Here is a 41,705-nt window from a genome sequence, read left to right on the forward strand (position 1 = left end):
ATTTCCTGAAAATCCATACGATTGGCGCGACCAATCACAGCGGAGCGGAGTGATCCGGACCTATGCAGCGAACACATGGCGCGCACCCGGAGGTCACCGTGGCGCCCCATCGCGAATCGGCATCACGCGCAAGCCGTCCTCAACGATCCCCCAAGGAGACCATCCAATGAACCCGAATGCTCTGTGGCAGCGCTATCAGGACTGGCTCTATTTCCACGAAGGCCTCGGCATCTATGTCGACGTGAGCCGCATCGGGTTCGACGAAACCTTGCTGGAACAACTGGCACCCAGGTTTGCGGACGCGTTCGAACGCATGGCCGCGCTGGAAGACGGTGCCATCGCCAACCCGGACGAGAACCGGCGGGTCGGACACTACTGGCTGCGCGATCCCGATCGTGCGCCAGACAAGGCAACCCGCGAGGAGATCGTCACGACGCTCGCCGACATCGAGAACTTCGTCGCCGCCGTCGATGCCGGCGCTATCCGCCCCCCGGAGGCCGATCGTTTCACCGACATCCTCTCAGTGGGGATCGGCGGCTCGGCGCTCGGGCCGCAGTTCGTCTCCGAAGCCCTCGCCCCATGCCATGCGGCGCGCGCGATTCATTTCATCGACAACACCGATCCGGCCGGCTTCGACCGTGTCCTGGGACGCCTGGACAACCGGATCGCCAGCACGCTGGTGATCATCACCAGCAAATCCGGTGGCACTCCGGAGACGCATAACGCACTGATCGAGGTGAAGCAGGCCTTCGCCGCGAAGGGTCTCGATTTCGCCCGTCACGCGGTCGGCATCACACTGCGCGGCAGCGCCATGGACAAGCTGGAAGACGCCGAAGGCTGGCTGCGAGAGTTCCCGATGTTCGACTGGGTTGGCGGCCGGACCTCCGAGATGTCGGCGGTGGGCCTGTTGGCGGCGGCACTCCAGGGCATCGATATTCGCGGCATGCTGGCCGGCGCGCGCGAAATGGACGCGGCGACTCGCGTTCCGGACATGCGGCGGAACCCGGCAGCCCTGCTCGCGCTGAGCTGGTATCACGCGGGTAACGGTAAGGGCGAAAAGGACATGGTCATCCTGCCTTACAAGGACAGCCTGATGCTGTTCAGCCGGTATCTCCAGCAGTTGGTGATGGAGTCGCTGGGCAAGGAACGGGACCTCGACGGTGCCGTCGTGCACCAGGGTCTGGCAGTCTACGGCAACAAGGGATCGACCGATCAGCATGCTTACGTGCAGCAACTGCGCGAAGGGATACCGAACTTCTTCGCGACCTTCATCGAGGTCCTCGAAGACCGCTCCGGCCCATCGGTCGAAGTCCGGCCGGGTGCGACATCCGGTGATTTCCTGACCGGGTTTCTTTTGGGCACCCGCCAGGCGTTGTACGAGAACGGGCGCGAATCGATCACCTTGACGATTCCCCGTGTCGATGCGTGCCGGGTCGGGGCGCTGATCGCGCTCTACGAGCGGGCCGTTGGGCTCTACGCGTTCCTGATCAACATCAACGCCTACCATCAGCCGGGCGTCGAGGCCGGCAAGAAGGCGGCCGCCGCCATCCTGGACCTGCAGGGCCGGATTCGGTCCGCCCTCTCGGCGGCGAACGGGCCGATGGGGCTGCCCGCGCTGGCCGAGGCCGCCGGTGCTGCGGCCGAGGTGGAAACGGTGTACCAAATCGTCCGCCACCTCGCCGCGAACGGGCGCGGCGTCAACCTCGCAGGCCATCTGGCGCAGCCCTCGACGCTTTCCGTGTCGATCTCCTGATAAACCTGACTGCCACGAACCCCGCCATGCATGATCTCAGCACCACCCCGATCGATCTGCACGATCCGCAGCTTTACCTCAATCGCGAACTAAGTTGGCTCGATTTCAACGATCGGGTGCTGCAGGAGGCACTTGACTCGCGCACTCCGTTACTCGAGCGGCTGAAATTCGTCGCGATCTTCAGTTCGAATCTGGACGAGTATTTCATGGTGCGGATCTCGGGCGTGCTGGAGCAGATCGCCGCCGGCGTCACCGCCACAGGGCCCGACGGCATGACACCCACGGCATTGATGAACGCGCTGCGCACGCACATTGCGGCAAGCGTCGCCGCGCAACATGGGCTATTCCAACACACCCTGCGTCCCGCGCTGTCGGAGGCCGGCGTGCGACTGCTGGACTATGACACGCTCGACGCAGCCCAGTTACGCCATCTGCAAACCTATTTCGAGCAGCACGTGTTTCCCGTGCTGACGCCACTGAGCGTGGACGCCGCTCATCCCTTTCCGATAATGTCGAACTTGAGCCTGAATCTCGCCGTTATCGTCGAAGACCCCGTCAACTCGGTTCAGAAACTCGCGCGCGTCAAGGTGCCGGACACCCTGCCCCGCTTCGTGACCCTGCCCGAGTCGCTGCGGCCGGCCGGGACTGTGCCCACGCTCTGGGCTGGGGTCACATTGGAGCAACTGATCGCCAACAATCTGCAGTTGCTTTTTCCGGGCATGCGCCTCGTGGCCAATCATTTGTTCCGGATCACGCGCGATGCGGACTTTCCGGTCAAGGAGGACGAGGCCGAGGATTTGCTGCTCGCGATAGAACAGGAAATCAGCAAACGCCGGATCGATGGCTTCGTCTGCCGGCTCGAGATCGAGCGCACGATGCCCAAGAGCCTGCGCGAGAAACTGATGGCCGACCTGGAAATCAGCGACCGGGACATTTACGAGATCGACGGTCTCCTCCATCTGAAGGATTTGTTTTTCTTCATGTCCGTGCCCCTGCCCGAGATGAAGGATCCGCCGTGGTCGGGGGTCGTCCCGCCACGGCTGCGTTACGATCCGACCGAGGAGCCAGGCAGCGAGGAGTCCGGGCCGCAGCCGGGGGCATTGTTCGCCGAAATCCGCAAGGGCGACTTGCTCGTCCATCATCCCTATGAATCGTTTGCCGCGTCCGTCCAGGCCTTCATCCAGCAGGCGGCGCACGACCCACTGGTGCTGGCGATCAAGATGACCCTGTACCGCACCTCGGGCGATTCGCCGATCGTCGCCGCGTTGATCGCAGCGGCAGCGCAGCACAAGCAGGTCGTCGTGCTGGTCGAGATCAAGGCGCGATTCGACGAGGAGAACAACATCATCTGGGCGAAAAAGCTCGAAGAGGCCGGGGTGCACGTCGTGTATGGCGTCATGGGCCTGAAGACCCATACCAAGACCGTCCTGGTCGTGCGCGAGGAAGGCGCGGCGATTCGTCGCTATGTGCACATCGGGACCGGGAACTACAACCCGAAAACCGCGATGCTCTATACCGACCTCGGCCTGCTGAGCTGCCGGGAAGAACTCGGCCAGGATCTGACCGACCTGTTCAATTACCTGACTGGCTATTCGCGTCAGGAACATTACCGCAAACTGCTCGTGGCGCCGCTGACCCTGCGCAGCGGCATGGAGGCGCTGATCCGGCGCGAGATGGAGCAGGCCCGCGGCGGCGGCGAGGGCCGGATCGTCGCGAAGATGAATTCGCTGGTCGACGAGCGAATGATCCGCCTGCTCTACGAAGCCTCGCAGGCCGGCGTGCAGATCGATCTGATCATCCGCGGAATCTGCTGTCTGCGCCCGGGAGTGCCGGGCGTCAGCGAGAATATCCGTGTCACCAGCATCATTGGACGCTATCTGGAACACGCTCGGATCTTCCGTTTCCACAACGCGGGCCAGGATGAGTTCTATATCGGGAGCGCGGACTGGATGACGCGCAATCTGGACCGCCGCGTCGAAGCGGTCACGCCCATCGAGGACCCGGCACTGTGTCAGGAGCTTCGCGAACTGCTCCGGATCATGCTGGACGACAACCGCCAGGCCTGGGATCTGGGGGCCGACGGCCGTTACGTCCAGCGGCGGCCGGCGGACGGCGAGCCGGAACGTCCCACCCAGGCGCTGACGATGCAGCGCACGCTGGCGCGCACGGCCTGACATCGCGCTCGAACACGTGTCCTTCGATTCAAGAAGCCTCTGATGTAATGGTGCCGCTGCCTATTTAAGCCAAGGATTCGGCATTCCGGCGAGCGGGGCTCACGCCATGGACACCTTGAAACACCGAAGTTGGACCGGTCCGGCACCATGGATTCGACATGGCCGGCGCAGCAGGCTGAAACAAACCGAACGTAACGTCGAACACGCCAATGGGACCCCGTGCCCGCGGCGACGTTGCGATCCGTGGCTGCGATGAAGCCCCGATGCTAATCGGATGCGGTGCCCTGGCAGGATGATCGTCTGTCACGGCACCGGGGCGGGCATTCGCTCCCCGGATGAGTACGGCGCCAGGTCGATCGGGACCACGTGAGGATGACCAGTCCGGCGAGAATGCCGGGAATGCTTAGCCATTGCCCCATGCTCAGCGACCAGCCTTCCTCAAAGCGGGTCAGCTGTTCCTTGAAAGGCTCCAGCCCGAAGCGGACACTGAAGACGAGCACCAGGAAGCGGCCGAACAGTTCGCCTTCAGGTGGTTGGCGATTGCGATGGCGGTAGTAGCTGAGCTGGAGAACAAATATCACGAGATAGCACAGGGCTTCATAGATCTGCACGGGATGGCGCGGGATGGCGTCGACGCGGCTGAAGATGACTGCCCACACTGCGTCGCTGGGTCTGCCGATAATTTCGGAGTTGAAGAAATTGCCGATGCGGATCAGACATCCCGACAAGGGCACGGTCATGCCGATGCGATCGCACAGCCACAGAAAACCCTGGTCGCGCCTGGCTCGGGAATAGATCCAGACCGCGATGAGGATGCCGACAACCGCCCCGTGACTCGCCAAGCCGCCCTCATGGATAGCGAAGATCTTCCTCGGGTGGGCGAGATAATGGTCAGGCGCATAGAACAGGACATGGCCCAGCCGCGCTCCCACCACGGTGCCGCCGATAACGGCGAGCGCGAGGTCGTAGACCTCATCCGGGCGCCGACCTTCAAGCCGGTAGATCCTGCGGAAGACGGCAATGCCGTAAACGAACGTCGAGGCGAAGAACAACCCATACCAATACACGGGCCAATGCCATCCGCCGACCGATAAGTAGAAGGCAACAGGGGGCCAGTTCCAGATCATTCAGATTCTCGTAGTGGCGGCTAACGCATCATCCCGTCGAGCGGGAAGAGACGGTCCAGAGGCACGCGTGGCGCTCCCGGAGCCCAGCCAAGGATTCGCTCGGACGGTCGGCCCCGGTCTGCGCCTTCCGACTGGCTCGGCCCTCGCGCGGATGCGACGACGATGCAAACCCGGAAATCTCGGAGCGTAAACCGCCTCCATGCACGCCTATGCCGATGCTTTCCCGCCCGTCGCGGGAGGTTGCATCTCACACAATGCCTCAGGCCCTGAGCCGGGCGACCAGCATCACCAGGAACACCACGATCGCACCAAGCATCAGGAAAGGGATGATTTCGTCAAACATGTTATTCGAGTCCAATCAAGGAACGACTGCGTGCACCCGGGCCGGGGACCTTTTTTACCAAGTTTGTGTTTCCAGTCGGTGACGGGAGCCTGGATCGCCCTTGCGACGCCAGGAACCCCACGGCTGGCGTAGACAGCCTGCCGGCTGACCGCCACACCGCCTCCGTTCTAAGGCCGAAACAGGTCGTAATGATCGTTCAAGGCCTGAACCACCTTGTCGAAGGTCGGCTGCAGGCGGGCGACGTGATAGAACTCGTTCCATAGCAGCGACAGCGTTTCCGGAGCGTGGCGCCACGCCATCTCGATCTTGACGACCTGATCCGAGGCAAACTCATCGTTTCCCTGCTGCCTTACTTCTCGGCTGACATCGTCGATCGCATGTTCCATCGCCGGATAGCCTCGCTGGTCGGCTTCGAGATCGAGCAGAAAGATGCCCTCCTGATTGTGCAAGTAGGTATTTTTCGCGCGCGGGGCGGAAATCAGGATGATGCGGGGGTCGCGGTTCTGCGCCGAGCGGCGGGTCACAGCTTCGTACAACACCGGAAGATGAACGCCCCATACGGCCAGCTTCTCATCCAGCAGCGCCGAGCTCCCGACGTATTCTCCCTTCACGTTGGGTCGACCCAGCTTGGTCCAGGCCCCATAGGTAGCGAAAAAGCCGGCAACGGCGGGACTGTACGAAAAGTCGAGCAGCCGTGTGGGCACACCATGGTGCTGCGCCACGGCCAGGGTCTCCAGGATCATTTCCCATGGCCAGGCGTCGAGATCTTGCTTGGGGGGATGGCCGGGCAGCTGCGGCAGCCGGAAATGCTGGCCGTCGCCGGGGACATCCAGACCGACCCGGTCGGCGTGAAAGAGAAATTGATTGAGCAGTCTCCGCTCCTGCGCCTTACGCTCACGGGCCCCCATCCTGGGCGGGCCCGCATCGGGTGCGAAGCCAAGACGGGTTCCCGGACGGAAGGCGGAAGGCACCAGTTTCCAATCAGCCCGTTCCTGGCCGCGAAAGGCCCAGATTTCGCGATTGATCCAACTCGGATAATCTTCTGGCCCCGACAATCCCCAGATCGGATGGGTGAGCTTCAGATGGTCGAGAAACTCGATCGGGGAGCTTACGGTAATGGTCCTCATCCACGACCCATCGGCGCCTGAATTGCGAATACAGCCGGTTCCATGCTTTGGGGATGCTGACCACGACGGCTGGAAGGTGACGCCGGAAAGCCTATAACGCAACAGTGACGATAGAATTACGTGCGGAGTAGCCGCGCGCACATTTCACCCATCAACGCACCTCAGACAAACCACCGCGGAGCCCTACCCGCATGCCGAATAAAGTGCTGATTGCGTTCGCCCTCACCGCCCACACCACCGTTGCCGCACCGCTATGGGTCGGGCGCTTCGAAACAGGCGAAACCGGGTTGCCAAACGGATGGCGGGTTGAATACCTGGACCACGCGTTCCCCCCGACGGCCTATCGGCTGCGGCACTGGGACGGCGTCAACGCCGTGGAAGCCGTCGCCGTCAAGAGCATGGCGGTCCTGACTCGGGCTGTAGCGGTCGATCTGGCGAAGACACCGGTTCTGTGCTGGCGATGGCGCGTCGATGCACCCGTCACCGGGGCCGATATGGCCAAGAAGTCCGGCGACGATTATGCGGCTCGGGTGTATCTCACCTTATGCGGTCCCGGAGGAAAACCTCGATGTCCGTGCCCGTGCCGAACTCGCGCTAGCCCGGTCGATCTGGAATAGCCAGCTGCCCGATGCGGCTCTGATCTACATCTGGGACAACCGCTATCCGGTCGGCACCGAGCAACCGAACGCGAACAGCGACCGGGCCCGAATGATGGTCGTCGAGAGCGGGACAGCGAAAGCCGGACGCTGGGTTGGCGAACGGCGCGATGTCGCCGCGGACTTCAAGCGGGCATTCGACGGCGTTCCGGGCCGTGTGACGGCCCTTGCCATCGCGAGTGACACCGACGACACCGGCGAATCGGCCCATGCGGGTTTCGCCGACTTCCATTTCACCTCCGCGCGCGAAGCCTGCACCGGGTCATGAAGGCAGAGCCCGACCCGCCCACGCTTTCCGGTCATCGGCAAGTCACATCTTGGGGGTAAAAAGGCGGGGGCGAACGGCGAATCGCTACCGTGCAGGCGCCCGCTTCCGGAGTTTGAACCGATGACCTCCCGCGAAATCTCGGCTGGAGAACGCTATCCCCACGGTGCGACGCCGATGCCTGGCGGCATCAACTTCTCGATTTTCGGGCTCCACCGGACCCGTGCCGAACCGCTGCTCTATGAGCGACCGGACAGCGAGAACTTTCGTGGTGGGCGTCAATCGCATGCACCACGATCCGGGCAACGACAGGATCGTCTCCGATGCCAGCTGCATGACCAATTGCCTCGCCCCGGTGGCGAAGGTACTCAACGACAATTTCGGTATCGCCGAGGGTCTGATGACGATCGTTCAAGCAATGACGGCCAGCCAACCCACGGTGGACGGACCCAGCAAGAAGGACTGGCGCGGCGGCCGAGGCGCGTCCCAGAACATCATTCCGTCTTCGACCGGCGCGGCGAAGGCCGTCGCCCTGGTCATCCCGGAACTGAAGGGCAAACTGCCCGGCATGGCCTTCCGGGTCGGCAGGCCGGATGTTTCCGTGGTGGGCCTGACTTTCAAGACGGCCAAGGCGAGGTCCTACACGGATATCTGCGGAGCCATGAAAGCCGCGGCCGAGGGAAAGCTCAAGGGCATTCTGGGATACACGGACGACGAGGTCGTGTCCATGGACTTCCGCACCGATTCCCGCTCGGGCATCTTCGACTCGATGGCGGGTATGGAACTGAATTCGAACTTCTTCAAGGTCGTCGCCTGGTACGACAAAGAATGGGGTTACTCATGCCGGGTCGTGGATCTGATGCGGTTCATGGCCGAGAAGGACGGCCTGCTCTGAACTCAGCCATCCAGAGCGTGCGTTTGATTGGAAGCGGTCGCCGAGCGCCTATGTCGGTGGGGGCGCTAGGACGAAGAGGTCGCCTGCACCGTTGAACGGGCGACTCGCCACGCGGATCTCGACGGGCTGATCGCTAGACCGCGGACGCGTTACGCCCGGACCGCACCCAGGAATGGCAGCCGCGCCAGTTCACGACGGAATTCGTGAAACGAAGGACGCGGCCGAACTTGATACCATAAGTCCGCGTCTGGGCCGCAGACACGGACTCCGGCGCAGCCCGCGCGGTGACGAAACCATGAAGCAGGATTGGGATCTGCCTGTAACGCATGTTCAACAAGGCACCGTTGTCGCGGCCCTATCCGGGTTTCAATCTGCCCGCAATAACATCGGCGTTGCGTCGCGCACAGGCGCATTTCGACGAAATCAACCGCCAACTCCGCGTAGCGCGCGATCCCCTCGACAGCGAGGTCGTGCAGAATCTGGTTGAGGGCTACGGTTATGTCGACAGGCTATTGCGGCACGGGATCGACCTTTTCGCACCGGGCGGTTCGCAGCCACTGCTGGAGATCAATCGGCTGGTGCTGTGCGGCTCCAGCTACGCCCGGCGGCAGCGTTATGCCTCGCATCTGCGGGCGACCGAGCAGCATTTCTACGAGGAATATCAGGGAGGCGTGGGCGATCTGGTCGAATGGGTCAGGACTCATGGCCAGACGGACGCCTGGGAACGCGCGGCCGGCGTATACGTCCGCATCCTGAGCAAACCGCAATTGTTCCTCGAAGGGAATCATCGCAGCGGCACGCTGGTCGTCAGCTACATACTCGGCCGTGCGGGGCTGCCGCCCTTCGTGCTGACTCCCGATAATGCACTGCCGTATTTCAGTCCATCCGCGCTGATCACCAATACCAGCAAATCGAGCCTGTCGATGCTGTTCCGGATGCCGTCTGTCCGTAAGCAGTTCGCACGCTTTCTCAAGGAGCAATCCAGGCTCGAGTTCCTGCTGCCGAACAGCAGTCCCTCTTCGGTCGCCTAGCCTGCGAAGCGGCCGCAGGCGGGCGGGACGTCTTCCGGGGAGCCGAGGGCCGCGCTAGCGCGCCGGCTTGGTGTTCGTAGTCATCAGGCGGCAACACACACACTCTAGTCTTGCGGCCCATGCGATGGGACCATCGCGATCTGTTGGGCAACTCAGTGGCGACGCCCGCTTGAAATCGAAACCCCCGAATTTGACCACAGGTGACGTGATGACTGCTTCGACATCGGACAACCCGACTCCGCTAACTGCCGATCGCCTGCAGCAACTCCATGCCTTTTGGCGTGCCTGCAATTATCTGGCGGTGGGCATGATTTACCTGCGGGACAATCCGCTGCTTAAGGAGCCGCTGCAGGAAGAACACCTCAAGAGGCGCCTGTTGGGGCACTGGGGAGCGAGTCCGGGCCTGTCCTTCATGTACACGCACACCAACCGGATCATTCTCGAGCGCGGGCAGGAGGCGATCTTTCTGGCGGGGCCGGGGCACGGTGCACCGGGCGTCTTGGCGCCGGTCTATCTGGAAGGCACGTACTCGGAGATTTATCCCAACACCAGCGAGGACGCCGAGGGCCTGAAGGCGTTTTTCAAGCAATTTTCGTTTCCCGGCGGTATCGGCTCGCACTGCACCCCCGAGACCCCGGGCTCGATCCACGAGGGCGGCGAACTCGGCTACAGCCTGTCGCATGCGTTCGGCGCGGCCTTCGACAATCCCGAACTGTTGGTGGTGGTGGCGATCGGCGACGGGGAAGCGGAAACCGGCCCGCTGGCGACCTCGTGGCATTCGAGCAAGTTCCTGAATGCCGCGCGCGATGGCGCGGTGCTGCCGATCTTGCATTTGAACGGCTACAAGATCAACAACCCGACCCTGCTGTCGCGGATTCCGAACGACGAACTGGCGATGCTGCTGCAGGGCTATGGGTGGACCCCGCATTTTGTCGAAGGGAGCGACCCGCTGGAGCTGCACCAGGCCATGGCGGCGACCATGGATGCGTGTTACGCGCAAATCCGCGCGTTCCAGAGCGAGGCACGGGCCAAGGGCGCCGCCCATGTGTCCCGGTATCGCTGGCCGATGATCGTGCTGCGCACGCCGAAGGGCTGGACCGGGCCCAAGGCCGTCGACGGCCGGAAGGTCGAAGGTTTCTGGCGTGCCCATCAGGTGCCACTGTCAGGTCTCCATAACAACCCGGCTCACCTGAAACAGCTCGAAGACTGGATGAAGAGCTACCAGCCGGAGGAGTTGTTTGACGAGACCGGGAAATTGAAACCTGAAATCCGGGCCATGGCGCCGCAGGGGCGCCTGCGCATGAGTGCCAACCCGCATGCCAATGGCGGCTTGATCCGCCGCGCGCTGCGCCTGCCGGATTTCCGGGAGTATGCCTGCGCGGTCGAAAAGCCCGGCTTGATTCGCGCGATGAACACCAAGCCGCTGGGTGCCTTGTTGCGCGACGTGATGCGCGACAACCTGACCAACTTTCGCGTGTTCGGCCCGGACGAAAACACCTCCAACAAACTCGACGACGTTTACCAGGTCAGCCAGAAGCTCTGGCTGGCGGATTACTTGCCCGAAGACGCCGATGGCGGCGAGCTGAGCCCCGATGGCCGGGTGCTGGAGATGCTCTCCGAGCACACCCTCGAAGGCTGGTATGAAGGTTACGTGCTGACTGGACGGCACGGCTTCTTCGCCACCTACGAAGCCTTCGTGCACGTCATCGACTCGATGTACAACCAGCATGCCAAGTGGCTTTCCATCTGCAACGAGATTCCGTGGCGCGCGCCGATCGCCTCGATCAACCTGCTGATCACCTCGACCGTCTGGCGCCAGGACCATAACGGCTTCACCCATCAGGACCCGGGCTTTCTCGATGTCGTCGTCAACAAGAACCCCGAGGTGGCGCGGATCTACCTGCCGCCCGACGTCAACTGCCTGCTGTCGGTGGCCGATCACTGTCTCAGGAGCATCAACTACATCAACGTCATCGTCGCGGACAAGCAAAACCATCTGCAGTACCTCGGCATGGACGAGGCGATCAAACACTGTACCAAGGGCGTCGGCATCTGGGACTGGGCCAGCAATGACGACGGGTGTGAACCGGATGTCGTGATGGTCGGCTGCGGCGACATCCCGACCAAGGAGGCGCTGGCGGCGACGGCGCTGCTGCGCAAGGAATTTCCCGACATCAAGATCCGTTTCGTCAATGTCGTCGACCTGATGACCTTGCACCACGAGGGTCCGCACGCGCTTAGCGACCGCGACTTCGACAGCCTGTTTACCACCAACAAGCCGGTGATCTTCAACTTCCACGGCTACCCCTGGCTGATCCATCGCCTGACCTACCGCCATGCCAACCACAGCCAGTTCCACGTCCGTGGCTACAAGGAGAAGGGCAACATCAACACGCCGCTGGAACTGGCGATCCAGAACGAGATCGACCGCTTCAGCCTGGCCATCGATGTGATCGACCGCGTCCCGCGGCTGTCGGTGATCGGCGCGCATGCCAAGCAGCGTTTCCGTGACCTGCAGATCGAGGCGCAGAATTACGCCTACGAGCACGGCATCGACATGCCGGAGCATGACGACTGGACCTGGCCGTTGTAGCGTCGGATGCCCTTGCCGAGGTCGTTGGCCATGGGATTGTCGCTATACCTGTTGCGCCATGGTGAAACCGAAGCCAGCTTCGCGGGGAGCTTTTGCGGCCGCCTAGACCCGGATCTGACCCCCGCCGGGCATCAGATGGCGGAGGATTTCGCGCACGCCTATCGGAATCATCCGTTTGAGGCGGTGTATGTGAGCCCGCTGTTGCGGACCCGCAAGACCGCCCGCCCCCTGTGCGACGCGGTGGGGGCTGCTATGCACCTCCGTGATGGGCTGCGCGAACTGGATTTCGGGGATTGGGAAGGCAAGACCCCGGATCAGGTGAACCAGGACCACGCCGTGGATTACCTGCATTGGCTGGCGGATGCCGGCTGGAATGCCCCGACCGGCGGGGAGCGCGGTATCGACGTGACCCGCCGGGTGTTGGCGGTGGTCGACGAAATCCAACGCGAACATCCCACGGGGGACGTCTTGGTCGTGTCCCACAAGGCCACGATCCGGCTCCTCATTTGCGCGTTGTTGGGAATCGACATTGGCGGCTATCGGGACCGGATCGGCATCACGGTCGCCTCGCTGGCGGTCGTCGAGTTCCATGACAATGGCCCGCGTCTGGCCCTCCTCGGCGATCGGTCGCATCTTCACCAGTCCCTTCGCAACCGGCCCGGTACCTGATCAAGAGCCACCGATCGACCCAGGATGTAGGAGTCAACACCGCAGTCAGTCTCAAGGGGTGGAGATTCAGTCAGAACCACCTGATCGACGCATACCTTGACTAGTCAAACCATAGCCGGGGCTCTGCGATGAGCCCGGCGCGACCACGCGGAGCAAGCTAATGGCGAACAAAGTTACCGGATCGAACCCCGAACATACGCGGACCGGGATGAGTCCGGGCACGCTTGCCGCAGCATTTAGCGACAATCTGAATTTCGTGATCGGACGTCCGCTGGAACTGTCCTCGGCCGAGCAACGCTACCAGGCCTTGGCGCAATCAGTGCGGGACCGGCTGATGCAACGCTGGGTCAAACAGGTCGAGTTGCAGAACCAGGCTGAAATTCGCGACGTGGCCTATCTGTCGGCCGAGTTTTTGGTCGGGCCCCATCTGGGCAACACCCTGCTCAATCTCGGCATCACCGAAAACGCCCGGGCCGCCATGGCCGAATTGGGTCTGGACCTCGACGCGCTGATCGGACACGAGGAGGAACCGGGGCTCGGCAATGGGGGGCTGGGCCGACTGGCGGCGTGTTATCTGGATTCATTGGCAACGCTCGGGTACCCCGCGACCGGCTATGGCATTCGCTACGAGTTCGGCATCTTCGATCAGATCATCCAGGATGGCTGGCAACGCGAGGTCACCGACAAGTGGCTGCGCCACGGCAATGTGTGGGAGATCGCGCGGCCGGAGTTCGCGCAAGTCGTCAAACTCGGCGGCCACACCGAGCCCTATACCAACGATGACGGCACGTACCGCGTGCGTTGGATACCGGGACGCGTCGTGGTTGGGATCCCTTACGATACCCCGATACTGGGCTATGGCGTGGACACCTGTGCGCTACTGCGGCTGTGGAGCGCCGAGGCGGCCCAGTCCTTCGACTTCGAAGACTTCAATCGGGGCGATTATTACGGCGCGGTCGAAGACAAGATCGCGTCGGAGACCATCTCGAAAGTGCTTTATCCGAACGACGAGTTGTTCGAGGGCAAGCGGCTGCGGCTGGAACAGCAGTATTTCTTCGTGTGCTGCTCCATCAAGGACATGATCCGTCTGTGCCAGCGGCGCGGACTGCCCGTGGCGCGCTTCCACGAGATGCACCGGATCCAGTTGAACGACACTCACCCGTCCGTCGCCGTCGCCGAACTGATGCGGCAGTTGCTCGACAAGCACGGACTGGCGTGGGACCAGGCGTGGGAGATCACTCGCCAGGCGATGTCGTATACCAACCATACCTTGTTGCCGGAAGCGCTCGAGAAGTGGCCGCTGCCGTTGTTTTCCTCGGTGCTGCCGCGTCACACCGAGATCATCTTCGAGATCAACCGGCGGTTCCTGGACGAGGTCCGGCAGTGTTTTCCCGGCGATGACGGCAAGCTCGCGCGCCTGTCGATCATCGACGAATCCGGCGAGAGATACATCCGCATGGCCAATCTGGCGGTCGTGGGCAGCCACGCCGTAAACGGTGTCGCCGAGTTGCACTCGGAACTGGTCAAGTCACAACTGTTCAGCGATTTCCACCAGATGGACCCGCACCGGTTCACCAACGTCACCAATGGCGTGACCCCGCGGCGCTTCGTCGCGCTCAGCAATCCCGGTCTGGCGCGCCTGATCGATGACACCATCGGCCCGGGCTGGCTGGCGGACATGAGCCGACTGCGCGAGCTTGAAGGCCACGCCGGCGACGCGGCATTGCAAGAGGCGTGGCGGAGCGTCAAGCAGGAAAACAAGAAGCGCCTGGCCCGGATCATCCAGGCGCGCACCGGCGTGACAGTCGACCCCGCCTCGCTGTTCGACATCCAGGTCAAGCGTATCCACGAATACAAGCGCCAACACCTGAATGTCCTGAACATCATCACGCTGTATCAGCGGCTCAAGCACGACGGCCAGGTGTCGATGATGCCGCGTACCTTCCTGTTCGGCGGCAAGGCCGCGCCCGGCTATTACATGGCCAAACTGATCATCAAGCTGATCAACTCGGTGGCCGAGGTCGTCAATAACGATCCTGATGTCCAGGGCCGGATCAAGGTCGTGTTCCTGCCGGATTACAACGTCAAGCACGCGCAGAACATCTACCCGGCGGCCGATCTGTCGGAACAGATTTCCACCGCCGGTAAGGAGGCTTCCGGGACCGGCAACATGAAGTTCTCGATGAACGGCGCACTGACCATCGGCACGCTGGACGGCGCCAATGTCGAGATCCGGGAGGAAGTCGGTGCCGAAAACTTCTTCCTGTTCGGTCTGACGGCCGAGCAGGTGCAGCAGCTCAAGGCCTCCGGCTACAACCCGATGGACTACTACCACGGTGACCCGGAACTCAAGGGCGTGATCGACCTGATCAACAGTGGCCTGTTCTCCCATGGCGACACGCAGTTGTTCCGGCCGCTGACGGACCATCTGCTGCAGCATGACGACTATCTGCTGCTCGCCGACTACCGCGCTTACGTCGACTGCCAGCAGCAGGTCGACCACGCCTTCCGCGACCCGGCCCACTGGACGCGCATGTCGATCCTGAACGTTGCCCGCATGGGCAAGTTCTCCTCGGACCGGGCGATTCGGGAATACGCCGATCGCATCTGGGGGATCCAGCCGCTGGATCGGCAGATCGGCACGCAATCCTGATCGATGCGAGGGATTTACGCCTCTCCTAGGGGCCGGAAAAAGGTCCCAAGGCTGAGGTGATACGCTTGGTTCACCAAATCATCAAGGGACGTTCCGGGGATACCGACATGAACGGCACCGATCAGGTCCTGGTCATCAACTGCGGCAGCTCGTCGATCAAATACCAATTGCTGAGGATGCCGCAGGGAGAACTCATCGCCGGCGGCCTCGTCGAGCGCATCGGTGAAACCGGCCCGCTCATGAAACATCGCTCGCTCGATGCGGCGCGCGGCGACCCCGTCGAAACGAAACGGGAGGTCGCTGCAGCCGATCATCGGGAGGCCTTTCACCATATCGAGGAGTCGCTGAGGCAGTCCCCCGGTTTCGAAGGCGGCAAACGACTCGTGGCGATCGGGCACCGGGTCGTGCACGGCGGTGAATCGTTCTCGGCGCCGACGCTGATCACACCCACGGTGATCGGTTCCATCCGCGCCCTCAGTTCATTGGCACCGCTCCACAATCCGCCGAATCTGGTCGGTATCCGCGTGTGCCGGGAGCGGTTCCCGCTGGTTCCGCAGGTCGCGGTGTTCGACACGGCCTTTCACCAGAGCATGCCGCCCCACGCCTACCGCTATGCCGTCCCCGAGGACTGGTACGAACGGGATGGCATTCGCCGTTACGGCTTCCACGGCAGTTCGCACCGCTACGTGGCACGCCAGGCAGCCGCTCACCTCGCGCAACCCTTATCGGAACTGCGCCTGATCACGCTGCATCTGGGCAATGGGGTGAGTGCAGCGGCGGTCGCCGGCGGGCACTGCGTCGATACCTCCATGGGCTTCACGCCGCTCGAGGGTCTGGTCATGGGCACCCGCTCCGGCGATCTGGATCCCGCGATCTGTCTGTACATGCAGAAAGCGCGCGGCCTCGATGCCGAACATATCGACCGCGTCCTGAACCGTGAGTCCGGACTGAAGGGCCTGTGCGGATCGAACGACATGCGCGACCTGCTGGCCCGGAGCGGGGGCGGAGACGAGGAGGCGCGCCTCGCTCTGGATCTGTACTGCTACCGCATCAAGAAATACATCGGCGCCTACACGGCCGCTCTCGGCGGGCTCGATGCGCTGATTTTCACCGGTGGGATCGGCGAGAACGCCGCGGTTATCCGTCAACAGATTTGCTCCGGGCTCGAGGTGCTGGGGCTTGCCCTCGATCCGGCGCGGAACGAGACCCCGGCCGCGACCGCCCGGGATATCGGCCGCCCGGGGTCGCCGGTCCGGGTGCTGGTGATCCAGACGAACGAGGAGTTGCAGATCGCCGAAGAAGCGCTCGAAGTCGTCGCCGCAACCGCCAGCTGAGTGCACCGCGTACAAGCGGAAACCTCCACTTCCCGACTTTGTCCCAGTGCGCCGCCGGAGCGGCGCGGTGCGATAGACCCGCCTGCCAATCGCCCGTGTGCCCACCCTGCGCCGCGGGTCCGGTCAGACGCGGTTCGACAGGCCCCCTATCGGGCGTGTGTCCGGGACTGACTGACACGAACCGTTAACCTGCGTCTGTCACATTGGATAGGCCATTCGCAAAAGGAGATCCACAGATGTCCCAACTCGCCGGAAGCTATCGGATGTTCGCAGGAATCCCCAAGCTAAGTCTGTTTTTCGGCGGCCTGTTGCTGCTGACATCTGTGAACTTCATCCAATGGGGCCTGGACTACACCTCGTACACCCATGTTGCCTTGTTCCTGCTGGCCACGTTCTTCGGTCTGTTCATGGCGTTCAACATCGGCGGGAACGACGTCGCGAACTCCTTCGGCACCAGTGTCGGCGCCGGCACGCTGAGTCTGCAACAAGCACTGGCGGTGGCGGCGATTTTCGAGGTCAGCGGCGCGATGATAGCCGGCGGCGAGGTGACAGCAACGATCCGCAGCGGCATCGTCGACTTGTCGTCGATACCTATGGAACCCATGCAGTTCGCCTACGTCATGATGTCCGCGTTGCTCGCCGCCGCGCTTTGGCTGCTGTATGCGACGAAAATGGGGTATCCGGTGTCCACGACCCATTCGATCATTGGCGGCATCGTCGGCAGTTCGATTGTGCTGGGTATTGTGCTAAAGGGAGCCGGCAGCGCGCTGGCGCTGGTCAAGTGGGGAGAAATCGGCAGTATCGCGCTGTCGTGGGTGGTCTCGCCGGTATTGGGCGGAATCGTTTCCTATATCGTCTTCCAAGCCATCAAGAAGCATATCTTGCTGTATAACGAACAGGCTGCCGCGCGGTTGAATGAGATCAAGGCGGAAAAGAAGGCATTGAAGAAGGCCCACAAGACCGCCTTCGAGCGCCTGAACGAACTCGAGCGAGTGTCCTTCGCCGTAGCTTTGTCCCGGGACACCGAAACCCTACTCGACGCCGATTTCTCGCCCGACGATCTCGAGACCGACTACTACCGGCAACTCCACCAGATCGAGCGTAAGCGCGACGAAGTCGATGCCTTCCATGCGCTGCAGGTCTATGTTCCGCTGATCGCAGCCGGCGGGGCGATGATCATCGCGGCGATGCTGATCTTCAAGGGCCTCAAGAACATGCATCTGGGGCTGTCGACGCTGAACAGCTATCTGATCGTGCTGATGGTGGGCGCGGCCGTATGGATGGCGATATACATCCTTGCGCGGACATTGCGTGGCCAGACTCTGGACCGCTCGACCTTCCTGCTGTTCAGCTGGATGCAGGTGTTCACGGCCTCGGGTTTTGCCTTCAGCCACGGTTCGAATGACATCGCCAACGCCATCGGCCCGTTCGCCGCCGTGCTCGACGTGCTGCGCAGCGGTGACGTGGGCTCCACCGCACCGGTGCCGACCATTGCGATGTTCGCCTTCGGCGTCGCGCTGATCGCCGGACTGTGGTTCATCGGCAAGGAGGTCATCGCGACCGTCGGCACCAATCTGACCGAGATGCACCCCGCCTCCGGTTTCACCGCAGAACTGTCCGCTGCCGGTGTCGTCATGGGCGCATCCGCGCTTGGCATCCCGGTGTCGAGCACCCACATCCTGATCGGCGCGGTCATGGGCATCGGTCTCGTCAACAAGCAGGCAAACTGGGACCTGATGAAGCCCATCGCCCTGGCCTGGGTCATCACCCTGCCGGCGGCCGCGATCCTCAGCGCGTTGACCTACCTCGTGATCTCCAACCTCTTCTGAGTTTCGAACGAGGGCAACCTCGGCCATGGCGGCGGTTCCGGCCGGCGCGCGGCACCGGAACGTTCATCCGAACCGCAGTTCTGGACCGGCCTATCCAACAGCCGGGACATGCGCCGTCAGCTTTCTCGCGACTCCGACCAGCGCCGATCGTTGTTGATGCCGTGAACGACAACCGGCTTCGGGTGGTGATCCTCGGCGCGCTCAGCGTTGCGACCCTGATCGTCTTCGCCGTCGTCCACTATCGCAACGCACGGAATGTCGACGTGACGATCGCGGCGGGCAACCTGACCGGCGAAAGCTACCTCCTCGCCTCGGCGCTGAAAACCGTCCTCGAACGGCATCATCCCGAAATCCGGGTGCAGGTGCTCGAGACGGGAGGAACGACTGACAGCTTGCGGCGCCTGGAGCAAGGCCAGGCGTCCATCGCTGCGGCGCAAGCCGACGTTCCGGTCGGTCCGTCGGCGCGGCTCGTCGCCAATCTCTACCCCGATGCGTTTCAACTGGTCGTGCGCGAAGGTACCGGCATCAGATCATTCGTCGATCTCAGCGGCAAGCGGATTGCACTGGCCCGCCGCGGCGGACAGTTTCAGTCCTTCCTGAGCGTCGCGGCGCACTTCGGCCTGAAGCCCGCGGATTTCGAATTTCTGGGTGACGATGACCAATCCGCTGACCGAGCCCTGCTTGAAGGCCGTGCCGACGCCGCGTTTCGCGTTCGCGCCATCGGCAACAGCGCGATCGAACACCTCGTCAGAGCAGGCCGGGGCCGCTTGATCGAGATCCCGCAGGCCGCAGCGATGCGGATCCGCTGGGTCGCCTTCGAAGCCTCCGTGGTGCCCATGGGCGCCTACCTCGGCAATCCGCCGATTCCCGACCGGGACCTGCCAACCGTGGCCGTCAGCCGCACCTTGGTGGCGCACGCCGACCTGCCGGATGAGGTCGTCTACGCGATTGCTGAAACGCTGGCGGAACGCCGGCAGGAAATTGCCCAGGCAATTCCCGAGGCGCACGCCCTGGCCCGGCCGCTGCTGGCCTCGATCTCCGCACCGCATCCCGAACGGGGCCTCGATCCGGAGACACACCCGGGTGCCAGGAAGTATTACGAGAAGGACAAGCCATCCTATTTCGAGGAATATGCGGACTTCATGGCCCTGCTCCTGACGATGACGGTGTTGTCGGGATCGTGGATCTGGCAACTGCGGCGGTGGATGGCACAGAAGCGCAAGAACCGCGCCGACGAGTACATACACCGGGTCATCGAGTTGATGCGACACGCGCAGATATGCGATGAGCCCGGTGCTCTGGAAGCCGCGCGGCTAGCCCTGTTCGACTTGCTGCACGAGGCGGTCGGGGCGCTCGATACGGACCAGTTGTCACCCCAGGCCTTTCAGTCCTTTCGCGGCGTCTGGCAGATCGCCCGGGACGTCGTGGCCGAACGCACTCTAGTCGTCCGCGGCGACGGCACGCCGCCGCTAACCGCGAGCGTGGCAGATTGATGGCACAGGAGCGATGGGCAAGTGCGGTTGGGGGAAGCGCTGTCTCAGCCCGGCACGACTACTGATGCTCAGGTATCCTGATCGTGCCCGTGCACCTTCGTCAGCCATCCCATCGCACCCGCGGCCGTCAGGCCGAAGGCCACGACAATCAGGTTCACAGGCCAGCCGGCCCGGATCATCAGACTGTAAGCGCCGAGCATCATCAGGATGCTGAGGTTCTCGTTGAAGTTCTGCACCGCGATCGAATGGCCGGCGCCCATCAGCAGATGCCCGCGATGTCGCAGCAACGCATTCATCGGCACGACGAAATAGCCGCCCAGGGCGCCGATCAACGCGAGCAGCGGGATCGCAACCCGCCATTCGGCTCCATCACGTCGGGATGACACGCGCCAAGGAGACCCTGACGCTGTGCGAGGCGATCCACCGCAGCAATCCGTTCACGCTGGAGCTGGAGCCCGCCGAATACCTGCTGCGCACCGAACCGGATACGTGGCTTCAACCGGTACCCGAACTGGCGAAGCGCTATCAGCTATTGGGCTTCGCGGATGTCGACCTGGGCTTCGCCGGGCGTTTGCCATCGACGCATCCGGTGCACGCGGAGATTCGCGCGCTGCGTATCAGTGATCGGCTACAACTCGTTCAGGCCGACGGCCGCTGGACGCTCCGCGATCGCCAAGGCATCACTGTCGGCCGGCTGGCCGGCAAGTGTCAGCTACGCCAAGGGACACGCTACGCAGCAACGGTCAGCGCCGTCATCACGCGCCATAAGCGGCGGAGCAGACTGGGAGAGGCTCTGCCGGGTAGAGGCGTGCGGGATGGTGCTGTGCAATGTGGCTATCGGGGGATGATGGGCCGGTTTCGGCCAAAGCGGCCGGTCGTTATTGCCGAAGATCGGCTCTTCACCAACGGCAGCTTTTCCTTGCGCGCTTGGTGCAAGTGGTTACCCGGGCGGTTAGTCCCCTTGGCCTCGCGCACGATTCACAACACCTGCTCGACACCGGCAAGTTCGGAAATTTGAGAGAGATCGCCCCGGCCGAAGGCATGGATTTCGGTCAGATTGCTGGGTCGGGGCGCTTGAGAGTCAACAGCCCAACCAAGAAACGAGAGGCGGATGAGCTGTATTGCAGCCAGAAATTGCGGTTTCGGCCAAACAATCGTCAACAGTCCAATCGCGGAACCCGCGTCAGCCGCACGACTCAGAGCGCTCCTGACGAAATCCAGAAAAGCCTGCTCCGCAGAGGCAGTGGTGCAACCGCTGGAGTAGCACGCTATTCAGCGGCTTCGCAAGGCTATGTCTGCTTTCCTAGTCCCGAGCCAATCGGGCCCGCGTGAGCTCACATTTCGCTCGGTAACCTAGCCGCGACGGCGCTCGGAAAAGATAAGAGGTAACGCGCAGTTTCAGCGAATCAGTGAGGCGCTTGCCCCTTTCTCCGCCTGTTCTCGTCCACTTTGCCGCTAGGACCCTCATCAGGAGTTTTCGTGGGAGCGCCAACACTATTGGCCTTAGACGTAATCTTGCCCACATCGTGTTCGTCATCGCCGACTGGGTCGGCTCTACCATCGCCCGTCCAATCCTCGCCGTCACCCACAGGGCCGCCTTCTGGCTGGGGATCGGGCGGCTGCGACATGTCCAGATCAGGACCCACAGCCCAGGCCCCGCTCGACAGAGCAGCGAAACACAACAAAGATATCCGTAAGGTCCTAAACATGTTGCTCTCCCTTACATTGTGGTTGATCGTCACCAACTGACTCGGCTTCCCATCACATCACTGGGCCAAGCGGCGGTTAATCTGCACTCGCCCGATTCCGGTCCGATCTTAGGTCCCGGGTGCCGTCAGAGCGCGACAAAGATTCGCCAGACGAGATTGTTAATGGCCCAATTGGTCGGTGGGTAGAACGCTGGCGGGTCAGTCCTCCAGATCCTCGACTTCATGTGGCGGCAGGGTGTTGCCCTGCTGCTGGATCCCGGTACCGCGGTAGCGGTCGATCTGCTTGTCCAGTTCGGGATCATGGACCACGCACGACGACATCATTACCAAACCGAGGAACAGTATGTTGCGGATGTCCATGTTTGAGCCCGCTCTCGCAATCTGGATTAGCGCCGTCCGCCTGGAGCAGCCTTAGAAAGATATCATTGCCGGACGACAATCTAAAGATGAGGGAGAACTGGGGCCGACGCGGACGGTCCTTGGTGTGCCCCCTTACTTTCCTACTGGGGCAACTTCGCCTCGGTCGGGCTGAGCTTGCCGTCCGCGTGTCCCTCGCAGTTGCGGAAACTGATCACACGATCGATCGACTAATCGCCAGTTCCAGCGCAGGGTCGGCTGTCCACCAAACTCCCGCGTCAACCTGACCCGCTGAAACCCGCATGGTTCCTGGATCGGATCTGTTGAGAGTCAATAGCCCTCTCCCGAAAGTCGACACGATAAGCTGGTGAGCGCGCAATCCGCAATCCGCTGCGGTTCAGAAAACGCTCAGGGGTGGCGGTGACAAAAACGCACTTAGTATCGATGCGATGATACGTCGATGACAGTGCCATGGGGATCGTAGCCTACCGCCAACTGCAGCGACTCGCCCTGATTCCGTTCAACGGCGCTACTCACTATCTCCCACAACCCCAGCGTGACGACATCGAGCGCGGCCCAACTGAGCGCCCGCTCGGGACTTCCGGGTAATGCGAGTGGTACGCGAAAAAGGTCGGCCCCGCCCTGAGGACCCTGGTAGGCAGCACTCGGCTCACCTAGCGCCGCGATCAGTTGCTCGCGATTGGCTCCCAGTTTCACGGGACTAAGATCAGGTTCCGGTCACCCTTGGCGTGCCATATCGACCGAACAGCCGCCGCAGCCGACGAGCAGCAACAGGGTGCAAAGCCGATGGTTGACCATAGCGCGCGCCTTTGCGTCGTTCCCGCGGGGCGTTACGAACGACCCTGACTGGAGAGAACAGCGATCTCGTTCGCCAAGGCCTGATCAGCAATCTCCTTGTACAGAACCATTACGATGAGCGTCGTATGCCTCAGGACAGACGGGCAGGACGAGGGAGGGACACCGGCGCTGCGCAAAGTCGCGCCGCCGGTGGCTTAGACCAGACCGATACGCTCAGCCGTCCTGGTCGTGACCGTGCATCTTCGTCAGCCAACCCATCGCGCCCGCCACCATCAGGCCGAAGGCGACGACGATGAGATTGACGTGCCAGCCGGCCCGGATCATCAGGCTGTAGGCTCCGAGCATGATCAGGATGCTGAGGTTCTCGTTGAAGTTCTGCACCGCGATCGAATGGCCGGCACCCATCAGCAGATGCCCGCGATGTTGCAGCAACGCATTCATCGGCACCACGAAGTAGCCGCCCAGCGCGCCGATCAACGCGAGCAGCGGGATCGCGACCCGCCAGTCAGTGACCAGCGCCATGATCGCCACCGTGAAGCCCATCGCAACACCGACCCGAAGCACCCGGACGGCATGGTCCAAGGGTACGGAACGACCGGCTATTGCCGCTCCGATGCCGATTCCCACCGCGACCACGGCCGTCAGTTGCGTGGCTTGCTCCAAATTGAAGCCCAGCGCCTCCGAAGCCCACAGCAATATGATCAGTCGCAGCGTCGAACCGGCTCCCCAGAAGAGCGTGGTCACCGCCAGCGACACCTGGCCTAGCGGGTCGCGCCAGAGCTTGAGGAACGACTGCGCGAAGTCCCGCACGATGAAGCCCAATGTGCGTTGCGGGAGGGCGTGATCGATGGGCACCTTGGGGATGTACAGGTTGAACAGCGCTGCCAGCAGATAGATCAGCAGCACGACGGCGATAGCGAACTCGGGCGCCGTGTCGATGCCGGTCGCAAAGGGCTGACCTTGCAGCGCGGCTACGATCCGTTCCTGAACGGTGTCGCCGATCAGCAGCCCGCCGAGGATGGCGCCAAGGATGATGGCTGCCACTGTCAGACCCTCCATCCAGCCGTTCGCCCAGACCAGCCGTTCGGGCGGCAGGCACTCGGTCAGGATCCCGTACTTGGCCGGGGAATACATCGCGGCACCGACACCCACGAAGCCATAGGCCAGCAGCGGGGGCAGCCCGACCAGCATGGCGCCGCACCCGACGATCTTGACGGTGTTGCTGATCAGCATCACGCGGCCTTTCGGCAGCGCGTCAGCGAACGGCCCCACGAACGGTGCCAACGCGATGAATGACACCACGAAGCCCTCCTGCAGGGCAGGAATCTGCCACGAGGGCATGTCGAGCGATCTCAGCAGCGCGATCGCCGCAAACAGCAAGGCATTGTCACCCAGCGCGGAAAAGAACTGCGCAGCCAGGACCGTATAAAACCTGTCGGACATGGGCACCGGCCTGTCTCGTGAAAAAGCGGCCGAGCGCCAATTCCCTTTAGGCGCCCGGCAAAAATTCGCATTCCTTGCGAACGGATTGAACAGCTGACCTAGTGTCAGCTTTCGGAAGAAGGAAGCGGTGAGGGTTTGGCGCCGACGGCGGTGAGCAGCATTTCCGCGAACTCGCGGAACGCGCCCTCGCCGCCTCGATGCGTCAACACCACGTCGGCGCGCGCCTTGATCTCGTCGACGGCATCACGCGGACAGGCCGTGACCCCGGCCAGCTCAAAAGCAGGCAAATCGTTGACGTCGTCACCCAGATAGGCGATTTCGGCTCCTGAGAGATCGCGTCGGGCCAGGATGGACCGGACCACGGCCCCCTTGTCCTTGGCGCCCAGATGGCATTCCACGATCCCCAGCTTTTCGGCGCGGCGCACCACCGATTCCGAGGTCTCCCCCGTTACGATGGCGCTCTCGACGCCGGCCAGGAGGCGCAGGCGCTCGACGCCCATGCCATCGCGGATATTGAAGCGCTTGAACTTCTCGCCCAGTTCCGAGTAGTACACGCTGCCGTCCGTCAACACGCCGTCGCAGTCGGTAAGCACCAGTTTGACCCGGCACAGCCGCTCTCGCAGCAGATCGTCGCCGGCGCTCATCACGACACCGCCGAACAAACCCGGCGCAGCTTGCGGCGCGAGCCGAGTTCGCTGTCATAGACCCGTTTGACGCCATCGCCGAGCGAACGCTCGATGTCGCGAACATCCCGGATCAGCCGTTCCAGACCGATCAGTTCCACCGAGGCCGCCTGATCCGTCCCCCACATCGCGCGATCCAGCGTGACATGGCGCTCCAGAAAGCTGGCGCCCATCGCCACCGCGGCCATCGACGGCGCCAGGCCGGTTTCGTGTCCCGAATAGCCGATCGGCACGCCGGGATAGCCGCGGCGCAAGGTATCGATCATCCGGAGATTGAGTTCCTCCACCCGGCACGGATAAGTCGATGTCGAATGCGCGATCATCAGAGTCGGGCGCCCTCGTTCGTCGTGCGTCCCCAGTGCTTCGACCGCAGCGATGATTTCGTCCATGGTCGACATGCCGGTCGAGATCATGACCGGCCGGCCGGTCGAGCGGGCTTTGCGCAGCAAGGGCAGGTCGGTCAGCGATGCGCTGGCCATCTTGTAGAAAGGCGGCGCGAACTGTTCCATGAAATCGATGGACGGCTCATCCCAGCAGGAAGCCGTCCAGTCGATATCCAGGGACCGGCAGTACGCATCGATCTCGGCGTATTGCTCCGCGTTGAACTCGACCAGACGGCGATATTCGATGTAGCGGATGCGGCCCCAGGGCGTGTCGCGTTCCTGGTTCCACTGATCCTTGGGCACGCAAAGTTCGGGGGTCCGCTTCTGGAACTTGACCGCGTCGGCACCGGCATCCTTGGCACCCTTGATCAGTTGCTTCGCCAGATCCATCGACCCGTTGTGGTTGATGCCGATCTCGGCGATCACGTAGACGGGGCATCCTTCACCGATTCCTCGGTTCCCGATATTGATCATCTTCTCGCTCATCTGTGTCCTCTTCTAGGGGTGGCGACGGGTTGTTGCGACTACCAAATGGTGAATCCGCCATCGACGACGAGATTCGCGCCGGTGACGTAGGACGAAGCATCGGAGGCCAGGAACAGCAATGCCCCCATGAAATCGGATGGCGACGCCATCCGATTCAGCGGCGTGCGGCGGGCGTACTCGTCGACGAAGAAGGTGTCCTGGTGGTTCGAAACGCCCCCTGGAGACAGTGCATTGACGCGCACTCCCGCGGCACCCCAGTACGCGGCCAGGAAACGCGTCAGCGCTAGCACCGCGCCCTTGGTCACCGGATAAACCGGTGACTTATAGAACTGCTGCCGCCCTTCCGGATCGCGGTACAGCGACTGATCGGGCGCGACCAGGCCATAGGTCGATCCGATATTGATGATGCTGCCCTGCCCGGTCCTCGCCATGCTCGCGCCGATGATCTGGCAGCACAGGAACGGCCCGGTCACATTGACATCCAGGGACCGTTGCCACAGCGCGAGGGGATAGTTCTCGAACCTAGAAAGCTCCAGCGCAGCGGCCGGATCCTCGAACTTGTCGTTGATCGCCGCATTGTTGACGAGGACATCCACGCGGCCCGTGGGCTCGCGCGCGCCCTCCGCGAGCCGCCGCAGCGACATCGGGTCGGTGATGTCGGCCGCGATGGCCAGAGCGCTGCCCCCAAGATCGCGCGCCACCGCGTCGCAAGTGGCCTGGTCGATGTCCGTCACGATCACCGTGGCACCGGCTTCGGCCAGCGCCCGGCAGTGCTGACGCCCGAGCAGGCCTGCGGCACCGGTAACGATCGCGGTGCGGCCGTTCAGCCCGAAGCGTTCTGCAGCACTCACGCCACGTTCCGATTCAGCGGAGCAGAAGCAAGCAAGACTTCGTCGTCTTTCCGACGCGGCTTGCTGTGGAATTGACTCGTCTTGCGAAACACCGGCTGCAAGGGCGCACCGCGCAACTCGGCGTCGACCCGCCCCGTTGCGACGGCTGCCTCGAGCACGGCGAACGATTCTCCGAATGCGGCGATCGTGTAATCGATGTCTGCGTCGGTATGGCTGAAACACAGATTGTGGATGCCCGACCACAGGATGCCGCGGCGAATCAGTTCCTGCTGCACCAAGGTCTTGAGCTTCAGCGGATCGCCGGCCTTCGGCGAAAAAGTCATCAGGGTACGGAACGGGTAACCGGCCACTGTCACGTAGTCCAGTCCACGCTCGTGGATCAGACCGCTCAGGCCATCCAACAGGCGCTGGCCGGCCTGCGCCAGACGCGCTGTCACCCCGTTACCGCGCAGAAAATCGATGCAGGCGACCGATGCCGCCAACGACAAGGCTTCCCCTCCGAAGGTCGTGTAGAAGAACACCTCCTTTTCGAGCAGGGCCATCACGTCGCCGCGCCCCGTGATCGCCGAGATCGGCATGCCGTTCGCCATCGCTTTCGAAAACAGGCTCAGGTCGGAGCGCACGCCAAGAAATTCCTGGGCACCGCCGACCGCAGAGCGGAATCCGGTCCACATCTCGTCGAAGATCAGCAACACGCCGTGCCGGTCGCATAGCTCGCGCAGACCAGACAGGAACTGGCCGTTCTCGCGTTCGAACACGAACGGTTCCAGAATCACGCAGGCGACGTCCTCGTCCACCGCGTCGATCACGGATTGCAGGTCGTTGTAGTTAACCGTGTGGGTCAGCGCCTTGACGGCCTCGGGGATGCCGGCGCAGCGGTCGGTGACGCCGATGTACCAGTCGTGCCAGCCGTGATAGCCGCAGCACAGGATGCGCTCGCGCCCCGTGAAGGCGCGGGCCAGGCGAACCGCGGCGCTGGTGACATCGCACCCGGTCTTTGAGAAGCGCACGGCCTCTGTGTTCGGAATGCAGTCCCGCAGCAATTCGGCCAACTCGACTTCGAGCGGGTGCATCAGTGAAAACGTGATGCCGTCCTCGAGCTGCGCGCGGATTGCGGTATCCACTGCCGGGTGGCAGTAACCGAGGACGATCGGGCCGATGCCCATGTTGTAGTCCAGGTATTCATTGCCATCGACGTCCCAGACCCGGGCGCCCTTCCCCTTGATCAGGTATTTGGGTGCGACCCCGTCGGAGAATTGGGTCGGCCCCTTGGCCAGCGTCTGGGTTCCCGCCGGGATCAGTCCCCGGGCACGCTCCCACAGCGTGCTCGATTCGGCGATATCGGGCAGATCGGGATTGAACTCGACGCGGTTGGCCATGGTGTGACGCAGGAATCAGAGTTGGAAAAGACGACGCAGGACTCGATCGGCGATGGACTCGGCCGTGAATCCCTCGTAAGCCAGCACATCCGGCAGCAGGGCCGGTTTGAACCACCGTTCGTCGAGCGCGAGCGGCAGGACCGGAACGGCGAGGCCGGCGGTGATGAGCGCCTCGGCCATAATGGAAAACAGGCCGCCGGTCAGGAAATGGTCTTCCACCGTGACCAGCAGGGCAGAGCGGCGCGCCGCGGTCAGGATCGCCTCCCGGTCGATCGGCTTCAGTGTGCGCAGATTGATCAGCCCGACCGAAAGATCGGCCTTTCGCAACAATTCGGCAGCGCGGAAGCACTCGCCGAACAGCAGGCCATAGGTCAGCAGGGTGACGTCGCGCCCCTGGCCGAAGACCTCCGCTCGCCCGATCTCGAAGGGTACGTGGTGCGTCGTCACGGCGGGCCCTGCGTGGTAGCGTAGATACCACGGCGCCGCATCGGACATGACCGCGTCCAGGCCGAGAAGCAGGTCGTGCTCATCCGCCGGGCACCAGACCTTCATGCCGGGGATGCCCCGCATCAAGGCGACATCCTCGATCGCCTGGTGGGTGGGACCGTTGGCTTCCGACAGGAAGCCCGGGAAACCGCCGACCAGCTTGACGGGCAGGCCCGCGATGCCGACATCGGTGCGGATGAATTCGAAGGCCCGCATCGTCAGGAAGGTCGCGAGCGCATGGACGATCGGCACCCGCCCGCGCAGCGCCAGACCGGCCGCCGCGCCGATCAGCGTCTGCTCGCAGATACCGACATCGATGAAACGGGGACCGGCGACCGGGGGCAGGCCGCGAATCGCGGCGCGGTTCTCGGCAGTCATCACAATGAAACGATCGTCCCGGGCCAGCAGCGTCGTCAGTCCCGCTTCGTAGCTGGGAAAGGGTGCAGCGGCGCCCGTCGATGGCCCCTGCCCTGAAACGGTTTCGTCAACGTACAAGGAGCACCTCGCTGGAGATTGCGGCGGAACGCGTGCCATCGAGTTCCCCGAGCAGCTGGGTCACCTCGTCGGCCGAGAAGTTGCAGAACCACCGGTCGGCGCGCGCTTCGATGCTCGGCAGGCCCTTGCCGCGCACGGTATCGGCGATGACGACGGTTGGCCGGCCACAGCCGACCGGCACCGTGTCGAAGCACTCCGCGAGGGCCGAGAAGTCATGACCATCCACCCGGCGGGCATGCCAGCCGAAGGCTGCGAACTTGTCGGTCAGCGGCTCCAGCGGCAGGAGTTCCTCGGTCGCGACATTCGCCTGAAACCCGTTACGGTCGATCACCGCGACCAGATTCTCGAGACCCTTGGCCGCTGCGACCAGTACGCTCTCCCAGATCGAGCCTTCGTTGAGTTCACCGTCGCCCAGCACGACCACCACGCGCCCCGTACCCCCTCTCAACCGGATATCCAGCGCAATCCCCAAGCCGACACTGAGCAAATGGCCCAATGAACCGGAATGGAACTCAACGCCCGGGATGCGGCGGTTGGGATGCCAGTAGATGTCGTCGTCGACTTTCAGGTGGCGCTGCAGCCGGGAAGGATCGAGCCAGCCGAGTTCGGCCAACAGCCCGTACAGCGCTGGCACATCGTGACCCTTGGACAGGAGCAGATAGTCGCGATCCGGATCGTCGAGCCGCTGTTGGTCGACCTTCAGCCAGTGCGTGTACAAATAGGCGAGCAAATCGACACAGGACAGGGAAGCGCCGATGAAGCATCCGCCATCGGTGGCGAGTCGGACGACACGCTGCCTTACGCGGTGTGCGAGCGCCTTGAGGTCGGCGTGCGCATCGGCATGATCGGAGCCGACCGAGGCAAGCCGGTATTCGTTGACGGTCATCGCGCGTCCTCAGAGGATTCGGGTTTGCCGCTGATCGACGGTCTTCAACTGGTCCAGATGATGGCGGTACCAGTTCACCCCGCAGTAACGGGCATTGAGCGCCGCGATATCCGGTCTTCGGTCCAGCAGCGCCACGATCTCCGACGGGCCGAACAGCGGATTGACCGGATAGAGTTCGTCGAACACGGCGCTCACCAGCCGGTAGTCTTCGGGATAGTCGACGGTCCAACGATGCGACATGGAGCGATCGGGCATCGCGCGCCCCTGCGCGTCCTGCCACACGAGATTCGCCAACCGAAAGCGCTCGGGCCGCTCCCAGATGAATGGCGTCGTATGCTCCCGTTCCATCGGTAGGTCGGCTTCGTGCCACGCCGCTTGCAACGCCTCGAAGCCCATGACCTCGACATCGTTACCGTCGGGATACGTGGCGGGGTGGAGATTGCTCGCGTAGTCGCAGTCGCGCTGCGCGAAGCGCGCGAGCACGCGATCAACGATGACCGGATCGATCAGCGGACAATCCGAAGGGATCTTCGCGACCGCACCGCCACCCAATGCCTGGGCCGCCCGGTAGTGGCGATCCAGCAAGTCGGTGGGATGACCGCGATAGACGGCGATCCCATGGCGGAAGCACAGTCGCTCGATCGGGTCGTCCTCGGCGTCGGTCGTCGTGGCGACCACGATGCAATGCGGCGTGCGGACCCGCTGCAGGCGTTCCAGCATCCGCAACAACAGCGGCTGCCCGCCCAATTCCATCAAAACCTTTCCGGGAAGGCGGGTGGACGTCATCCGCGCCTGCACGACGATCAATACCGGATCGTTCACGGCGCAGCCTTGCGTAGCTTGGCCTTCCGCCGCGCCCGAACGGCCCGGATGCCCGCCGGCGAAACCGGCCAGCGGCGCTTCATCCCGGCGTGCGCCGCTGGTGCTTCGTCGCGCTCGAGCAGGGCCAGACATTCCTGTGCGATCCGGGCACTGGAGGTTCCCCCGTTCTGCCACGGCAGCAATCGGGTCAGCAACTCGGGACTCAGGTCCGAGTGAATTTCCTTGCCCAAAGCCGCGGCGACATAGACCACGGACGAGTAGCGGGTCACCAGGGCCTGGCAGTTGGCGATCATGTGGTCCGTCATCCCCTCGCTGAAGTGGATCGCCTCCGGGGCGTAGCGCTCCACTTCCCGGGCGGCCCGCGCCGGGTTCTCGTTGGGATGAAACTTGAAGATCAACTGGCGGCCATCCGCGATACGGCGTGCGTGCTCGATGAACTTGCGGCGGTTCTCGTATTTGAACGTCTCCCGCATATCCGAGGTCGCGACCAGCACGTAGTCACGGTGCGGGAAATCGTTGTCCCGATAGGCCTCGCAATGGTCGAAGTTCGGTATGCCGGTGACACGAATCTTTTCCCGACGGGCGCCCTTCGACACGAAAAGGTCCCGGTAACCCTCCGACGCGACGCAAAAAATGTCGTAAAGATCGGACAATCCGGTCGTCGAGGTCTGGGCCATCCACCGCGGCAGTCCCAATCCCCGAACCAGGTAATACATGACGTTTTCGGGATCGGTCATGCCTTCCTGAACCAGCACCAGGCGCGTACCGCGCACCCGTCTGGGAACGATCAGGTCACTGCAGGTGACGACCAGATCGTATGGGCCGTTGAAGCCCTCGTGGTCCAGCGGCACGCCCTTTTCCCGCAAGAACTCGAGGGTGCGCCGCTGAAACCGCCCACCCAGCACCGTGAAATCCAGCACACCGGTCCTCTGGACCCAGCGACCCGGCCCGTCGCAGAAATAGGGGGTGAAGAAGCTGTCCAGTTGCGGGAGATGCCGAGCGATCTCGTACATCATCTTGGTCTGATTCAGCGATCCGCAGATGAACAAGGCCTTCATAGATCCTCTGTCGCTCCAAACTCGTCTCGGCACTATGCCTGCCGGATGCGACAGTGCTGTGAAGATCCGGCGTCACTTTGATGGCAGCGCGGTGACCGGCGCTCGCAAAAGAACGACCTGACGCGCGGCGTTTGGACGCAGGAGCATCGATGACCTGTGGGTGCAGCCGCCCTGGCTGCCTGACGAGCCCTCAACCGGGGCGCGGCATGAATCGGCTCGACGGGGGCGCTGCCCCGCATCGGAAACGTTGATTACGTGATCGGAAAGTAACCGTTCACGCCCCCTCGCGGGAGCGGTCCGGGAGGCCGAGACACGCCGTGAATCCGTCCCTGGAGGCTCGCCTGCGGGTTCCCTCCCGCAGACGGTCTCGCCCTCCCAGCCCGCTCCCACTACCCAACAAGGCAGCGGGGTGAATGGTTACGATCGGAAAGAGGGGTTGTGGTCGCTGGTTGACCCGCGTCAGAAGAACCCGCGCACCCAGCCGGGCGTGCAAGCGGGTTGCGCGCCAAGGCCGGTAACGAGCTCAGGAGCACGGTGGTGAGGACCGCACAACAGGCCGCGCCGGTGTGCGCTGCGCAGCAAGGCGGCGATGCCCGGCACGGTTGCCGTCAACCGAATAGAGGCAGCCTCAATCAGGGGCCGGTAAGCCCGCGTCGGTGAACGGCGCGATAGCGATTGCCGAAGTCGGACAGCCCGTTCGCTGGGATCAGGCGTGGCGCCCGCCCTCCGCCTCGGCCGCCGTCGGAGGCTCGGGCGGTCCTGGTTGTTCCTCGGACACATTGGCCCGCACACCGGCCACGATGTCCTCGATCGAATCGCAAGCCTCGACCACCCATTCCCGCCCCTTGTCCATCAACAGCAGTCCGCTCCTGACGGCATTCTTCGCCGCGGGCCGAAGCACCGGCGCCAAGGCCAGGGCGAGCGAGCCCAGACCCAACCCGATCGCCACGCCCTTGCCCAGGTCAGTCTTCAAGAGATCGGAGAGATTGGCCACAACGGCTCCTGTCGTCGAAAGAGCGGCATCACGCCGCGAGGGGATAAGCCAGCACTCGCGTACTTGGCTGACCCAGTTGGTCATACCGGGCCCGGACTTCCCGGGCACCAAACTTCCGCTCCAGCCGGCGCAGCGCAAAATGCGCCCGGGCGATGTCCTGAAAATGCTGAATGAACAGACGGTTCACGAATGCCCCGCTGGCAGCACCAACGACCGGCAGCGCGGCTGCCGCGGCCTTTTGCGACAGCGTCACGCCGAAACGCTGAGACACCGCCGCCAGAAACTGGACCAGCGGCGGCGAACCTGCACCGCCGGCCAGGCCCCGCTCCGCGAGATGCCGTGAAGCCGCTGCCAGGGGCGCATCCAGCGCCAGCCGTACGCCGAAATATCCCGTGTCGGCTGGATTGCCACGCCCGGATTGCCCACCCAGTGCGAGCACTTCGAGACAGGCCAGCCGGGTTTCCATGCGCTCGAGGGGCTCGCCCTCGGCTGCAGCGATCGCCGCGATGGCGCGCAGCATGACCACGGCCGTACAGGGCGACTCGATCAGGAGGGCCGAAGCACCGAAGAATCCTCCAGCAGCCCCAACGGCCATTGCCGTAAGCCGGTAACGTGCGCCGCCACACGGTCGCGATGCCCCCGTCAGTCCTATTACGGCAACATTCAGCGCCGACCAGATGCCCTTTTCCGCGGCCTGCTGAATCCGGTAGTGCCAGCGTGGAGGCATCAGCTTGAATGCGACCTCGAACGGAGCACCCACGAACTCGGACAGTCTGGACGCGAAGCTCGGAGACTCCAGACAGTCACGCGCCCGCTGTAAGTCCGCGCTATCGGAAGGCGACCAGTGGGGGAGTGGGGAATACATCGTTGGGGGTTGGGGTATCGGCCGCCGGCGCATCGATCCGGGCTTTTAGCCTGTCAAGAATAAGCCCCCATCATGACTGTTTCGTGACACCGCAAAGGGCTCTGCAACACGGTGACGAAGGGCGCCTCCCACGTGCTAGCATCGGGCTATCCTGACGATGCAAGCTTATGGGAGATCAGCAGAAAATGGCGACACGCCTGGCCGAACAAGTCCGCAATGCCTTCCGGCAAGATTCGAACACCGACGCCCCTGCCTCCGCCAGGAATCGGAGGGTGGCAGCCGCGCAACCGCGGCAACAAAGCGTCGCCGTAGACCAATTCTTCTACTTTTTTCTGCGCCTGCGGAAGGGTGAGGTCCGGCGGATCGTGCAGCGGGTGAAAACCCTTTATCCGGGAGAAACGCCGGAACAACTGGCTCGCCGGCTGATCCTCGCCCAGAGTTCGCTGTCGCTGGTCGGGGGCGCGCTGTTGTACCTGCCGATGCTGTTTCCGGTCGCCGGTAACGTGCTGAAGATGGTCGGTTTCGTCGGCGGTGCGTCGATGCTGACCCGGGTCAACCTGTATCTGATCCTGGAGATTGCCCTGCTATACGGTAAGGACATCGACGATCAGGCGCGCGTACCCGAGCTGATGGCGGTAATCGCGGCCTCCGGCCTGAGCGCGACTTCCCCGCTGTTGGTCAGCCGGATGGACTGGCACCCTGCGGCGTCGATTCCGGCATCTGGCGTGATGGCAGCCGCGACGGCCAAACTGATCGGTGAAGCGGCGATTGCCTTCTACCAGCGCCCGCAAACCGTTTTGTCGGACCTGGGCGGGACCGAGACCGAACCCGGGATCGCTCCGGCGACGGCGTGAGCGCAGCGGGGACCCACAAACCGAGGTTCACGTTTGCGCACCGGCCGTGACCCTATCCGAATTGACGCGCCCCTCTCGGCGCAGACGGCGCCCCGGAACGTAAGACCATGAACAACAATTCCGAAGGACATACTGTCAAGCAATACGACGCCGAACTGGCCCATCTGCACGAACGTGTTCAGACGATGGGTCGGCAGGTGCTGGCCTTGGTCAACGACGCCGTCCTGGCCTTCAACACGCTCGACTTGCAGCTGGCCCAGTCCGTCATCGGTAGAGATCATGCGATCGATGAACTCGAGCGGTACATCGACGCCGAAGTGATCCGGCTGCTGGCCCGCCGGGCACCTCTGGGCGGCGATCTCAGGAGGATCATGACGGTATCCAAGAGCGCCAGCGATCTGGAACGCATCGCCGACGAAGCCGTCAGGATCGGCAGCACCGTTATCCAGCATTTCGGGTCGGAGGGGTTGGAACTGTCTCGCCAACTCCGGCGGAACGTCAACACGATGATGAAGCGCGCGACAGCGTGCCTGCAAGGCGCCCTGCACCTGTTCGACGATGATGGCGAGAGCCCTGCCGAGACCTTGGCCGGACGCCAACGCGCGGCGGGCGATGAGTTCGAGTCCGAGCTTCGCCGACTGATGACCTATGCCATGGAAGACCCCCGCACTATAGGGCCGATCATGAACATTGTGTTGGTCTTCAAGTCGCTGGAGCGCATCGCTCACTATGCGGAAAACCTGATCGAATACATGCTCCTGGAAAGCAATGCAGAAGGCGCGACACTTCCGCCACCGCAGCGGGGTCGCGGCCAGGACTACGAGCCCTCTTGAACGGCTGAAGCAGCGCAAAGGGGCTCCCGCCCGGCCTCGAAGGGTACCCATGACACCGTGGCGTGCTCATTGAGTGACGAACAGGACCTGCGAGCCGGATGGCCCGTTCACGAACGGGCTCGGCTCGAACTGGCATCTCGCGGCAGCGGGTGCCTCCGTCAGCACGCGGCGGCCGACGGTTCCTGTCAGCTGCCGTTCACCTGTTCCTTGAACGCCTTGCCGGGTACGAACTTCGGGGACCGCGAGGCCGCAATCATGATCGTCTCACCCGTTGCCGGGTTGCGCCCTTCCCGTGCGTCCCGTTCCACGGGCTTGAATGTGCCAAACCCCACGAAGGTCACGGTCTCGCCCTGCGCGACAGCCTCCGTGATCGCGTCGAGCAACGCCGTCAGCGTTTGCTCGGTGTCCTTCTTGGTCTGACCGGTCTTGGCAACGACGGCATCGATGAGTTCGGACTTGTTCATGCTGTTTTCTCCTGGCGTGAATTGAGGGCCGCCATTGTGGCACCATAAAGGGGCACCTTGGCAAGTGGCTCCAGGTCGTGAAATGCCACACCGCGAGCCGCCCGACCAGCGATCTTGCCGAACGACGCCGACACCCTGAGACATGCATGTGACGCGAGCATCGATGAGCGACGTACAGACCGGCATCCTGGCTCCGGTGCCCGCGTTGGGCCGCTACCTCAGTTTCAGCACCACGCCGCAGGGCGACCTGCGCAGCGCACTGCTAGCGCTCGGAGAGCTGGCCGACGGTCAACAGCTGGTGGTGGGCCTGGGCGAATCGGTGGTACGTGCGCTGGACCGCGACATCCCGGGGCTGCACAGTTTTACCGGTGCCGTCGGGCCGGGACTGGAACTGCCGGCCACACCGTCGGCTTTGTGGTGCTGGTTGCGCGGCGAGGACCGGGGTGATCTGGTACACCTGACACGCGCGGTGCAGGCGGCGGTGGGCCGTGCGCTGGCACTCGACCAGGTGATCGAGTCCTTCCGCCATGCCACGGGCCGGGACCTGAGTGGCTACGAGGACGGCACCGAGAACCCCACCGGCAACGATGCGGTCGCGGCGGCCTTCGTCGCCGGACAAGGCGCCGGGCTGGACGGCGGCAGCTTCGTTGCCGTTCAGCAATGGGTTCACGACTTCGGCCGCCTCGAAGCGATGAGCCCCCAGGAGCAGGACCAGACCATCGGGCGGCGCCGCAGCGACAACGTCGAACTCGACGACGCTCCGTCCTCGGCTCACGTCAAACGCACGGCGCAGGAAAGCTTCGAGCCCCCGGCCTTCCTGCTGCGCCGCTCGATGCCGTGGGCCGAGGGCCAGCGTTCGGGCCTGGTGTTCGTCGCATTTGCGTCGTCGCTCCATCCTTTCGAGGCGCAGTTGCAGCGGATGATCGGCGCGGAGGACGGCATCTCCGATGCCATCTTCCGCTTCACTCGGCCGGTGACCGGCGCGTATTTCTGGTGCCCGCCGCTGCATAACGGCCGACTGGATCTGCGCGCGCTGGGGCTGCAGGCGCACCGGAAGACCTGACGGACGGACTTCGCCGCCGGTCGCGTTGTACCACAAAGGGCGGCGCTGACTGAGGTGGCCACAAAGGTTCTACCCATCTTCACGACGCCGTCCTGTTTGTCGGCTCGGCGCGCAGCGACGGCTTGAGCAAATCACTATCAAGGGCGCAGCGACGTCTCGTGAGTCTCCTCACACGAGGCGCGCGGCGGAAGCCGCTGAGGCTCGATTTTGCGCATGTCCGCGCCAACCCCTCATCCCGCACCTCAAGCGATCGACGCGGCTGAGTCGAGGCAACCGAGCAAGGTCTGTAGGCTCACCGGCTTAACCAGGTGCTGATCGAACCCCGCCGCAGCGCTGCGCCGGCGATCCTCGTCCTGCCCCCAGCCACTGATCGCGATGAGTTGCAGTGTCTGGCCAGCCGGCGACGCTCTGAGGTGTTGTGCAACCTCGTACCCATCCATTCCGGGCATTCCGAGGTCCAGGAGCACGACATCCGGCGTGAAGGTTTGGCACAGGGCCAAGGCTTCGGAACCGTCGTAGGCCGCCCTTACCGTGCCGCCAAGCTGCTGCAACATCAGCGCAAGCGTATCCGCGGCATCCCGATTGTCGTCCACCACCAGAACCCAGCGTCCCGAAAGGGGGCGCGTTGAGGTCTCTTCTTCGCGGCGTACTCGAGACGCGGGGCGCGGACTCAACGGCAGATCGACCCGGAACACGCTTCCCCGCCCAAGCCCGTCACTGTGCGCGCTGACTCGACCGCCATGTAGCTCGACCAACCGTTGCACGAGACTGAGCCCCAGGCCTAGCCCGCCCGGTTGTTGGAATTCGTCGGAGGCTTTGCCAACGCGACGGAAAGGCTCGAACACATACGGCAAGTCCTCCGCATGAATACCTAGCCCTTCGTCCTGCACCGAGACATGAGCGCGATCGTCCCGCGATTCCACCCTGACCTCGATCCGGCCGCCCACCGCCATGTATTTCGCCGCATTGTTGAACAGGTTGCTGAACACCTGCGTCAGCCGCACGGCGTCGCCTTCGAGGTAGAGCCCCTCCATTGATCGCATGACAACGACCTCGTGTTGTCCCGCCCGGATCTGGGGCTGGCTCGTTTCCAGCGCTTGGTCGAGAATGGCGTTCAGGTCACAAGGGGACTTGACGATTCTGATGTCACCCCGACTGATGCGAGACATATCCATCAGGTCGTCTACCAGCCGCACCAGTTGTTTGAACTGCCGTTCCAGGATCCCGTAGAACTGAGGGAACTGCCTTTCCGCATAACCTGTAAGCTGCAGTGCATCCAACACGGAGCCGATCGGCGCCAATGGGTTGCGCAGTTCGTGAGCCAGCAGGGCGAGAAACTCGTCCTTGCGACGCGCCACCTCCGCGCGCTCGGTGTTCAGCAGCACTGAATCGGTGATGTCCTGGACGACCAACTGGACCATCGTCCCTGGCAATTCCGAGTAGCTCACGCCATCCAGCATGGCCGGAAAGTGCGTACCATCGCTGCGCACCATGCGCACTTCCAGGTTCCGAAATGCATCACCCTCATGACGGAGACGAGCAACGATCACCTGTAGGGACTCCCTTTCGTCGGGCACGACCCAATCCAGAATCGATCGCTCCTGCGCCGCGTCTTCGTTCGTGCCGCCTACCAGCGAGATGAATGCGGGATTCGCGAAGCGGATCTGACCCTCGGCATCGAGGAGCACCACACCATGCGGCAGCCGATCGGTCAGCCGAACGAAGCGCTGTTTTTCCGCCACGAGCTTTCGATAGCGGTCCAGACGGAGAATCGTCGCGACGCGGGCCCGCAATTCGGTGCGATCGACCGGTTTTGAGAGAAAGTCATCCGCCCCCGCCTCGATACCTGCCAGCCTTGAGCCCGCGTCATCCAGCGCCGTCAACATCACGATCGGAATCTCACCCAGCGCAGGCGTTGCGCGCAGACGTCGACATACCGCGTAACCATCCATGTCGGGCATCATGATGTCCAGCAGGATAAGGTCGGGCTGCAGCTGCTCGGCCAAAAGGAGAGCCTGCTCGCCGCACTCCGCGGTGGCCAGGTGATAACGCTCGTCGGCGAGCATGGCACCGAGGACGGCCCGAGCCGTGGGTTCGTCGTCCACCAGGAGGATGCAGGGCATGCACACCATGTCACTCGGTCGCTTGTTCATCTTGCGCTTGGCACACCCCAAACAATACGGCGATCAGCGCTACCGTGGCCCGACAGAAGTAGACCCCACGCTCGCGGCAAACCGCGCTTGCCTCCCCCTTTTTCCCGATGCCGATCTTGCGCCCTGCGATGGCATTCGTTCCCGTGTCGACACATGACTAAATTCGATAATTTTTCACGCAGTTGCCACGACGCACGCCTGCTCCGGACTGCTGCCGCGTAGCAGCGCAGCTTACTCAGGAGAAACATACTTCGAAGCTGTGCCGCGAACACCACCGCGGGCTCCGCCCGCAGACGCGCGATCACTCGTGCCACCGCCGCCTCGGTCGCCTTTACGCCGTACCGGTGACGCTCCACGACCTTTTGTTCAGGCCAGGCGAGGTTACTGCGATTTATATCCAATCCTCAATACGTACTTACACCTAAGGAAAATTCGTTACGAAATTACCTTAGGCAGCCGTCACGCAACTGCCAAACCCCCAATATACAGGGCGCGAGCCTGGGCTTTATTGAATTACCGCCGGGGACACGCCCTCTTCACCTTGACGCCATGAACCTCTCTTGCCACGCCTTTCGCCCGTCTGTATCGAACTTCAGCAGTGCCAAGGTAATATCATTCGTCAACTCCGATGTCTCTCCTCGGACCTTCGGTCTACCAAGCAAATTTATCGGACTTTTCTTGGACTAGGGATTAACCCTAAAAGAAACAGGATAAGTCCTTATTTCTATCTGCCAAGCGTGTCGGCAAAATAACTGATGGAGCCGCTCAGTCCATCGGCAGCCACAAGGTCAACCAAGCAGACGGAACCTTTAGGCACAGACAGACCAGATGTTTCTCACCGTTCCGAGGTGACTGCATGCGGGATTGCCGCTTTTCGGTATTGGGCGACCGAGTCCGTCACTTTCGAACATTCCCGATACTGGCTTTCGAAGCGCTGATGCGCTTGCGCTGGACGGCAGAGGATGGGGAGTGCGATAGAGTCAACAAACTGCTCACTCGAGTGAGCGCCAACCACGTAGCGCCACTCAACAAACACGCTCCGTCCGTACCCCTAGGAGCTAGCATGGATAACGCCATCCTGACGTGGATCCCTGTCATATCATCTAACCGGCTTCAGGTCCGTGAGATATGAAGGACGGTCTCAGCATCCCTCATCGGCCTGCCCTGGATGAAAGTCTGACCGCACCGCATCCGGCGGATGGCGCTGATCAGATGCGGCTCGACCATCTGCACGACATCGTGCTTGAGATCGACGCGACCGGCCGGCTGGTCTACCTGAACGCCGCCTGGGAGCTGCAACTCGCGAGGAAGGTCGTGGACTCCCTCGGCTCACCGTTTCCCGACTACCTGTCGTACGAAGACCGACCGGCTGGGTGTCGGTTTGAAGGTCCAGGTTGCCGCAGAGGGACGGCAGGCCATGGCCATGGCGCGAGACTCGGCCTACGACCCGATTCTGATGGACGTGCAGCTGCCAAAAATGAACGTCCCGGAGGCCACTCGGCTGATTCGCGCGCTGCCCGGCCGGACGGCGGTCCCAATTCTAGCGATGACAGCCAATGTGTTCGACGAAGACCGCCGTCAATGTCTCGCTGCCGGCATGAACGCCTTCGTTGCAAAGCCCGTCGAGCCGCAGACGCTCTACGCCGCGCTGCTGCAATGGCTGGCTGCCCGGCCAGCGGGTCAGCCTGCCGGCCCGCGTACGCCTGGGAAGCCTCTCAAAGGTGACGCGTGGCTTCGCCGCGCGGCCGACATACCCGGGCTGGATCCAGCCAAGGGCTTGCGCATCGTCAACGGGAACCGGACCACGTACTTCCGGTTGCTGACGCTATTGGTCGAACAATACGGCGATCCCGCGTTCCCCGTACGCGATCTGCTGCGCGAGGGCGATCAAGCTGCCATCGGCGGTTAACCCACGATCTCACCGCTTCCGCCGGCTCGGCAGGGGCGACAACCGTGCAGCAACTGGCCGCGACATTGGACAACGCTGTCCGGCTGGGAGCGCAACCACAGGAACTCGATCAACACTGGACGGCACTTAGAACCGCACGGGTCGAACTGATCACGCAACTCCAGGCAGCGCTGAATACCGAAGGATCTCAAACGCCGGAATCGGAGCAGAACGCGCCCTTTCTCCCCTGACAGCGCCCCACAGGGACGGCCGCGGCAACTCGCGCCGCACGCCACGACGATCGTCGCCCGCGACAACGCCCCCCCGCCACGGCCCGTACCGGCCCATCGCCGCTGGGCTTGGCTTCGCACTCCCGCCGGCCATCGGCCATCACTCAGCTCACACCGTCCCACGCCACCCGGCGAATCCGCCGGGTCCCCCGCCCAGCCACCGTCCGGAATTGTGACCTGAATCACCGTTTTCCCGCCAACTCCGGACAGAGCCCTTACTAGAGTTTGGTCATGCTCAGTTCGACTCGGGTTTCTCACCGCCGCGAATACTCCGACACATAACGAACTGAAACCACTTCTTTGCATAAAACCAAAATCCAAGGGTGAGTCTCATGAATACCAAAACCGCCGCCGCTGTCGCCTCCCTCCTCGTCGCCGCAGCCCCCATCGCCTCGGCCGTGACCTTGTCCGCCACGAACCTGGCCTTCCCCGATCAGCAGATTTTCACCACCAGCACCTCGAAAACCCTCACGCTGAAAAATACCAGCACCAAAACGGAAAG

General features: G+C 63.0%; 37 protein-coding genes and 1 pseudogene (1 of these 38 cut by a window edge). 20 read left to right on the forward strand and 18 right to left on the reverse strand.

Features of this window, described 5'->3' with window-relative positions; all coding sequences use genetic code 11:
• The 3 genes from pyk to ppk1 all read left to right on the forward strand — a co-directional run.
• A protein-coding gene (pyk, locus tag ACW73L_RS16185; RefSeq protein ID WP_498923486.1) for a pyruvate kinase crosses the window boundary here: on the forward strand, nt 1-53 show its 3' portion. The gene continues 1,408 nt to the left of window position 1, outside the view; the window shows 53 of its 1,461 coding nt (coding positions 1,409-1,461); its start codon lies beyond the left edge, outside the window; the stop codon is at nt 51-53.
• 113 nt (nt 54-166) lie between these two features.
• Nucleotides 167-1,753, forward strand: a complete 1,587-nt coding sequence (locus ACW73L_RS16190) for a glucose-6-phosphate isomerase (RefSeq protein WP_498923488.1) — start codon at nt 167-169, stop codon at nt 1,751-1,753.
• Between the two features lie 26 nt (nt 1,754-1,779).
• Nucleotides 1,780-3,927, forward strand: coding sequence for a polyphosphate kinase 1 (ppk1, locus tag ACW73L_RS16195; RefSeq protein WP_498923490.1), 2,148 nt, complete (start codon nt 1,780-1,782; stop codon nt 3,925-3,927).
• Between the two features lie 266 nt (nt 3,928-4,193).
• Here ppk1 and lgt read toward each other — a convergent pair whose 3' ends face one another.
• A complete protein-coding gene (gene lgt / locus ACW73L_RS16200) occupies nt 4,194-5,054 on the reverse strand; it encodes a prolipoprotein diacylglyceryl transferase (protein ID WP_498923491.1) in 861 nt (286 codons plus the stop codon).
• A 510-nt stretch (nt 5,055-5,564) separates the two neighbouring features.
• Nucleotides 5,565-6,524 carry an FRG domain-containing protein gene (locus ACW73L_RS16205; RefSeq protein ID WP_498923493.1) on the reverse strand — a complete coding sequence of 320 codons (960 nt, stop codon included), beginning with the start codon at nt 6,522-6,524 and terminating at the stop codon, nt 5,565-5,567.
• Between the two features lie 191 nt (nt 6,525-6,715).
• On the opposite strand from ACW73L_RS16205, the gene ACW73L_RS16210 reads away from it, so the two are divergent.
• The 10 genes from ACW73L_RS16210 to ACW73L_RS16255 all read left to right on the forward strand — a co-directional run bounded on the left by ACW73L_RS16210 (nt 6,716) and on the right by ACW73L_RS16255 (nt 19,942).
• Entirely contained in the window at nt 6,716-7,141 is a 426-nt protein-coding gene (locus ACW73L_RS16210) for a DUF3047 domain-containing protein (protein WP_498923495.1), read from the forward strand.
• Nucleotides 7,044-7,448, forward strand: coding sequence for a DUF3047 domain-containing protein (locus tag ACW73L_RS16215; protein WP_498923497.1), 405 nt, complete (start codon nt 7,044-7,046; stop codon nt 7,446-7,448). The genes ACW73L_RS16210 and ACW73L_RS16215 overlap by 98 nt, the downstream gene beginning before the upstream one ends.
• 238 nt (nt 7,449-7,686) lie before the next feature.
• On the forward strand, nt 7,687-8,340 hold the full coding sequence (locus ACW73L_RS16220) for a type I glyceraldehyde-3-phosphate dehydrogenase (protein WP_498923499.1): 654 nt from the start codon (nt 7,687-7,689) through the stop codon (nt 8,338-8,340).
• 326 nt (nt 8,341-8,666) lie between these two features.
• Nucleotides 8,667-9,371 carry a hypothetical protein gene (locus ACW73L_RS16225; protein WP_498923501.1) on the forward strand — a complete coding sequence of 235 codons (705 nt, stop codon included), beginning with the start codon at nt 8,667-8,669 and terminating at the stop codon, nt 9,369-9,371.
• 208 nt (nt 9,372-9,579) lie between these two features.
• Complete coding sequence (locus ACW73L_RS16230; RefSeq protein WP_498923503.1) at nt 9,580-11,964, forward strand: phosphoketolase family protein; 2,385 nt, start codon at nt 9,580-9,582, stop codon at nt 11,962-11,964.
• A 30-nt stretch (nt 11,965-11,994) separates the two neighbouring features.
• Entirely contained in the window at nt 11,995-12,633 is a 639-nt protein-coding gene (locus ACW73L_RS16235; protein ID WP_498923505.1) for a histidine phosphatase family protein, read from the forward strand.
• A gap of 160 nt (nt 12,634-12,793) precedes the next feature.
• A complete protein-coding gene (locus tag ACW73L_RS16240; protein WP_498923507.1) occupies nt 12,794-15,286 on the forward strand; it encodes a glycogen/starch/alpha-glucan phosphorylase in 2,493 nt (830 codons plus the stop codon).
• Between the two features lie 65 nt (nt 15,287-15,351).
• Entirely contained in the window at nt 15,352-16,620 is a 1,269-nt protein-coding gene (locus ACW73L_RS16245) for an acetate/propionate family kinase (RefSeq protein WP_498923509.1), read from the forward strand.
• A gap of 236 nt (nt 16,621-16,856) precedes the next feature.
• Complete coding sequence (locus tag ACW73L_RS16250; protein WP_498923511.1) at nt 16,857-18,449, forward strand: inorganic phosphate transporter; 1,593 nt, start codon at nt 16,857-16,859, stop codon at nt 18,447-18,449.
• Nucleotides 18,450-18,610: 161 nt separating this feature from the next.
• Nucleotides 18,611-19,942 (forward strand): TAXI family TRAP transporter solute-binding subunit, encoded by a 1,332-nt coding sequence (locus tag ACW73L_RS16255; RefSeq protein ID WP_498923512.1) that lies wholly within the window; start codon nt 18,611-18,613, stop codon nt 19,940-19,942.
• 68 nt (nt 19,943-20,010) lie between these two features.
• Here ACW73L_RS16255 and ACW73L_RS16260 read toward each other — a convergent pair whose 3' ends face one another.
• The gene (locus tag ACW73L_RS16260; protein WP_498923514.1) at nt 20,011-20,328 is read right to left on the reverse strand and encodes a hypothetical protein; all 318 of its coding nucleotides are present in this window, start codon (nt 20,326-20,328) and stop codon (nt 20,011-20,013) included.
• On the opposite strand from ACW73L_RS16260, the gene ACW73L_RS16265 reads away from it, so the two are divergent.
• The gene (locus ACW73L_RS16265) at nt 20,322-20,960 is read left to right on the forward strand and encodes a hypothetical protein (protein ID WP_498923516.1); all 639 of its coding nucleotides are present in this window, start codon (nt 20,322-20,324) and stop codon (nt 20,958-20,960) included. The genes ACW73L_RS16260 and ACW73L_RS16265 overlap by 7 nt on opposite strands.
• A gap of 889 nt (nt 20,961-21,849) precedes the next feature.
• Here the strand turns inward: ACW73L_RS16265 and ACW73L_RS16270 are convergent.
• The 13 genes from ACW73L_RS16270 to ACW73L_RS16330 form a co-directional block, all read right to left on the reverse strand.
• Entirely contained in the window at nt 21,850-22,011 is a 162-nt protein-coding gene (locus ACW73L_RS16270) for a hypothetical protein (RefSeq protein WP_498923517.1), read from the reverse strand.
• A gap of 432 nt (nt 22,012-22,443) precedes the next feature.
• A complete protein-coding gene (locus ACW73L_RS16275) occupies nt 22,444-22,725 on the reverse strand; it encodes a hypothetical protein (RefSeq protein WP_498923518.1) in 282 nt (93 codons plus the stop codon).
• A 315-nt stretch (nt 22,726-23,040) separates the two neighbouring features.
• The gene (lplT, locus tag ACW73L_RS16280) at nt 23,041-24,270 is read right to left on the reverse strand and encodes a lysophospholipid transporter LplT (protein ID WP_498923520.1); all 1,230 of its coding nucleotides are present in this window, start codon (nt 24,268-24,270) and stop codon (nt 23,041-23,043) included.
• 104 nt (nt 24,271-24,374) lie between these two features.
• On the reverse strand, nt 24,375-24,914 hold the full coding sequence (locus ACW73L_RS16285) for a KdsC family phosphatase (RefSeq protein ID WP_498923522.1): 540 nt from the start codon (nt 24,912-24,914) through the stop codon (nt 24,375-24,377).
• Nucleotides 24,914-25,822, reverse strand: a complete 909-nt coding sequence (locus ACW73L_RS16290; RefSeq protein ID WP_498923523.1) for an N-acetylneuraminate synthase family protein — start codon at nt 25,820-25,822, stop codon at nt 24,914-24,916. Before ACW73L_RS16290 ends, ACW73L_RS16285 begins: the two co-directional genes overlap by 1 nt.
• Nucleotides 25,823-25,860: 38 nt before the next feature.
• The gene (locus ACW73L_RS16295) at nt 25,861-26,673 is read right to left on the reverse strand and encodes an SDR family oxidoreductase (RefSeq protein ID WP_498923525.1); all 813 of its coding nucleotides are present in this window, start codon (nt 26,671-26,673) and stop codon (nt 25,861-25,863) included.
• Complete coding sequence (locus ACW73L_RS16300; protein ID WP_498923527.1) at nt 26,670-28,052, reverse strand: aminotransferase class III-fold pyridoxal phosphate-dependent enzyme; 1,383 nt, start codon at nt 28,050-28,052, stop codon at nt 26,670-26,672. Before ACW73L_RS16300 ends, ACW73L_RS16295 begins: the two co-directional genes overlap by 4 nt.
• A gap of 15 nt (nt 28,053-28,067) precedes the next feature.
• On the reverse strand, nt 28,068-29,033 hold the full coding sequence (locus tag ACW73L_RS16305) for a transketolase family protein (RefSeq protein ID WP_498923529.1): 966 nt from the start codon (nt 29,031-29,033) through the stop codon (nt 28,068-28,070).
• A complete protein-coding gene (locus ACW73L_RS16310; protein WP_498923530.1) occupies nt 29,023-29,919 on the reverse strand; it encodes a transketolase in 897 nt (298 codons plus the stop codon). Before ACW73L_RS16310 ends, ACW73L_RS16305 begins: the two co-directional genes overlap by 11 nt.
• Nucleotides 29,920-29,928: 9 nt before the next feature.
• Nucleotides 29,929-30,741 (reverse strand): cytidylyltransferase domain-containing protein, encoded by an 813-nt coding sequence (locus tag ACW73L_RS16315; RefSeq protein WP_498923532.1) that lies wholly within the window; start codon nt 30,739-30,741, stop codon nt 29,929-29,931.
• Nucleotides 30,738-31,799 carry a CDP-glycerol glycerophosphotransferase family protein gene (locus tag ACW73L_RS16320; protein WP_498923534.1) on the reverse strand — a complete coding sequence of 354 codons (1,062 nt, stop codon included), beginning with the start codon at nt 31,797-31,799 and terminating at the stop codon, nt 30,738-30,740. Before ACW73L_RS16320 ends, ACW73L_RS16315 begins: the two co-directional genes overlap by 4 nt.
• 706 nt (nt 31,800-32,505) lie before the next feature.
• Nucleotides 32,506-32,793, reverse strand: coding sequence for a hypothetical protein (locus tag ACW73L_RS16325; protein WP_498923535.1), 288 nt, complete (start codon nt 32,791-32,793; stop codon nt 32,506-32,508).
• A gap of 28 nt (nt 32,794-32,821) precedes the next feature.
• Nucleotides 32,822-33,658: an EcsC family protein gene (locus ACW73L_RS16330; RefSeq protein WP_498923537.1), complete on the reverse strand. Its 837-nt coding sequence runs from the start codon at nt 33,656-33,658 to the stop codon at nt 32,822-32,824.
• 185 nt (nt 33,659-33,843) lie between these two features.
• Between ACW73L_RS16330 and ACW73L_RS16335 the strand changes: the two genes are divergently transcribed.
• Together ACW73L_RS16335 and phoU are read left to right on the forward strand one after the other, a co-directional pair.
• The gene (locus tag ACW73L_RS16335) at nt 33,844-34,512 is read left to right on the forward strand and encodes a hypothetical protein (RefSeq protein ID WP_498923538.1); all 669 of its coding nucleotides are present in this window, start codon (nt 33,844-33,846) and stop codon (nt 34,510-34,512) included.
• Between the two features lie 107 nt (nt 34,513-34,619).
• Entirely contained in the window at nt 34,620-35,345 is a 726-nt protein-coding gene (gene phoU / locus ACW73L_RS16340; protein ID WP_498923539.1) for a phosphate signaling complex protein PhoU, read from the forward strand.
• A 185-nt stretch (nt 35,346-35,530) separates the two neighbouring features.
• On the opposite strand, the gene ACW73L_RS16345 is transcribed toward phoU, so the two are convergent.
• Nucleotides 35,531-35,809 (reverse strand): HU family DNA-binding protein, encoded by a 279-nt coding sequence (locus ACW73L_RS16345; protein ID WP_498923541.1) that lies wholly within the window; start codon nt 35,807-35,809, stop codon nt 35,531-35,533.
• Nucleotides 35,810-35,972: 163 nt separating this feature from the next.
• Between ACW73L_RS16345 and ACW73L_RS16350 the strand changes: the two genes are divergently transcribed.
• Nucleotides 35,973-36,872 (forward strand): Dyp-type peroxidase, encoded by a 900-nt coding sequence (locus ACW73L_RS16350; protein ID WP_498923543.1) that lies wholly within the window; start codon nt 35,973-35,975, stop codon nt 36,870-36,872.
• A 242-nt stretch (nt 36,873-37,114) separates the two neighbouring features.
• On the opposite strand, the gene ACW73L_RS16355 is transcribed toward ACW73L_RS16350, so the two are convergent.
• A complete protein-coding gene (locus ACW73L_RS16355; protein WP_498923545.1) occupies nt 37,115-39,025 on the reverse strand; it encodes a response regulator in 1,911 nt (636 codons plus the stop codon).
• Between the two features lie 1,212 nt (nt 39,026-40,237).
• Here ACW73L_RS16355 and ACW73L_RS16360 point away from each other — a divergent pair.
• The 3 genes and pseudogenes from ACW73L_RS16360 to ACW73L_RS16370 form a co-directional block, all read left to right on the forward strand.
• Nucleotides 40,238-40,378 (forward strand): annotated as a pseudogene (locus ACW73L_RS16360) (PAS domain-containing protein); the annotation flags it as partial.
• Nucleotides 40,379-40,406: 28 nt separating this feature from the next.
• The gene (locus ACW73L_RS16365) at nt 40,407-40,934 is read left to right on the forward strand and encodes a response regulator (protein WP_498923546.1); all 528 of its coding nucleotides are present in this window, start codon (nt 40,407-40,409) and stop codon (nt 40,932-40,934) included.
• 44 nt (nt 40,935-40,978) lie between these two features.
• Entirely contained in the window at nt 40,979-41,164 is a 186-nt protein-coding gene (locus ACW73L_RS16370) for a hypothetical protein (protein WP_498923548.1), read from the forward strand.
• Nucleotides 41,165-41,705 lie beyond the last annotated feature (541 nt).

This window comes from Methylolobus aquaticus (assembly GCF_054172105.1).

Bases quoted from the DNA above. Each gene is read 5' to 3' on its own strand.
- ACW73L_RS16190 (WP_498923488.1), top strand. From the start codon at position 167: ATGAACCCGAATGCTCTGTGGCAGCGCTATCAGGACTGGCTCTATTTC.
- ppk1 (WP_498923490.1), top strand. From the start codon at position 1,780: ATGCATGATCTCAGCACCACCCCGATCGATCTGCACGATCCGCAGCTT.
- lgt (WP_498923491.1), bottom strand. From the start codon at position 5,054: ATGATCTGGAACTGGCCCCCTGTTGCCTTCTACTTATCGGTCGGCGGA.
- ACW73L_RS16205 (WP_498923493.1), bottom strand. From the start codon at position 6,524: ATGAGGACCATTACCGTAAGCTCCCCGATCGAGTTTCTCGACCATCTG.
- ACW73L_RS16210 (WP_498923495.1), top strand. From the start codon at position 6,716: ATGCCGAATAAAGTGCTGATTGCGTTCGCCCTCACCGCCCACACCACC.
- ACW73L_RS16215 (WP_498923497.1), top strand. From the start codon at position 7,044: ATGCGGCTCGGGTGTATCTCACCTTATGCGGTCCCGGAGGAAAACCTC.
- ACW73L_RS16220 (WP_498923499.1), top strand. From the start codon at position 7,687: ATGAGCGACCGGACAGCGAGAACTTTCGTGGTGGGCGTCAATCGCATG.
- ACW73L_RS16225 (WP_498923501.1), top strand. From the start codon at position 8,667: ATGTTCAACAAGGCACCGTTGTCGCGGCCCTATCCGGGTTTCAATCTG.
- ACW73L_RS16230 (WP_498923503.1), top strand. From the start codon at position 9,580: ATGACTGCTTCGACATCGGACAACCCGACTCCGCTAACTGCCGATCGC.
- ACW73L_RS16235 (WP_498923505.1), top strand. From the start codon at position 11,995: ATGGGATTGTCGCTATACCTGTTGCGCCATGGTGAAACCGAAGCCAGC.
- ACW73L_RS16240 (WP_498923507.1), top strand. From the start codon at position 12,794: ATGGCGAACAAAGTTACCGGATCGAACCCCGAACATACGCGGACCGGG.
- ACW73L_RS16250 (WP_498923511.1), top strand. From the start codon at position 16,857: ATGTCCCAACTCGCCGGAAGCTATCGGATGTTCGCAGGAATCCCCAAG.
- ACW73L_RS16265 (WP_498923516.1), top strand. From the start codon at position 20,322: ATGACACGCGCCAAGGAGACCCTGACGCTGTGCGAGGCGATCCACCGC.
- ACW73L_RS16270 (WP_498923517.1), bottom strand. From the start codon at position 22,011: ATGGACATCCGCAACATACTGTTCCTCGGTTTGGTAATGATGTCGTCG.
- lplT (WP_498923520.1), bottom strand. From the start codon at position 24,270: ATGTCCGACAGGTTTTATACGGTCCTGGCTGCGCAGTTCTTTTCCGCG.
- ACW73L_RS16285 (WP_498923522.1), bottom strand. From the start codon at position 24,914: ATGAGCGCCGGCGACGATCTGCTGCGAGAGCGGCTGTGCCGGGTCAAA.
- ACW73L_RS16290 (WP_498923523.1), bottom strand. From the start codon at position 25,822: ATGAGCGAGAAGATGATCAATATCGGGAACCGAGGAATCGGTGAAGGA.
- ACW73L_RS16300 (WP_498923527.1), bottom strand. From the start codon at position 28,052: ATGGCCAACCGCGTCGAGTTCAATCCCGATCTGCCCGATATCGCCGAA.
- ACW73L_RS16310 (WP_498923530.1), bottom strand. From the start codon at position 29,919: ATGACCGTCAACGAATACCGGCTTGCCTCGGTCGGCTCCGATCATGCC.
- ACW73L_RS16320 (WP_498923534.1), bottom strand. From the start codon at position 31,799: ATGAAGGCCTTGTTCATCTGCGGATCGCTGAATCAGACCAAGATGATG.
- ACW73L_RS16330 (WP_498923537.1), bottom strand. From the start codon at position 33,658: ATGTATTCCCCACTCCCCCACTGGTCGCCTTCCGATAGCGCGGACTTA.
- ACW73L_RS16335 (WP_498923538.1), top strand. From the start codon at position 33,844: ATGGCGACACGCCTGGCCGAACAAGTCCGCAATGCCTTCCGGCAAGAT.
- phoU (WP_498923539.1), top strand. From the start codon at position 34,620: ATGAACAACAATTCCGAAGGACATACTGTCAAGCAATACGACGCCGAA.
- ACW73L_RS16345 (WP_498923541.1), bottom strand. From the start codon at position 35,809: ATGAACAAGTCCGAACTCATCGATGCCGTCGTTGCCAAGACCGGTCAG.
- ACW73L_RS16350 (WP_498923543.1), top strand. From the start codon at position 35,973: ATGAGCGACGTACAGACCGGCATCCTGGCTCCGGTGCCCGCGTTGGGC.
- ACW73L_RS16355 (WP_498923545.1), bottom strand. From the start codon at position 39,025: ATGAACAAGCGACCGAGTGACATGGTGTGCATGCCCTGCATCCTCCTG.